General features: G+C 71.2%; 51 protein-coding genes and 1 tRNA gene (2 of these 52 running past the window's edge). 35 read left to right on the plus strand and 17 right to left on the minus strand.

Going from position 1 to position 57671, the window contains the following annotated elements; translation table 11 throughout:
• From JEQ17_RS08370 to JEQ17_RS08395, 6 genes are all read left to right on the plus strand, one after another.
• A protein-coding gene (locus tag JEQ17_RS08370; protein WP_200394624.1) for an SCO2400 family protein crosses the window boundary here: on the plus strand, positions 1-530 show its 3' portion. 313 nt of this gene lie to the left of the window's left edge; the window shows 530 of its 843 coding nt (coding positions 314-843); its start codon lies beyond the left edge, outside the window; it ends in the stop codon at positions 528-530.
• A gap of 245 nt (positions 531-775) precedes the next feature.
• Positions 776-1162 carry a TOBE domain-containing protein gene (locus tag JEQ17_RS08375; RefSeq protein ID WP_200394625.1) on the plus strand — a complete coding sequence of 129 codons (387 nt, stop codon included), beginning with the start codon at positions 776-778 and terminating at the stop codon, positions 1160-1162.
• A 51-nt stretch (positions 1163-1213) separates the two neighbouring features.
• The gene (gene modA, locus JEQ17_RS08380; protein WP_200394626.1) at positions 1214-2038 is read left to right on the plus strand and encodes a molybdate ABC transporter substrate-binding protein; all 825 of its coding nucleotides are present in this window, start codon (positions 1214-1216) and stop codon (positions 2036-2038) included.
• On the plus strand, positions 2035-2913 hold the full coding sequence (locus JEQ17_RS08385; RefSeq protein WP_200394627.1) for an ABC transporter permease: 879 nt from the start codon (positions 2035-2037) through the stop codon (positions 2911-2913). The genes modA and JEQ17_RS08385 overlap by 4 nt, the downstream gene beginning before the upstream one ends.
• Positions 2910-4049 (plus strand): ABC transporter ATP-binding protein, encoded by a 1140-nt coding sequence (locus JEQ17_RS08390; RefSeq protein ID WP_200394628.1) that lies wholly within the window; start codon positions 2910-2912, stop codon positions 4047-4049. Before JEQ17_RS08385 ends, JEQ17_RS08390 begins: the two co-directional genes overlap by 4 nt.
• 111 nt (positions 4050-4160) lie before the next feature.
• Positions 4161-4580, plus strand: coding sequence for a TOBE domain-containing protein (locus JEQ17_RS08395; RefSeq protein WP_200394629.1), 420 nt, complete (start codon positions 4161-4163; stop codon positions 4578-4580).
• Here the strand turns inward: JEQ17_RS08395 and JEQ17_RS08400 are convergent.
• The gene (locus JEQ17_RS08400; RefSeq protein WP_200394630.1) at positions 4546-5748 is read right to left on the minus strand and encodes a cytochrome P450 family protein; all 1203 of its coding nucleotides are present in this window, start codon (positions 5746-5748) and stop codon (positions 4546-4548) included. The genes JEQ17_RS08395 and JEQ17_RS08400 overlap by 35 nt on opposite strands.
• A 191-nt stretch (positions 5749-5939) precedes the next feature.
• Here JEQ17_RS08400 and JEQ17_RS08405 point away from each other — a divergent pair, with 191 nt between their 5' ends.
• From JEQ17_RS08405 to JEQ17_RS08515, 23 genes are all read left to right on the plus strand, one after another.
• On the plus strand, positions 5940-6491 hold the full coding sequence (locus JEQ17_RS08405) for a SigE family RNA polymerase sigma factor (protein WP_200394631.1): 552 nt from the start codon (positions 5940-5942) through the stop codon (positions 6489-6491).
• Entirely contained in the window at positions 6488-7840 is a 1353-nt protein-coding gene (locus tag JEQ17_RS08410; RefSeq protein ID WP_200394632.1) for an outer membrane protein assembly factor BamB family protein, read from the plus strand. The genes JEQ17_RS08405 and JEQ17_RS08410 overlap by 4 nt, the downstream gene beginning before the upstream one ends.
• Positions 7841-8925: 1085 nt before the next feature.
• Complete coding sequence (locus tag JEQ17_RS08415; RefSeq protein WP_200394633.1) at positions 8926-10404, plus strand: sugar transferase; 1479 nt, start codon at positions 8926-8928, stop codon at positions 10402-10404.
• Between the two features lie 73 nt (positions 10405-10477).
• Positions 10478-11794 carry a nucleotide sugar dehydrogenase gene (locus JEQ17_RS08420; protein WP_200394634.1) on the plus strand — a complete coding sequence of 439 codons (1317 nt, stop codon included), beginning with the start codon at positions 10478-10480 and terminating at the stop codon, positions 11792-11794.
• On the plus strand, positions 11784-13064 hold the full coding sequence (locus tag JEQ17_RS08425) for a glycosyltransferase family 4 protein (protein WP_200394635.1): 1281 nt from the start codon (positions 11784-11786) through the stop codon (positions 13062-13064). Before JEQ17_RS08420 ends, JEQ17_RS08425 begins: the two co-directional genes overlap by 11 nt.
• On the plus strand, positions 13061-14425 hold the full coding sequence (locus JEQ17_RS08430) for a Wzz/FepE/Etk N-terminal domain-containing protein (protein ID WP_200394636.1): 1365 nt from the start codon (positions 13061-13063) through the stop codon (positions 14423-14425). The genes JEQ17_RS08425 and JEQ17_RS08430 overlap by 4 nt, the downstream gene beginning before the upstream one ends.
• Complete coding sequence (locus tag JEQ17_RS08435; RefSeq protein WP_200394637.1) at positions 14422-15975, plus strand: Wzz/FepE/Etk N-terminal domain-containing protein; 1554 nt, start codon at positions 14422-14424, stop codon at positions 15973-15975. The genes JEQ17_RS08430 and JEQ17_RS08435 overlap by 4 nt, the downstream gene beginning before the upstream one ends.
• Positions 15976-15978: 3 nt before the next feature.
• On the plus strand, positions 15979-17913 hold the full coding sequence (gene asnB / locus JEQ17_RS08440; RefSeq protein ID WP_200394638.1) for an asparagine synthase (glutamine-hydrolyzing): 1935 nt from the start codon (positions 15979-15981) through the stop codon (positions 17911-17913).
• Between the two features lie 55 nt (positions 17914-17968).
• The gene (locus JEQ17_RS08445; RefSeq protein WP_200394639.1) at positions 17969-20170 is read left to right on the plus strand and encodes a bi-domain-containing oxidoreductase; all 2202 of its coding nucleotides are present in this window, start codon (positions 17969-17971) and stop codon (positions 20168-20170) included.
• Positions 20167-22146 (plus strand): heparinase II/III family protein, encoded by a 1980-nt coding sequence (locus tag JEQ17_RS08450; RefSeq protein WP_200394640.1) that lies wholly within the window; start codon positions 20167-20169, stop codon positions 22144-22146. The genes JEQ17_RS08445 and JEQ17_RS08450 overlap by 4 nt, the downstream gene beginning before the upstream one ends.
• On the plus strand, positions 22143-23684 hold the full coding sequence (locus JEQ17_RS08455) for a right-handed parallel beta-helix repeat-containing protein (RefSeq protein WP_200394641.1): 1542 nt from the start codon (positions 22143-22145) through the stop codon (positions 23682-23684). Before JEQ17_RS08450 ends, JEQ17_RS08455 begins: the two co-directional genes overlap by 4 nt.
• 1 nt (position 23685) lies before the next feature.
• Positions 23686-25014: an O-antigen ligase domain-containing protein gene (locus JEQ17_RS08460; protein WP_200394642.1), complete on the plus strand. Its 1329-nt coding sequence runs from the start codon at positions 23686-23688 to the stop codon at positions 25012-25014.
• 2 nt (positions 25015-25016) lie between these two features.
• Positions 25017-26261: a glycosyltransferase gene (locus tag JEQ17_RS08465; protein WP_200394643.1), complete on the plus strand. Its 1245-nt coding sequence runs from the start codon at positions 25017-25019 to the stop codon at positions 26259-26261.
• Entirely contained in the window at positions 26258-27493 is a 1236-nt protein-coding gene (locus tag JEQ17_RS08470) for a class I SAM-dependent methyltransferase (RefSeq protein WP_200394644.1), read from the plus strand. The genes JEQ17_RS08465 and JEQ17_RS08470 overlap by 4 nt, the downstream gene beginning before the upstream one ends.
• A gap of 13 nt (positions 27494-27506) precedes the next feature.
• Positions 27507-28316: a glycosyltransferase family protein gene (locus JEQ17_RS08475; RefSeq protein WP_200394645.1), complete on the plus strand. Its 810-nt coding sequence runs from the start codon at positions 27507-27509 to the stop codon at positions 28314-28316.
• Positions 28313-28975 (plus strand): PIG-L deacetylase family protein, encoded by a 663-nt coding sequence (locus JEQ17_RS08480; protein ID WP_200394646.1) that lies wholly within the window; start codon positions 28313-28315, stop codon positions 28973-28975. Before JEQ17_RS08475 ends, JEQ17_RS08480 begins: the two co-directional genes overlap by 4 nt.
• Before the next feature lie 3 nt (positions 28976-28978).
• The gene (locus JEQ17_RS08485) at positions 28979-30004 is read left to right on the plus strand and encodes an NAD-dependent epimerase/dehydratase family protein (protein ID WP_200394647.1); all 1026 of its coding nucleotides are present in this window, start codon (positions 28979-28981) and stop codon (positions 30002-30004) included.
• A complete protein-coding gene (locus JEQ17_RS08490; protein WP_200394648.1) occupies positions 30001-31299 on the plus strand; it encodes a DUF4910 domain-containing protein in 1299 nt (432 codons plus the stop codon). Before JEQ17_RS08485 ends, JEQ17_RS08490 begins: the two co-directional genes overlap by 4 nt.
• A 5-nt stretch (positions 31300-31304) precedes the next feature.
• Entirely contained in the window at positions 31305-32579 is a 1275-nt protein-coding gene (locus JEQ17_RS08495) for an MATE family efflux transporter (protein WP_200394649.1), read from the plus strand.
• Positions 32576-33523 (plus strand): glycosyltransferase family 2 protein, encoded by a 948-nt coding sequence (locus tag JEQ17_RS08500; protein WP_200394650.1) that lies wholly within the window; start codon positions 32576-32578, stop codon positions 33521-33523. Before JEQ17_RS08495 ends, JEQ17_RS08500 begins: the two co-directional genes overlap by 4 nt.
• Positions 33520-34761 (plus strand): polysaccharide pyruvyl transferase family protein, encoded by a 1242-nt coding sequence (locus JEQ17_RS08505; protein WP_200394651.1) that lies wholly within the window; start codon positions 33520-33522, stop codon positions 34759-34761. The genes JEQ17_RS08500 and JEQ17_RS08505 overlap by 4 nt, the downstream gene beginning before the upstream one ends.
• Positions 34758-35309 carry a dTDP-4-dehydrorhamnose 3,5-epimerase gene (gene rfbC / locus JEQ17_RS08510; protein ID WP_200394652.1) on the plus strand — a complete coding sequence of 184 codons (552 nt, stop codon included), beginning with the start codon at positions 34758-34760 and terminating at the stop codon, positions 35307-35309. Before JEQ17_RS08505 ends, rfbC begins: the two co-directional genes overlap by 4 nt.
• A 7-nt stretch (positions 35310-35316) precedes the next feature.
• The gene (locus JEQ17_RS08515) at positions 35317-36642 is read left to right on the plus strand and encodes a glutamate-1-semialdehyde 2,1-aminomutase (protein ID WP_200394653.1); all 1326 of its coding nucleotides are present in this window, start codon (positions 35317-35319) and stop codon (positions 36640-36642) included.
• 7 nt (positions 36643-36649) lie between these two features.
• On the opposite strand, the gene JEQ17_RS08520 is transcribed toward JEQ17_RS08515, so the two are convergent.
• Entirely contained in the window at positions 36650-37336 is a 687-nt protein-coding gene (locus JEQ17_RS08520) for a phosphatase PAP2 family protein (protein ID WP_200394654.1), read from the minus strand.
• Positions 37337-37503: 167 nt separating this feature from the next.
• Here JEQ17_RS08520 and JEQ17_RS08525 point away from each other — a divergent pair, with 167 nt between their 5' ends.
• Positions 37504-37683: a hypothetical protein gene (locus JEQ17_RS08525; protein WP_200394655.1), complete on the plus strand. Its 180-nt coding sequence runs from the start codon at positions 37504-37506 to the stop codon at positions 37681-37683.
• A gap of 233 nt (positions 37684-37916) precedes the next feature.
• Positions 37917-38633: a methyltransferase domain-containing protein gene (locus tag JEQ17_RS08530; protein WP_234048120.1), complete on the plus strand. Its 717-nt coding sequence runs from the start codon at positions 37917-37919 to the stop codon at positions 38631-38633.
• A 76-nt stretch (positions 38634-38709) separates the two neighbouring features.
• Here the strand turns inward: JEQ17_RS08530 and JEQ17_RS08535 are convergent.
• Positions 38710-38783, minus strand: a tRNA-Pro gene (locus JEQ17_RS08535).
• Between the two features lie 140 nt (positions 38784-38923).
• Between JEQ17_RS08535 and JEQ17_RS08540 the strand changes: the two genes are divergently transcribed.
• Complete coding sequence (locus JEQ17_RS08540) at positions 38924-39628, plus strand: thiamine pyrophosphate-dependent enzyme (RefSeq protein ID WP_200394656.1); 705 nt, start codon at positions 38924-38926, stop codon at positions 39626-39628.
• Between the two features lie 58 nt (positions 39629-39686).
• Positions 39687-40601, plus strand: a complete 915-nt coding sequence (locus JEQ17_RS08545) for a transketolase family protein (RefSeq protein WP_200394657.1) — start codon at positions 39687-39689, stop codon at positions 40599-40601.
• Positions 40602-40622: 21 nt separating this feature from the next.
• Here the strand turns inward: JEQ17_RS08545 and JEQ17_RS08550 are convergent, their stop codons facing one another.
• From JEQ17_RS08550 to JEQ17_RS08585, 8 genes are all read right to left on the minus strand, one after another.
• Positions 40623-41981, minus strand: a complete 1359-nt coding sequence (locus JEQ17_RS08550) for an MFS transporter (RefSeq protein WP_200394658.1) — start codon at positions 41979-41981, stop codon at positions 40623-40625.
• Between the two features lie 301 nt (positions 41982-42282).
• Entirely contained in the window at positions 42283-42642 is a 360-nt protein-coding gene (locus JEQ17_RS08555) for an MmcQ/YjbR family DNA-binding protein (RefSeq protein ID WP_200394659.1), read from the minus strand.
• 98 nt (positions 42643-42740) lie between these two features.
• Positions 42741-43292 carry a GNAT family N-acetyltransferase gene (locus tag JEQ17_RS08560; protein WP_200394660.1) on the minus strand — a complete coding sequence of 184 codons (552 nt, stop codon included), beginning with the start codon at positions 43290-43292 and terminating at the stop codon, positions 42741-42743.
• On the minus strand, positions 43289-43885 hold the full coding sequence (locus JEQ17_RS08565; RefSeq protein WP_200394661.1) for a helix-turn-helix domain-containing protein: 597 nt from the start codon (positions 43883-43885) through the stop codon (positions 43289-43291). Before JEQ17_RS08565 ends, JEQ17_RS08560 begins: the two co-directional genes overlap by 4 nt.
• Positions 43886-43940: 55 nt before the next feature.
• Positions 43941-44846: a LysR family transcriptional regulator gene (locus JEQ17_RS08570; protein WP_200394662.1), complete on the minus strand. Its 906-nt coding sequence runs from the start codon at positions 44844-44846 to the stop codon at positions 43941-43943.
• Positions 44847-44932: 86 nt separating this feature from the next.
• Positions 44933-46147, minus strand: a complete 1215-nt coding sequence (locus JEQ17_RS08575; protein ID WP_200394663.1) for a glycine C-acetyltransferase — start codon at positions 46145-46147, stop codon at positions 44933-44935.
• Positions 46148-46209: 62 nt separating this feature from the next.
• Positions 46210-47238, minus strand: a complete 1029-nt coding sequence (tdh, locus tag JEQ17_RS08580) for an L-threonine 3-dehydrogenase (protein ID WP_200401384.1) — start codon at positions 47236-47238, stop codon at positions 46210-46212.
• A 305-nt stretch (positions 47239-47543) separates the two neighbouring features.
• A complete protein-coding gene (locus JEQ17_RS08585; RefSeq protein WP_200394664.1) occupies positions 47544-48728 on the minus strand; it encodes a Gfo/Idh/MocA family protein in 1185 nt (394 codons plus the stop codon).
• A 302-nt stretch (positions 48729-49030) separates the two neighbouring features.
• Between JEQ17_RS08585 and JEQ17_RS08590 the strand changes: the two genes are divergently transcribed.
• On the plus strand, positions 49031-50914 hold the full coding sequence (locus JEQ17_RS08590; protein WP_200394665.1) for a DUF2264 domain-containing protein: 1884 nt from the start codon (positions 49031-49033) through the stop codon (positions 50912-50914).
• Between the two features lie 120 nt (positions 50915-51034).
• On the opposite strand, the gene JEQ17_RS08595 is transcribed toward JEQ17_RS08590, so the two are convergent.
• The 6 genes from JEQ17_RS08595 to JEQ17_RS08620 all read right to left on the minus strand — a co-directional run bounded on the left by JEQ17_RS08595 (position 51035) and on the right by JEQ17_RS08620 (position 57309).
• Positions 51035-51628, minus strand: coding sequence for a GAF domain-containing protein (locus JEQ17_RS08595; RefSeq protein WP_200394666.1), 594 nt, complete (start codon positions 51626-51628; stop codon positions 51035-51037).
• Complete coding sequence (locus JEQ17_RS08600) at positions 51625-52224, minus strand: GTP-binding protein (RefSeq protein WP_200394667.1); 600 nt, start codon at positions 52222-52224, stop codon at positions 51625-51627. The genes JEQ17_RS08595 and JEQ17_RS08600 overlap by 4 nt, the downstream gene beginning before the upstream one ends.
• The gene (locus tag JEQ17_RS08605) at positions 52202-52573 is read right to left on the minus strand and encodes a DUF742 domain-containing protein (protein WP_143635063.1); all 372 of its coding nucleotides are present in this window, start codon (positions 52571-52573) and stop codon (positions 52202-52204) included. The genes JEQ17_RS08600 and JEQ17_RS08605 overlap by 23 nt, the downstream gene beginning before the upstream one ends.
• Before the next feature lie 2 nt (positions 52574-52575).
• Entirely contained in the window at positions 52576-53010 is a 435-nt protein-coding gene (locus JEQ17_RS08610) for a roadblock/LC7 domain-containing protein (protein ID WP_200394668.1), read from the minus strand.
• 65 nt (positions 53011-53075) lie between these two features.
• The gene (locus JEQ17_RS08615; protein WP_200394669.1) at positions 53076-55724 is read right to left on the minus strand and encodes an ATP-binding protein; all 2649 of its coding nucleotides are present in this window, start codon (positions 55722-55724) and stop codon (positions 53076-53078) included.
• A 382-nt stretch (positions 55725-56106) separates the two neighbouring features.
• A complete protein-coding gene (locus tag JEQ17_RS08620; RefSeq protein ID WP_200394670.1) occupies positions 56107-57309 on the minus strand; it encodes an MBL fold metallo-hydrolase in 1203 nt (400 codons plus the stop codon).
• A gap of 350 nt (positions 57310-57659) precedes the next feature.
• On the opposite strand from JEQ17_RS08620, the gene JEQ17_RS08625 reads away from it, so the two are divergent.
• Positions 57660-57671, plus strand: partial view of a glutamate dehydrogenase gene (locus JEQ17_RS08625; RefSeq protein ID WP_200394671.1) — the 5' end (the start) only. Its footprint extends 1179 nt past the window's final position; 12 of the gene's 1191 nt are visible here — the first part of the coding sequence; it begins with the start codon at positions 57660-57662; its stop codon lies off the right edge, out of view.

Genomic DNA, 57671 nt, shown 5'->3' on the forward strand with positions numbered 1-57671 from the left:
GGGCCCGCTGGAAGAAGAACCAGCGTCGGGCCGTGGTGGCGACCGCCGTCGCACTCGTCGGAGGCGGCCTGACCGTGTCCGTGATGGACCAGCAGTCCGGCGATCGGGCACAGGCGGCCACGGCACCGGAGTCCACCGGCGCGGACACGGGCATCGCGGACGAACCGTCGACGCCTCGCACCGAGTCGACCAGGACACGGCCCGACACCGGCGCCTCCTCCCCCACGTCCTCCACGCCCGAGCGCCCCAGTCGGCAGCGCACCGCCGCGCCGCCCAGCAGCACGCCCTCGAACCTTCGGCCCGACTCGGCCGCCCCGCCGCGCACGACGACGGAGTCGACCCCTCAGCCGCAGACGACGTCACCGACATCACCCACCGCCGAGGACACGGCCTCCGACCGCAACGAGGCGCAGCCCAGCCAGACGCCCTCGGCCGGCGAGCCGAGTTCGCAGCCGCCGCAGACGACGAGCCCGTCCCCGACCGCGACTTCGCCGTCGCAGATCTGCCTGCTCGTGGTGTGCCTCGGCTGAGGACGTCGACCTCACTGCTTGACCCCTTCACCGTCGTCGCCCCCGCACGTCCCACCCCGCCCGGGAACCTCATGACCCTCGACGGCGGCGGCTGACACCGCTCCGCGGTGCGACGAACCCGCACTCCTCGATCTCCGGGCAGCCGTCTCGTACAAACGCACATTCCAGCCCCGCGAAACGATGATCCGGCTCATGCAATGAGACAGTAGCCTTTCGCCTTGCATTTGCGGCAGTATCATCGGCGCATGCACACCTACCGGATCGGGGACGCCGCCGCCCTGCTCGGTGTCAGCGCCGACACCGTGAGGCGCCTGGTCGACGGTGGGAAGCTCGCCGCCGAACGCGACGGGATGGGCCGCCGGATCATCCCCGGGCCGGTCCTCGCCGCCTACGCCCGGCAGTTGCACCGTACGGAGCGGGAGAACGCCGGCTCCTCGGCCCGCAACCGCCTCTCCGGCATCGTCACGGACGTGATCCTCGGAGACGTGTCCGCGCAGGTGGAGATCCAGGCGGGGCCGTTCCGGGTGGTGTCCCTGGTCAGCCGCGAGTCGGCTGAGGAGTTGAAGCTGGAACCCGGCGTTCCGGCGGTTGCCGTGATCAAGTCGACCAACGTGGTCGTCGAGAGACCGTAGAGGAGTCCCGCGGTGGATTCTTCGTCATGTGACAGAGGGAGTAGTTCCGTGATGACTCGTTCCGCGCGCCGGACCCGCCGGACCATGCAGGTGGCCGGTGCGGGAGCCGCCGCGTTGCTGGCCCTGAGCGCCTGCTCCTCCTCCGGCGACTCGTCGACGGAGTCCGACTCCTCCGCGTCGGCGTCCTCGTCCCCGAAGCTTTCCGGCACGGTCACCGTGTTCGCCGCGGCCTCCCTGAAGGAGAGCTTCACCGCGCTGGGCAAGGAGTTCGAGCAGGAGCACCCCGGCACGAAGGTCACCTTCAGCTTCGGCGGCAGCGACTCCCTCGCCGCGAGCATCACCGGCGGCGCCCCCGCCGATGTGTTCGCCTCCGCCAGCCCCAAGACGATGGCCATCGTCACGGACAAGGGCGACGCGTCGGGGACACCCGCCACCTTCGTCCGCAACCAGCTCGAAATCGCCACCCTGCCCGGCAACCCGGACAAGATCGCCTCCCTCAAGGACCTCACCAGGTCGGGCCTGAAGGTCGTGCTCTGCGACAGGACCGTGCCGTGCGGCGCCGCCGCCCAGAAGGCGCTCGACGCCGCCAAGCTCAAGCTCACCCCGGTCTCGTACGAACAGGACGTCAAGGCGGCCCTGACCAAGGTCGAGCTCAAGGAGGCCGACGCGGCCGTCGTCTACAAGACCGATGTGAGCGCCGCCGGTGACAAGGTGGAGGGCGTGGACTTCCCCGAGTCGGCCGACGCCATCAACGACTACCCGATCGTCCGGCTCAAGGACGCCCCCAACGCCGAGGCGGCCAAGGCGTTCATCGCACTCGTGCAGTCCGCCGACGGCCAGAAGGTCCTGACCGAGGCCGGGTTCCTCAAGCCGTGACCTCCCCGACCGACGCGCCCGACAAGTCCGCCGCCGGGGCCGACACCCTCCGGGGTGGGCCGCGGCGCGGACGCGGGCGCGTCCGGACGGGCCTCGGCCGGGGCGTACCGCTGCCCCTGCTGGTGCCCGCGCTGCTGGGCCTGGCGTTCCTGGTGCTGCCGCTGATCGCCCTGTTGGTCCGCACCCCCTGGCACAGCCTGCCGGACCAGCTGACCAGCCCCGAGGTCTGGCAGGCGCTGAAGCTGTCCCTGCTGTGCGCCACCGCGGCGACCGCCGTGAGCCTGGTGATCGGGGTGCCGCTGGCCTGGCTGCTGGCCCGGGTCGAGTTCCCGGGGCGCGGTCTCGTACGGGCCCTGGTCACGCTGCCGCTCGTGCTGCCCCCGGTGGTGGGCGGTGTGGCACTGCTGATGGCGCTCGGCCGCAACGGCATCGTCGGGCAGTGGCTGGACGCGTGGTTCGGGATCACACTGCCGTTCACCACCACCGGTGTCGTCGTCGCCGAGGCGTTCGTGGCGATGCCGTTCCTGGTCATCAGCGTCGAGGGCACCCTGCGCGCCGCCGACCCCCGCTACGAGGAGGCGGCCGCCACGCTCGGCGCCTCCCGCTTCACCGCCTTCCGCCGCGTCACGCTTCCCTTGATCGCCCCCGGCATCGCGGCGGGCGCCGTCCTGGCCTGGGCACGGGCGCTCGGCGAGTTCGGCGCGACGATCACCTTCGCCGGCAACTTCCCCGGCCGTACGCAGACCATGCCGCTGGCCGTCTACCTGGCCCTGCAGAGCGACCCCGAGGCGGCCATCGCCCTCAGCCTGGTGCTGCTCGCCGTGTCCGTCGCGGTCCTGGCCGGGCTGCGCGATCGCTGGATGACCGCCTCATGACCCACACCGAGAAGACCGAGAAGTCCGACAGGACCGCGAAGTCCGCGAGATCCGCGCAGTCCGCGTACGAGGCCACGGGCGGCCCCGGCCCGACCCCGGCGGGACTCGACGCCCATCTCGTCGTCGACCGCGGCTCGTTCCGGCTCGACGTGGCGCTGACCGCCGCGCCCGGCGACGTCGTCGCGCTGCTGGGTCCCAACGGCGCCGGAAAAACCACCGCGCTGCGTGCCCTGGCCGGTCTGACGCCGCTCACCGGCGGCCGACTGCGCCTGGACGGCGCGGTGTTGGACCGTACGGCGCCCGAGTCACGCCCGGTCGGTGTCGTCTTCCAGGACTACTTGCTCTTCCCGCACCTCACCGCCCTGGACAACGTGGCCTTCGGCCCGCGCTGCCACGGTGCGACCAAGGCGGAGGCCCGCGCCCAGGCCGCCGAGTGGCTGGAGCGGATGGGCCTCGCCGAGCATGCCGGTGCCAAGCCCCGACGCCTCTCAGGCGGTCAGGCCCAGCGCGTCGCCCTCGCCCGCGCCCTCGCCACCAACCCCCGTCTGCTCCTCCTCGACGAGCCCCTCGCGGCCCTCGACGCCCGCACCCGCCTGGAGGTACGGACCCAACTCCGCCGCCATCTGGCCGAGTTCGAGGCCGTCGCCGTACTCGTCACCCACGACCCGCTGGACGCCATGGTCCTGGCCGACCGCCTCGTCGTCATCGAGGAGGGCCGCATCGTCCAGGAGGGCACCCCCGCCGACATCGCACGCCACCCGCGCACGGACTACATCGCGCACCTGGTCGGCCTGAACCTCTACAAGGGCCGGGCCGAAGGACACAGTGTCCAGGTGGAGGGCGGCCCGGCGATCACCACCACGGAGGATCTGACGGGCCCGGTCTTCGTCGCCTTCCCGCCGAGCGCGGTCACCCTCCACCGGGACCGCCCCACCGGATCAAGCGCCCGCAACCTCTGGCAGTGCGAGGTCGCCGGCATGGAGACCCACGGCGACCAGATCCGGGCCGACCTCAGCGGCGAACTCCCCCTGGCCGCCGACCTCACCACCGTCGCCGCCGCCGAACTCGGCCTCCATCCCGGGGCCACGGTCTGGGCGACGGTCAAGGCGGCCCAGACCCACGCGTACCCGGCCTGACGCGGCACGGCACGACATCGCACGGCATCCGTCACCCCACCCGGCTACGGTGAAACCCACAGCCATCCCAAAGTGGGACATATGGCCAAGCAGTCTGTGAGGCATCCCGTCATGAGTCTGAGCATCCGCAACCAGCTCCCCGGCACCGTCACCGCCATCACCCCGGGCGAGGCCATGGCGACCGTCAAGGTGCGTCTCGACGGCGGGCAGGACCTCACCGCGGCGATCACCTCGGAGGCCGTGGAGGAACTCGGTCTCGCCGAGGGTTCCGCCGTACGCGCCCTGGTGAAGTCCACCGAGATCTCGCTCGCCACCGGCTCGGTGGACGGCCTGTCCATCCGCAACCGGCTCCCGGGCACGGTCACCGACATCGCCACCGGCGGCGCCATGGCCTCCGTGAAGGTGAGCGTCGACGGCGGGGACCTGACGTCGGCGATCACGAAGGACGCCGTCACCGATCTCGGTCTGGGGGCCGGTACCGCCGTCATCGCCCTGATCAAGTCGACCGAGGTGTCCCTCGCGACCATGTGAGAGGCAGGGCCGCAAGGCCGCGCATCAATCGTGTGTGCCGCCATTCCAGTTCCTCCGCGGGAACCGCGAGCCGAATGTCGGCGAAGCGGGAAATGACCGCCCGGAGCGCGAGTTCGCCCTCGGCTCGCGCGAGGGGTGCTCCAAGGCATCGGTGGATTCCATGGCCGAAGGCCAGGTGTCCGGTGGCACCGCGGTTGAGATCGAGCTTGTCCGGACCGGGAAATCGGTTCGGGTCGCGGTTGGCGGCGCCGGGAGCGATGAGTACCGGAACGCCTTCGGGGATCTCGGTCCCGCCTAGCGTGAACGCTTCGGTGCTGTAGCGGAACGTGGCGATCCCGACAGGCGAGTCGAAGCGCAGCAACTCGTCCAGCGCGCTTCCGAGAAGCTGCGGCTCGGCCCTCAACCGCGCGAGGGATTGCGGGTGTTGGAGAAGGGCCAGGGCCGCGTTGCCGATGAAGTTGGTGGTGGTCTCGTGGCCGGCCACGAGCAGGAGCACGGCGAGCGAGACGAGTTCGTCCTCGGTCAGCCGGTCCTGGCCGTCGCGTACGGCGATGAGGTCGTCGAGCAGACTCTCGCCGGGCGAGTCGCGCCTGGCGGCGACGAGGTCGGTCATGTAGCCGCCGATGGCATGTGAGGCGGCGTCGGTCCGTCGGGGGTCTCCGGCGGCGAACAGATCGCTCGACCAGGTGCGCACGAGCCGCCGGTCGGACTCGGGGACCCCCAACATCTCGCAGATGACGGTGACGGGCAGCGGGACGGCGAGACTCGCGACCAGGTCCACCGGTCCGCGGTCCGGCCACGCGTCGAGCAACTCGTCGACCAGGCCTGCGATATAGGGACGCAACCGTGCGACGGCCCCGGTGGTGAACGCCTTCGTCACCAGAGCCCGCAGCCGGGCGTGCTGCGGTGGGTCGGTGGCAAGCATGTTCCGGGAAACCGCCGGATGGAGGTCGCGCTGCGACGGCCGGCCGGCGAAGAACCGCACGGTGTTCTTGGAAAGCCGAGGATCCGCGAATGCCTCCCTGGCCTCCGCGTAGCCCGTGACCAGGTAGCTCTCGCGCCCTCCCGAACCGGTGGGCACCTTCCGCACGGGCGCCGCGTCTCGCAGCCGGGCGTAGGTCGCGTACGGATCGGCGAAGAACCGCGGGTCCTGCAACGGGTCGGTCACGCTTGCGGCTCCATTCCCGGGGGTCCTCGGTTCGTCAGTGACGGTACGTGCGATCTTGCCCTGGGCGAAGGTGGAGTGACGGCAGGGGTGCCGGCGGGAGCGACCGCATGTGCGAACACACAATCTCGCTCGCCGAGGGATAGTGACGGGCGGCCCATCGCGTCGTGGTGGTTGCGAGAAGGGGAGGGTCGATGGAGGCCACAAGTCACGACGAGTTCCGGGAGTTCGTAGCGATGCGCTCCACCGCGTTGCTGCAGCTCGCGGTGCTGCTCACCGGCGGGGACCGGCACGCGGCGGAGGATCTGCTGCAGATTGCGCTGATGAAGGCCTACGGGCGCTGGACTCACATCGAGCAGCCCGAGGCGTACGTCCGCCAGATCATGTACCGCCAGCAGGTCAACCGCTGGCGGCTGCGCAGGCACCGCGCCGAGACGACGGTGCCCGTACTGCCCGAGTCCGGCGGCGAAGCCGGCACCGAGGCGGACTCCGAACTGCGGATCGCCCTGTGGGCGGCGCTCGGAAAACTGACGAAACGGCAGCGGGCCGTGGTCGTACTGCGCTATTTCGAGGACCTGCCGGAGGCCGAGGTCGCGGCGCTGCTGAGATGCCCGGTCGGCACGGTGCGCAGTACGGCGTACCGGTCGCTCGCCAAACTCCGGCTGCTCGTACCGGAGCTCGGGCCCGAAAGTCCCGCGGAACAGGTGCAGTCGCTCAGTTACACGCCGAAGGAGGTCCAGGGATGACGACGGAGCAGGTGGAGGAGAAGGTCCGCGAGACACTGCGCGCGGTCGCCCTGGACCGGGTGCGCGCGCCCGGCGACCTGGCCGAAACGGTGGTACGGCGGCGCAGCCGGCGCCGTTTCTCGCAGGCCGCGGGGACGGTGGTGGCCGTCGCCGCGATCACCGTGGGGGCGGTGCTCGGCTTCGGGGGCGGTACGGCCGAGCGGGACCGGCCCGTGCGGCCGGCGGTGTCGCCGGAGGGCTGGAAGCCGTGGCAGAGCGACATCCGGGGCGCCGGCGAGCGGGGCTGCCTGGTGGAGGGTTCCGCGCTGTACTGCAGCGGGTCCAAGTACGACGTCGCGAAGTTCGACGCCAACACCGGTGAGCGGCTGTGGACCGTCAAGGTCAACCGCGAGGGCGACGGGCCCGACCACGCGTTCGCCGCGCGCGACGGCGTGGTCTACGCCTACCGCAACCACACCGCGGACAAGGAGCCGAACGGGGACTACATCGGCGGTACGGATCTGATGGCCGTGGACGCCGACAACGGCAAGGTGCTGTGGACGGCCGAGATGCCGCAGGACGACCGCACCGACCAGGCCGCCATGCTCATCGACGGCGCGGTACTGGCCAACACCCCGTCGCTCCGCACGATGTCGGCCCTCGATCCGCGGACCGGTGAGGAGAAGTGGCGCCACACCTGGGACAAGGGCATCGTGTGTCAACGCACGGTGCTGAGCGGGGTGCCCTATCTCCTGTGCAATCAGGACACCGAGGAGCCGGACGACACCGACATCCTCCGTCTCGATCCCGCCACGGGAAGCGCCGAGAAGGTCGTGACCATGCCCGGCAGGCAGCAGCTCGTCGGAACCACTGGCGATCGGATGGTCCTGATCGCGGCGAAGAACGCGGGCGACAAGGACCTGCGGCTGACCACCCTCAGCGGCTCCGGCAAGCAGACCTCGCACTCCTATCGGGTCGAGGGAGAGCGGGCCAACTCGGACATCGTCGGTGATCTTCTGATCTCCGTGTCCTGGCAGGGCAAGGCCTCGGCCTACTCGCTGACCACGGGAAAGACCCTGTGGACCGTCCCGGTGGGCGTCAAGATGCCCGACAAGGAGACGATGACGGGCCTCACGGCTCCCGTGATGTCGACGGGCCAACGGGTCGTGTACTTCGCCGGCCCGACCGGAGACCTGTCCGGCCTCGACCTGCGCACGGGCGAGCAGGTCTGGCGCGGCCACGCCGACACCGCCGAGCAGAAGCCGGGCACCGCGTTCGGAGACCAGCCCCAACTCCTGCTCTACGAGGATGTCCTGGTCGCCCGAAACGGCAGCAGGATCGTCTCTCTCCTGCCACGGATCGAGAACTGATCTGAAAGGACGTCGGCCGGGGCGCGACCCTGCCCCGGCCGACGCCGCCCCAGGCACCGGGCATTCGCCAAGAGCGCGGAGCCGGCGGCCACTTGCGTCCGCCGCAGGAGCCTGAAACAGGCCCGGCCCGAAATGACAGCGAGCCCGGACCGAGCAAGAACCTGCGAAAGTCCCGTCCGGACGATGCCGTGCTGTCATCCCCGTTACTCCACGCGGCGCGTAGACAACAAAAAGGGCCGGAGTTCGGCGCCGTTTCGGACATCTGCCGGCAATTACTTCAGGCCCCGGGCATGTTCAAGATGCGCCCTCCAATCGCGATCCGCGCATGCCCAATTGGGCATGCGCGCGGCCTTGTGTGCGCCTTACAAGATCTTGTGCACCCGCCGAACCCAACCTTTCACGCCAATTCGGTGCGAAGGACGACAGGCAGCGGGAGTCGATCGCCCGGCCCGCCTCGGGGACCCGCAGGGGCACGCCGTGGTGCACGAACAGCGGCAAGTCGCTGTCGAACCGGGCGCCGCGGAGGGCCCGCCCCAGCTCGTCGATCACCGCCGCCGGCACCGCACAGAGGCAGCGCCCGGGGCCGTCGGGCGAGCTGCTGGACTGCGCGATGGCGCCAGTCACCTGCAGGCGGTCACCGGTAGGCGGATCCAGCCCCATAGCTTGACCACAAATTACACACACCCCCTCTACAGACTGGCAACGATGGTCTAGATTGACCGTGCTTCAGCTGATCGGACACGAGGCGACCAGTAATGATCTATGGGTCCGGCACCACAAAAGGCCAGCAGCCGCGTCCCCCGCGCCACGCGTGGGGATGATCAATTCTTCGAGCCCGTGAGAGGGCTTCGGGTGCGGGGAGCACCCGGGGTTTCCACGGGTTCCCGCACACCTTGAGAGTCCGGCAGGACATACGAGTCCACTGCCGCCAGGGTGAGCTGTCCAAGTAACGCTCAAAGAGCCGTGATGTCATGCGCGGAGAGGCGGGCGCCTCCTGCGGGGAGGGACTGTGCGGGGGGTGGGGCCTCCCGGCGGAGGAACAGTGTTGGGCGATCACGTCGTACCACTGGGAACCGGGGGGTTCTGTGCGGCAGGGGGGAATAGTCGACCCTTTTTCGTCGGCGCGCGGGAGTCTGACGAATGGGGCAATCAGCCGGCCCGCAATCGACTGGGAGCAGCGGTACCGACGTACCGTGATCACCAGCGATACCGTGGCCACCGCTTTCGTGGTGGCCGCGATCGGCAACTTCTTCGGGGCCCGGGACGCGGCCAACTGGCATGAGAAGTGGGGAATTCTCGCATTCGGCACCGAGCTGCTGGTGCTGATAGCGCTGGCGGTGAGCCGTTCGTGGTCTCCGGCCGTGCTCGGCCAGGGCGCCGAGGAATTCCGCCGGCTCGGACGATCGCTGTTCACGGCGACCGTCGTGCTGGCGCTCGGCGGGATCGCACTCACCTCACGCAACATCAAGCTCTGGATCTTCGTCGCGATCCCGGCGATCGCGCTCGTCACCATGACCGCGCGGTATCTGCTCCGCCTGCGGCTGCACAAACAGAGGAAGGAAGGGCGGTGTCTGAGACCGGTGCTCGCTGCCGGGAGCCCGGCCACCGTGCTCGACCTGATCACACGAACCCGCAAGTTCCCGCACATCGGCTGGCGAGTGGACGCGGTGTGCACGACGGACGGTCGCGGGCTCGACGGTGACCACCTGGACGGAGTGCCGGTCGTCGGCCGGCTGACGGACGTCGCCAAGCACGTCCGCCACGACGGCTACCGCGTCGTCGCGGTCACTCCGGACCCGCACTGGTCACCGGACCGGCTGCAGCGGCTGGCCTGGAACCTCGAAGGCAGCGATGCCGAGATGGTCGTGGCCCCCGTGCTGATGGAAGTGGCCGGCCCGCGGCTGCACGTCGACGCGGTGCTCGGGATCCCGCTGCTGCGGGTCAGCATGCCGACCTTCACCGGGGGCCGCCGGGCGATCAAAGGGGTCGTCGACCGGCTGGGCGCAACGATTCTGCTGATGCTGTTCGCACCACTGATGGTGTTCGTCGCACTGCTCGTGATGGTGGACAGTCGCGGTGGGGCGTTCTACCGCCAGCGCAGGGTCGGCAAGAACGGGCGCGAGTTCACCATTCTCAAGTTCCGCACCATGGTCGCCGGGGCGCACGGAGCACGTGCCGAACTGGCCGACCACAACGAGGGCGCGGGTCTGCTGTTCAAGCTCCGCCGGGATCCGCGGGTGACCCGGGTGGGAGCAGTGCTGCGCCGGTACTCGCTCGACGAGCTCCCGCAGCTCTTCAACGTACTCACCGGATCGATGTCGCTCGTCGGTCCGCGGCCTCCGCTGCCGGAGGAGACCGCCGAGTACGGCCCGGACATCCGGCGGCGGCTGCTGGTCAAGCCCGGGCTCACCGGCCTGTGGCAGATCAGCGGACGCAGCGATCTGGCGTGGGAGGAGGCGGTACGCCTCGACCTGCGGTACGTCGAGGACTGGTCGCTGGCCCTGGACACAGTGATCTTGTGGAAGACGCTGCGTGCGGTGCTCCATGGGCAGGGGGCCTATTGATGCGCGGGGGTCGTCGTCCGGCCCGCGCGCGGACTGCAGGCCGTAGGGGCCTGCCTGGGGGGAGGGACAGGTCATGAAGGTCAGCGTTTTCGGGCTCGGCTACGTGGGCTGTGTGTCGGCCGCGTGCCTGGCCAGCATGGGTCACGAGGTCATCGGGGTGGACGTGAACCAGGTGAAGGTCGACCTGGTCAACGGCGGCTCGGCCCCGGTGGTCGAGGAGCGGATCGGCGAGCTCATCGCCGAAGTGGTGCGGACCGGGGCCTTGAGAGCCACCGACGACGTCCGCGAGGCGATCATGGACAGCGAGGTGTCGCTGGTCTGCGTGGGCACGCCGTCGGAGCCCAACGGCAGCCTGTGCACCACGTACTTGGAGCGGGTCACCGAGCAGATCGGTGCCGCGCTGGCCGAGCGGGGCGGGCGGCACACCGTCGTGTTCCGCAGCACCATGCTCCCGGGCACCTGTCTGAACCTGCTGGTACCGATCCTGGAGAAGTACGTCGGCGGCACGGCCGGGGTGGACGTCGGGGTCGCGGTCAACCCGGAGTTCCTGCGCGAGGGCACGAGCGTGCGGGACTTCTTCGACCCGCCCAAGACCGTCATCGGCGAGCTCGACCCGGCGAGCGGCGACGCGGTGGCGGCGCTGTACGAAGGCTTGCCCGGCGAGGTGTTCCGGGTGCCGGTCCCGACGGCCGAGGCGATCAAGTACGCGGACAACGCGTTCCACGGCCTCAAGATCGGCTTCGCGAACGAGCTGGGCGCGGTGTACCAGGCGCTCGGGGTGGACTCGCACCAGGTGATGGATGTCTTCCTGGCCGACCGCAAGCTGAACATCAGCCCCGCCTACCTGCGGCCCGGCTTCGCCTTCGGCGGCTCCTGCCTGCCCAAGGACCTGCGCAGCCTGGTCCACGCGGCGCAGCGGGCCGATGTCTCGGTACCCATCCTCGCCCACGTGCTGCCCTCCAACTCCGACCATCTGCAGCGTGCGGTGGAGCTGGTCGAGCGCACCGGCAAGCGCCGGGTGGGCCTGTTCGGGCTGTCCTTCAAACCCGGCACCGACGACCTCCGCGAGAGCCCGCTCGTCGAGCTGGCGGAGAGACTCTTCGGCAAGGGGTACGACCTGCGGATCTACGACGCCAACGTGAGCCTCTCCCGGCTGATCGGCGCGAACCGCGAGTACATCGAGACCCGGCTGCCGCACCTCGCGCAACTGCTCGCGGAGTCCGTCGACGACGTGCTGGAGCACGCCGAGGTGTGCCTGGTCGGGACCAGGGATCCGGCCGTGCTGTCGGCGCTGCCCCATGGCGACGGCCCGGTGATAGTCGACCTCATCCACCTTCCCGACGCCGACGCGCGCCGGACCGAACCGGGGTACGTGGGCCTTGCTTGGTGACAGATCGTTCGAAGACGCGGCCGGCGCCGACGGGTCCGGCCGTCGCGCGCTGATCCTGGTGGAGAACCTGTCGGTGCCGTTCGACCGGCGGGTGTGGCAGGAGTGCACGACCCTGCGCGACGCGGGCTGGGACGTGCACGTCATCTGTCCCCGGGGGGAGAAGCGGGACACGGAGCCGGAGGCGGTGATCGACGGCGTACGGATCCACCGCTACCCGTTGCGCGCGGCCACCGGAGGCCCGGCCGGCTATCTGCGGGAGTACGGATCGGCGTTGTGGCACACGGCCCGGCTGGCCCGCAAGGTCGGCCCGGTCGACGTGGTCCATGCCTGCAACCCGCCCGACCTGCTGTTCCTGCCGGCGCTGTGGCTGAAGCGGCGCGGCGCGCGGTTCGTCTTCGACCAGCACGACCTGGTACCCGAGCTGTACCTATCCCGGTTCGACCGCGGCCAGGATCTGCTCTACCGCGCCGTGTGCGCGCTGGAACGGCGGACCTACCGGGCCGCGGACATCGTGCTCGCGACGAACGAGAGCTACCGGGACGTCGCGGTGAGCCGTGGCGGCCGGCGGCCCGAGGACGTTTTCGTGGTGCGCAGCGCGCCCCAGACCGACCGGTTCCAACCGGTGCCGCCCGAGCCGGAGTTGAAGCGCGGCAAGCCTCATCTGCTGTGCTACCTCGGTGTCATGGGCCCGCAGGACGGCGTCGACTACGCCTTGCGGGCCCTCGCGAAGCTGCGCGACGAGATCGGGCGGACCGACTGGCACGCGGTGTTCGTCGGCTCCGGCGACGCCTTCGACGCGATGGTGGCACTGTCCCGGCGGCTCGGGCTCTCCGAACAGGTGCAGTTCACCGGGCGCATCCCGGACGCCGACCTGGTGCGCTACCTGTCCACCGCGGACGTGTGCCTCTCCCCCGACCCGCGCAATCCGCTCAACGACGTGTCGACCATGAACAAGGTCCTGGAGTACATGGCGATGGGCCGGCCGATCGTCTCGTTCGATCTCCGGGAGGCGCGCGTCTCCGCCGGTGACGCCGCCGTCTACGCGCCCGACAACGACGAGGCCGCGTTCGCCAAGCTCATCGCGCTGCTCCTCGACGATCCGGAGAAGCGGGCCCGGATGGGCACGATCGGCCAGGAGCGGATCAGCGGGCGGCTTTCCTGGCGGAACTCGCAGGCGTCGCTGCTCGCCGCCTACGCCGCCGCGTGCCGTGACCGCACTCCGGTGTCGGCGAACGACCCGAACAGCACAGGGAAGAGGCAGCGCAGTTGAGCGAAGACACGATCCGCCTGGCCACGATCGGGCGGATTCTCCGTCGGCGGTGGCGGCTTCTCGCCACCCTCGCCGTGGTGGGCGCACTTGTCGGCTACGGCGCCTCGGTGGTGTTCCCGCCGCGGTACACGACGTCGGCATCGGTACTGCTGCCGGGGCAGTGGGAAGAGCGCGAGCTGCTGACTCAGGTGGACATCGCGACCAGTTCGACGGTGATCGACCGCGCGGCCGACGAGCTCGGCTGGCCGGACGTCAGCGGCGCCGAGCTGCGGGATCGAGTGAGCGCCAAGGCCGCCGACGGGAACATCATCAAGATCTCGGGTACGGCCGGCACCCCGGAGCGCGCGCAGCAGCTCTCCGACCAGGTGGCCCGGCAGTTCGTCACCTTCGCCGCGCGGATCGCGGGCGGCACCGACTCCGACGCGGCCACGGCGCCCGAGACGCTGCGGCAGCAGGTGGAGGAGACCAACCGCCGCATCACCGACCTGGCCAAGGCGGCCGATCCGGGGAAGACCGTGGAGAGCGTGCAGGCCCGCACCTCGCTCGAGAAGCTGCGGACCTCGCTGGAGGAGGCCATGACGAAGCTGGACCAGGCCGATCCGGCGAGCAGCCTGGCCGGCATGGTCGTCATGGGTCCCGCGGCCCGGCCGACCGGCGAGGCGCCGCCGACGAGGACGCAGCTCATCGTCGCCGGGGCACTGCTGTTCTTCCTGTTCGCGGTCATCGGTCATCTCGCCGCCGTACGGCTGAATCGCCGGCCGCGCACCGAACCGGAGATCGCCGCGGCCCTCGGCTCGTCGCTGCTCGGCACCGTCGACGTGCCTCATGAACGGCGCGCGCACCGGCCGGAGGACAGCGGTGCACGGGCCTCGATCCGCCGACTCCTCGGCATCGACACCCAGTGGGACCTACCGGCCCCGCTGAGGTCGGTCGACGAGGCCGGCAGGCAGATCCGCTACCGGCGGGTGTGCGCCCGCCTCCGGGACCGACTTCCCTCTCCCCGGAGGCTGTTGGCTGTCGTACCGGACGGCGACGACATCGCCCGCCGGGCCGCCGAGCAGCTCGTCGCCGAGGCCAAGGGCGATCCGCTGCTGCGGGTGGTGGAGGTCTCGGTGGACCGGCCGATGGTGCCGGACCGCGACACCGAGTCCGGTGCCCTGGTCGTACTCAGCGCGGGCAGCTGGACCGCACAGGAGCTCGCCGGCATCGCCGAGGCGTGTGCGGACGGCAGGCACGAGGTCGTCGGCATCGTCGTCGCGGGCACGGTCCGTGCCGTCGAGACAAGGTCTTCCGGCCATCCGCCGGACGGCGACGCTCCCGCACTCGCGGTTCGCGGCCACTCGACGGGAGGTTCAGCGTGACGACGAGCACGACTTCTGAGTCGTCGGCCGCCACTCCGCTCTTCGACCTTCAGGCGCTGGTGGTGGCGGTGCGCAGGCGCCGCCGCCTCTGGTGCGCCATGGCGCTCCTCGGGCTGGTGGCCGGCGGAGCGATGGCGGTCCTGCTGCCACCGCCGCCGAGCGCGGTGACCAAGGTGCTGGTCTCGCACGCGGAGGACCAGCCGAACGACACCGGAACGCTGATCCGCACCGACGTCGCGGTGCTGGGGACCACACGGATCGCCGACCAGGCCCTGCAGGCTCTCAAGTCCCGTGAGAAGCCGGAGGACTTCATGCGGGACTACCGGGGCACCGGCCTGACCAACAACCTGCTGCAGATCGATGTGACAGGTGACAGCGACGCGGAAGCGGTGGCCCGGGCCAAGGCGCTGGCCGATGCGTTCATCGCGGACCATGTGCGACGGATGCGGGAAACCGCGCAGGCCGAGTCCAAGGCACTGCTCGACCAGCGTGACCGCATGCGGGACGAACTCGCCCAGGTCAATGAGGAGATCGGAACCCGAACGCCGGAGAGCGAGCCGACGGCGTCGGCGACCATCGAGACGCTCTTCGCCCGCCGGGCCGAACTCAACTCGCGGATCGCCGATTTCGACCAGCGCGCCGCGGAGGCGCGCACCGGCACGCCCAAGGTCGTCGCCGGCACGCAGATCGTGGACGCACCGCGCGCGGTGCGGCACTCCCTGCCCAGGACCGCCGTCACCAATGCCGCGATCGGGCTCGTCCTCGGGCTCGTCGTCGGGCTCGCCCTTGCCGCGGTCCGCACGGTGGTGGCGGACCGCCCCGTGCTGCGCCGGGACATCGCGGCGAACCTGGGTGCCTCGGTCATCGCCGAACTGCCCCGCCGGTCGGGCAGGCTGTGGCAGCGCCGACGGACCCGGGCGACACGCGAACGGCTCACCGCGCATCTGGCCCGCACCGTGCGCGGCTCCGCGGAACCGGTGTCGCTGCTGGAACTGGGCTGTGCCCGCAGCACGAGCGTGATCGCCCTGGACCTCGCCGGGGCACTGGCGGCGGAGGGGCCGGTGGTCGTCATCGACGGTCTGCCCGGCCCGCAGCTCGCAGGCCGCCGCCAGAAGCCGGGAGCCCCCACCGTGGTCAGCGGCGCGCGTGCCGCGGCGGTGTCGCGTCAGGATCGCCCGATCGGCGTCGGCTCGGTCGCGCCAGGCACCGCGTGGACCGACCTCCAGTACCTCGGCACGCAGACCGTGCTCGTCGTGCGTGCCGGGCACGGCAGCGCCGCATGGCTGCACACCGTGGCGCGGCAGCTCGCGGACCAGCGCATTCCGGTGATCGGTGTGGTGCTGATCGACCCCGATCCGCGTGACCGGACCGACGGGACGCTGTGGGACGGGCTGCACACCGCGCTGCGCGGCCAGAGCGAGCGGTCGGCCCGGCAGAACGGTGGGGGTACCTCCCACGCCGTTCAGGCAGTGGGGGAGGACCTGCGGCGGACGGAGCGGCTGCCGGTGCGGGCCGCCCAGGGCCCGGACAACGACCAGGAGGCGCGGTAGGACATGTGTGGCATCGCAGGCACTTACCGATGGCCGGACGGGAAGGTCGTGACCGACCGGCTCACCGACACCCTCGCCCACCGCGGTCCCGACGGAACGGGCCGGTACGGCCACCCCGTCGGTGACGGCGAAGTACAGCTCGGGCACCGCCGGCTGGCCATCATCGACCTGTCCGAGACCGGCGCCCAGCCGATGGTCTCGGGCGGCCTCGTCCTGACGTACAACGGCGAGCTGTACAACGCGCCCGAGCTGCGTGCCGAGCTGGCGTCCGCCGGGGTGCGCTTCCGCGGCACCTCCGACACGGAGGTGCTGCTTGAGGCCTGGCGGCGCTGGGGCACGGACTGCCTGCCCCGGCTGCGCGGCATGTTCGCGTTCGGGATCTTCGACGAGCGCACCGGTGAACTGGTCCTTGCCCGCGACCAGTTGGGCATCAAGCCGCTGTTCCTGCTCCGGCGCGGCGGGGGCCTGGTGTTCGCCTCCGAGCTCAAGGCGCTCGCCGCCGCCACCGGCGGTTCGCTGCAGGTGGACCATGGGGCGCTGGTGGCCTCACTGCTGTACTACTGGGTGCCGGACTCACGGTGCGCGTTCCGCGAGGCGGAGAAACTGCCGCCGGGAAGCTGGATGAGGTTCCGGCCCGACGGCCGCGTGGAGCACGGCCGGTTCTGGCACCTCAAGGACGTCGCCGCGGAGGGCCGGGAGCGGGCCCTGGCCGGCGAGCAGCCGGACATAGCTGCCGTCGTCGAGGAGTCGACTCGACGCCACCTGCTCTCCGACGTACCCGTGGCGACCTTCCTCTCCGGGGGCCTCGACTCCAGCTACCTGACCGCGCTGGCGGCCCGCGACCGGCCCGGGATCTCCGCCTACACGATCGGGTTCCGCGCCGAGGACGCCAAGTTCGAGGCGATGCCGGACGACCTGCGCTATGCCCGGCAGGTGGCCGAGCGGTTCGGCGTCGACCTGCACGAGATCGAGATCGCTCCGAACGTGCTCGACCTGCTGCCGCGGATGACCTATCACCTGGACGAGCCGATCGGCGACCCCGCCGCGATCAACACGTTCCTGATCTGCGAGGCCGCCCGGGAGGCCGGGGTCAAGGTGATGCTCTCGGGGATGGGCGCCGACGAGCTGTTCGCCGGATACCGCAAGCACCTGGCCAATCTGCTCGCGCTGCGCTACCAGCGCGTCCCGCGGCCCCTGCGGCGCGGCCTGTCCAGGGCCGTGGACCGGCTGCCGGTCGCCACGGCCCGCCGGGGGTACCGGTCGGTGCGCTTCGCGAAGCGGTTCCTGTCCTTCGCCGATCTGCCGGAGGAGACCGCCTTCCGGCGCAGCTACACCATGTACGACCAGCAGGAGCTACTGGCCCTGGTCGACCCGGACCTGGCCGGGACGGTCGACGACGTGCTGACCGAGCACGCGGACATCTACCAGGACAACGACCTCGACGACTTCGTCAACCGTATGTGCCTGGGCGACGCGCGGATGTTCCTGCCGGGCCTGAACCTCGCCTACACCGACCGCTCCAGCATGGCCGCGTCGACCGAGGTGCGGGTGCCGTACGTGGATGTCGAGGTGGTCAAGGCGGCGTTCGCCGTGCCCGGCGACCGCAAGATCGTCGGACGGCAGGGCAAGGCCGTCCTCAAGGAGGCGGCCACCTCGATCCTGCCCCGGGAGATCGTGTACCGGCCCAAGGGCCTGTTCAGCGCCCCGCTGCGCGCCTGGATGAGCCGGGATCTGGCACCGCTGGTGCGCGAGGTGGTCAACGACGGTGTGCTCGTCAACTCCGGACTCCTGCGCCGTGACGCGCTGGCGCGCATGGTCGCCGAGGACGCCGCCGGGCAGCGGGACTTCTCCAAGCATCTGTGGCATGTGCTGACGCTCGAGTACTGGTATCGCGACGCGACCTCCGGCTCCGGACAGAGCAATCGCTCGGCGGCGTAAAGACGACGAAGACGACGAAGACAGCGAAGACGGCTGAGAAACAAGGGGACTTCGGGTGAAGCAGGTTGTTCAGAACTACAAGAGCGGCGAGCTGGCGGTGCTCGACGTTCCGGTGCCGGGGTGCAAGCCGGGCGGTGTCCTTGTCCGCACGGCCTACTCGCTCATATCCACCGGGACCGAGCTGATGAAGGTCTCCGAGGCCGGTATGTCGATGCTGGGCAAGGCCCGCTCCCGGCCGGACCAGGTGGCCAAGGTCATGCAGAGCGTCGCCACCAACGGGGTGCCCGCCACCTACCGCAAGGTGATGGGCAAGCTGGACTCCTACACGCCGCTGGGCTACTCGCTGTGCGGGGTGGTCGAGCAGGTCGGCGCCGGGATCGACGACGTGAAGGCCGGCGACCTCGTGGCCTGCGCCGGCAACGAGCACGCCCTGCACGCCGAGTTGAACTGGGTGCCGAAGAACCTCTACACCCCGGTGCCGGACGGCCTCGCGCCGCGGCACGCGGCCTTCGGCACCGTCGGGTCGATCGCGATGCAGGGCGTCCGCCAGGGCGAGCCGCAGCTCGGCGAGGTGGCGCTGGTCATCGGCCTCGGTCTTGTCGGGCAGCTGGTGGTGCAGCTCCTCGCCGCCTCGGGGGTCCGCGTCGTCGGCGTCGACCCCGACCCGGTGCGCTGCGAGCTCGCCGAGCGCCTGGGCGCCGCGGCCTGCGGCGATCCCGCGTCCACGGCCGTCGAGGCCGCCGTCGCCGAACTCACCGGCGGTCACGGCGTCGACCAGGTGTACCTGGCGGCCGGCGGCGGCAGCAATCAGCCCGTCGAGCTGGCCGCCCGGCTCTGCCGGGACCGCGGCCGGGTCGTCGACATCGGCAAGTGCCGCCTGGACCTGCCGTGGAACGCGTACTACGAGAAGGAGCTCGACGTCCGGTTCTCCCGCAGTTACGGCCCCGGGCGCTACGACCCGGAGTACGAGCTCGAGGGGCGGGACTACCCGATCGGCTATGTGCGCTGGACCGAGCGCCGCAACCTGGCGTGCTTCCTCGATCTCCTCGCCCGCGGCCGCGTCGACGTGGAGCCCCTGGTCTCCCATGTCGCCGACTTCGACGACGCCGTCGAGACGTACCAGCGCCTGAAGGACGGCGAGTTGAAGGCCGTGGCGGTGCTGTTCCGGTACCCCGAACAGAAGGAAGAGACGGCGGCGGAGGCCCCGGCGGTGGCCGTGCCCGCGGTACGGCGCGGCGACAAGGCGTCCGCCCCGGCCCGGGCCGCCACCTCGCCGGTGCGCCTCGCGTTCGTCGGCGCGGGAAACTACGCGACGTCGATGCTGCTGCCGCACCTGGCCCGGCGCGACGGCGTCGAGTTGTCGGCCGTCGTCACCACCACGGCGCTGTCCGCGGCCAACGCGCAGCGGAAGTTCGGCTTCGCCGACGCGACCACCGATCTCGACGCCGTGCTCGGCGACAAGTCCATCGACGCGGTGTTCGTGGTCACCCGGCACAGCTCGCACGCCGAACTGACCCGCAGAGCGCTCCTGGCCGGCAAGACGGTGTTCGTCGAGAAGCCCCTGGCCCTCACCGAGGACGAGCTGGCCGGGGTGCTCGCGGCGGTGGAGGAGTCCGGCAACGACCGGCTGCAGGTGGGCTTCAACCGCCGGTTCGCGCCGCTGCTGCAGGAGGCCAGGAAGCGGTTCGGCGCCCGGACCGGTCCGGCGAGCCTCCGCTACCTGGTCAACGCGGGCCGGCTGCAGCACGGCAGCTGGTACCTCCGACAGGGCACCGAGGGCTCACGGTTCGCCGGCGAGGGCGGACACTTCATCGACACGGCGAGCTGGCTGCTCGATGCCGACCCGGTATCGGTGTACGCGATCTCCCCGGCCGGCAACGAGGACCTGCAGGTCGTCCTTGGTTACCCGGACGGATCCACCGCCACCATCAGCTACGTCACCACGGGCGCGGCCGGCTTCCCCAAGGAGACGCTGGACCTCATCGCGGACGGCAAGGTGCTGAGGCTCGACGACTTCGTCCGTGCCTCGGTGTATTCGGACGGCACGGTCGGCCGCAAGCAGTGGGTCAGCTCGCGGCTGCCCAAGGCCCGGGACAAGGGCCAGAACGCCGAGCTGGCCGCGTTCATCAGGGCCGTGCGGACCGGCGGGCCGATGCCGGTGCCGCTGGAGTCGCTGGTCGCCACCACGTCGGCCACCCTCGCCGTGCAGGCCGGCCTGGCCGGCGGCGCGCCGGTGACGTTGGCGAGGGCGCGATGACCATGAGCGCGGCCTGGTACCTGCGGCGGTTGTCCCGGATGGGACCGCGGGAGGTCGGCGGCCGGGTGGGCGACGCGGTGCGCAGGCGACGGTGGCGGTCGGAGCCGCCGGACTGCCCGAGCGTGACCGGCGCCCGGTTCACCGCGGTACTGCCCGCCGGGACGTTCGACGCAGTACCCCCGGACGCCGCGAAACGTCTGGTCGCCGAGGCGGACCGGCTGATGTACGGGCACGCCGAGTACTTCGGGGTGGTCCGCGACGACCTGACCGACCCGGACTGGTGGTGCGACCCGAAGACCGGGCGCCGGGCGCCGGGGGGCTACGCCTTCGACGTGCCGTACCGGAACGAGGACGCGGTCGGGGACATCAAGCAGATCTGGGAGCCGTCCCGGCATCAGTACCTCACTCAGCTGGCCGCCGCCTACGCGATCACCGGGAACGAGCGGTACGCCGAGCGCGTGGCCGAGCATCTGCGGTCGTGGTGGACGGCCAACCCGCCGCTGCGCGGGGTGCACTGGATCAGCGGCATCGAGCTGGGCATCCGGCTGCTGTCCTGGGTGTGGATCCGCCGGCTGCTCGACGGCTGGCCGGGCGCGGCCGGTCTTTTCGAGGGCAACCCGGTGGCGCTGAACCAGATCTGGCACCACCAGCGCTGGCTGGCCGCCTTCCCCAGCCGGGGGTCCTCGGCGAACAACCACGTCATCGCCGAGGCCGCCGGACAGTTCGCGGCGGCCTGCGCGTTCGGGTGGTTCCCCTCCTCGGCGCACTGGCGGGCCGGCGCGCTGCGGTCGCTTGAGCGGCACCTGCGGAGCAACACCTTCCCCTCCGGCCTCAACCGCGAGCTGGCCACCGAGTATCACGGACTCGTGCTGGAACTCGGTCTGGCCGCGGTGGCCGAGGCGGACGCCGCCGACGTGCCGGTCCCGGCAACGATCCGGCTGGTCCTGCTGCGGATGACCGACGCGCTCGCGGCCGTCGTGGACAACCGGCTACGGCCCCCACGTCAGGGGGACGCGGACGACGGGCACGGTCTGATCGTGGACGGCGCGGGCACCGACCGCTGGGCCTCACTGCTGGCCACCGGGGACGCCGTGTTCGGCCGGCTCGGCTGGTGGCCGGAGGTGACCGGCACTGATGTGCGCACCCCGCTGCTGGCCGCGCTCATCCGCCCGTATCCGAAAAACGGAACCGCACCGGCCGTGACCCGCCCGGCAGGCCGACCAGGCCACTTCGCGGACGCGGGCATGACCATCCTGCGCGGTCCGGGAGAGATCTGGTGCCGCTGCGACGGTGGTCCGCACGGCTTCCTGTCCATCGCCGCGCATGCCCACGCGGACGCGCTGTCCGTGGAGGTCCGGCACGACGGGGTCGACGTGCTCGCCGACCCGGGGACGTTCTGCTATCACGGGCAGCCCGAGTGGCGGCAGTACTTCCGCTCGACCCTCGGCCACAACACCCTGCAGCTGGACGGCACTGACCAGTCCGTCTCCGGCGGCCCGTTCCTGTGGACCCGGCAGGCCCGCAGCCGCGTCCTGGTCGCGGACACGTCCGACGCCTCCGACGGGGGAACGGCCCACTGGAGTGGCGAGCACGACGGTTACCAGCCCTGCGTGCACCGCCGCCGGGTGGAACTGACGGCCACGAGCCGGGAGTTGAGGATCGTCGACGAGGTGCGCGGCCCGCGCCGGGCCGTGCGGCTGGCGTTCCACCTCGGCCCCGCGATCGCCGCGGACCTGGCGGACAACCGGGCGGTGCTCACCTGGAGCCTGGACGGCGAGGAGCGCTCCGCGGTGCTCGACCTGCCCGGGCAGCTGAGCTGGCGGTCGCATCGCGGCGAGACCGACCCGCCGCTGGGCTGGTACTCCCCCGGCTTCGGGCGAAAGGAACCCGCCACGACGCTGGTCGGCACCGGCTTCACCGACGGCGCGGAGGGGTTCACCACCGTGCTCGGTTTCCGCGGCCGGGGGGACGAGTGAGCGTCAGGAGGCGGCATTGGGCACTGGCGGCGGCCCCGCTGGCACTGGCCCTGCTGACGGTGACCGGCTGCGACGGTTCGCAGGGCGCCAAGGCGGAGCCGAAGGCCCCGGGATCCGCATCCGCCCCGTCCGCGGCCCGATCGGTGGCCCGGGTGTGCGCCAAGCCCGCGGCCGGGCCGACGAAGGCGCCGGCCGGCGCGGTGACCGTGGACCCCGCGGTGGTCGGTGACCTGGCCGCGAAGACCAAGAGCAACCCTCCGAAGACCACGTTCTGGCTTCGGCCGGGCAAGCACAGGCTCGATCCCGACCGCTACGCCCAGGTCATCCCCAAGGAGGGGAACCGCTACCTCGGCGCGCCGGGCGCGGTGCTCGACGGCCGGAAGAAGAACCAGTACGCGTTCGGCGGCAGTGCCGACAACGTCACCATCCGCTACCTGACCGTGCAGCGTTTCGTCGCGCCGCACGACGAGGGCGTGGTCAACCACGACTCGGCCGACGGGTGGGTGATCGAGCACGCGACGATCCAGTACAACTCCGCCGCCGGACTGATGGCCGGCGCCCGCCAGCAGGTCCGCGCCAGCTGCCTGCGCGACAACGGTCAGTACGGCATGAACGCGTACAAGGCCGGCGACTCCATCCGCGGCCTGGTGGTCGAGGGCAACGAGATCGTGGGCAACAACACCGGCGACTGGGAGCGGCGGCGGGAGGGCTGCGGCTGCACCGGAGGCATCAAGTTCTGGGCCGTCGACGGCGCCGACGTACGCGGCAACTGGGTGCACGACAACCGCGGAACAGGGTTGTGGGCGGACACGAACAACAACGACTTCCGCATCGAGAACAATGTGATCGAGGCCAACGACGGTGCCGCGCTGATCTACGAGACCAGCTACAACGCGGTGATCCGGAACAACACGATCCTGCGGAACAACTGGGTCGAGGGGCGCAAGGGGGCAGACGGCGGAGACGACTTCCCGTACGCGACCGTCTACCTGTCCGAGTCCGGCGGCGAACCACGGATCCGAGCACGTACCGACAAGATCGAGGTCCTCGGGAACCTGCTGGAGAACAACTGGTCCGGAATCACCCTGTGGGAGAACGCCGACCGGTTCTGCAACAGCCCGGCCAACACCTCGTCCGGTGACTGCACGTTGCTGGTGCGGAACGCCGAGCGCTGCGCGCAGCCGGCGATCGCCGAGCCACCGCTCTACAGCGACTGCCGGTGGAAGACCCAGCGGGTGGACATCCACGACAACCGCTTCGTGCTGGACAAGTCCGTCGTCGAGTGCACGGCGATGTGCGACCGGATGGCGGTGCTGTCCAACTACGGCACCTATCCGGACTGGTCGCCTTACAAGGGCGAGCGGGTGGCCGACGCGATCACCCGCAAACAGCACAACCGCTGGCACGACAACGTCTACGTCGGATCATGGAAGTTCGTCGCCCACGACCCGGGCCGGGTGCTCGGCTTCAAGGAGTGGCAGGGCAACGCCTACCAGCAGGACACGGGCAGCACCCTCGGTCCACGGGCCGGTGGTTGAGATGAGTGGCGACCTGCGGCACGGCGGACTGCCGGGCGGAACCGACACGGCGGGCACGCTGCCCGGCCCCGAACCGCGCCCCGGCGGCACACCGAGGATCGTCGGAGTCGTCTGGGGGCTGCTGATCCTCAACACGCTCGGCTCCACCGGGGCGAAGACCATCGTCCCGCTGCCCCGCTCCCTCATCCAGATGGTCACCATGGGTGCTCTGGTCGCCGCGTTCGCGCTGGCGCTCGCGGTCAATCTCCGGCTGCGCCTGCGAGCGAGCGCCTTCGTGTTCCTGCTCACCCTGCTGCTGGTGCTGAGCGTGATCTCCAGCGCGAACCTGGAGTCCGGGTTCGGCGCGCTGTTCCGCTGCGCCCGGCTGGCTCTCTTCGTCGGCACGCTGTGGCTGCTTAGCCGCTGGTGGGACGGCGGCCAGACGTTCGTCCGACACCACATCCGGATGTACTTCGCGGTACTCGGGTCGGTGGCCGCCGGCCTGGTCGTGTCACCGGGCGCGGCCATGCCCGAGCTCTACGGCGGACGCCTCGTCGGCGCGTTGTGGCCGCTCACCCCACCGCAGATCGGACAGTACGCGGCGGTCATCATCGGGCTCACCGTGCTGCTCGTACTGGGCCGCAGGACCGACAGGGCGAGCGCGGCGGTGGTCATCGTGCCGTCACTCGTCCTGCTCGTGCTGACCCATACCCGGACGGCCACCCTCGGGCTGCTCATCGGGTTGGCGCTGGCGATCGGCTCGCTCGTCCTGACCAGTGCCGCCGCCCGCCGGTTCTTCGTCTGGGCGGTGCTGTGCGCCACGGTGGCCGCGGTGGCGTTGAACTCCGCGCTGCAGGCGTGGTTCCTGCGCGGGCAGAGCCAGGAGAACTTCTCCAATCTCACCGGTCGGGCCAAGGTCTGGGACGCCCTGCTGGCAGCGCCCCGGACGACCTCGGAGCAGTTGTTCGGCATGGGCCTGGGCGACAAGTCGTTCGGCGGGCTGCCGATCGACAACAGCTGGCTGGCCGTCTACCAGGAGCAGGGTCTGATCGGCGTCGCCCTGGTGGCGGCGATCGTCGTCGTCCTGGCGGGCGTCGCGTTGCTGCGGCCACCATCGCTGTCGAGGGCCTGCGCGATCTTCCTGATCAGCTACTGCGGGATCGCGTCGTACACCGAGGCCGGTCTTGGCGACGCCTCGCCGTATCTGCTGCATCTGGCCGTGGCCGCCTCACTGCTGGCGACACCTGCCGCGGCGACTCGCCTCCCGACGCCCGAAGTCCCTCGACTCCCCACGCCCGAAGCCCCGCGACGACACATCCCGCGATGGGCCCGAAGATCGGAGGTGACCTGAGCATGCACGTCCTCGTGGTGCACAACCGCTACGCCTCGGCACAGCCGAGTGGGGAGAACAAGGTGGTCGACCAGGAGGTCGCGCTGCTGCGCGAGGCCGGCCACCGGGTCGAGGTCTTCGAGCGGCGCAGCGACGACATCGCCGCCCGGTCCCTCCTTTCCAAGGCCGCGCTGCCGCTCCTGGTGCCGTGGAACCCGGCGGTCCGCACGGAGCTCGCCGCCCGGCTGCGCACCGAACGGCCGGACGTGGTGCACGTGCACAACGTCTTCCCGCTGCTGTCGCCCGCGGTCCTTGCCGCCTGCGCCGACGCCGACGTGCCCGCCGTCGCCACGCTGCACAACTACACCCAGGTCTGCCCGCCCGGCACGCTGCAACGCGGCGGCAAGCCGTGCACCGAGTGCGTCGGCTCCGCACCACTGCCCGCCGTCCGGCACGGCTGCTACCGGAACTCCCGGCTGGCGACGGTGCCGCTCGCGGTCAGCCTGTCGGTCAACCGGCGGCGGTGGTGGTGGTCCGGTGTGGAGCGGTTCTTCTGCCTCTCCGCGGCGCAGCGCGACGTCCTGGTGCGGGCCGGCATGCCGGCCGAGCGGCTGGCGGTGAAGCACAACTTCGTGCCGGAGCCGGGCGCCTTCCGAACGGGCGACGGCGAGCATCTGCTCTATCTCGGCCGGCTCGCGGAGGCCAAGGGCGTGCGGCTGCTCATGGCCGCGTGGGACGAGATCGCGGCGAGCGGCGGTGTGGGCGTGCCGCTCGTGATCGCCGGCGCGGGGCCGCTGGAGCAGGAGGTGACCGCCTGGGCGGCGGGCCGGGACGACGTGCGCTGCGTCGGCCTGTACGACACGGCGGAGAGCCGCAAGGCCATCGCGAGGTCGGTCGCCGTGGTGGCTCCCTCGACGTGGCTGGAGGCGTTCGGCCTGGTGGTCGTGGAGGCGATGGCCGCCGGGGTCCCGACCGTCGCCGCTGGTCACGGTGCCTTCGTCGAACTCGTCGAGGACGGGGTGACCGGGCTGCTGCACCGGCCGGGCGATCCGGCCTCGCTCGCGTCCTGCATACGCCGGATCGCGGCCGGGCCGGCCCTGGGCCGGGAGATGGGCCAGGCGGCCCGGCGCCGTTACGAGCGGGACTTCAGCCCGGCCGTCGGCCTTGAGCGCCTGGTGGAGGAGTACCGCACCGCGATCGCGGGTCGGTCAGCACTGGCTCGCGGCGGGGACACCCGCGCGGGCAGGGGGGATGGGGACAGCAGATGACACGATGCCGACTCTGCGGCTCGGAAGCGATGGCGAGCGTCGTCGACCTTGGGGCGACGCCACCATGTGAGAGCTTTCTCGCCGCGGACCAACTGGACAGGGCGGAGCCGACGTACCCGCTGCACCTGCGGGTCTGCACCGACTGCTGGCTGGCGCAGATCCCTCCGCTGATCACGCCGGAGGAGACGTTCAGCGAGTACGCGTACTTCTCCTCCTTCTCGACCTCCTGGGTGGAGCACGCGCGCACGTTCGTCGCCGACACCGCAGCGCGCCTTGCTCTCGGCCCCGACGCCTTCGTGGTCGAGGTCGCGAGCAACGACGGATACCTGCTGAGACATGTGGTGGACCGCGGGATCCGCTGCCTCGGCATCGAGCCGTCGGTGAACGTGGGCGCCGCGGCGCGGGACGCGGGTGTGCCCACAGTCACGGAGTTCCTGTCCCCGGACACCGGCTCGGCCGTCCGCGCCGAGCACGGCCCGGCGGACCTGGTCGTGGCCAACAACGTGTACGCGCACATCCCCGACGTGGTCGGCTTCACCCAGGGGCTGCGTGCCCTGGTCGCCGACGACGGCTGGGTCTCCATCGAGGTGCAGCACCTGTTGACCCTGATCGAGGAGAACCAGTACGACACGATCTACCACGAGCACTTCCAGTACTACACGGTCGCGTCCGCGATCCGAGCTCTTGCGAGCGGCGGACTCACGCTCGTGGACGTCGAGTTGCTGCCCACGCACGGCGGCTCGATCCGGCTGTGGGCCCGGCCGGCCGAGGCGGCCGGCGAGCCGACGCAGCGGGTGGCCGAGGTGCTGGACCGGGAGAAGGCCGCCGGGCTGCAGGAGTTGTCGGGTTACACCGAGTTCTCCGCCCGGGTGGCCAAGGTGCGCCGGGACCTCCTGAAGTTCCTGATCGAGGCGGCCGAGCGCGGCGAGACGGTCGTCGGCTACGGCGCCCCGGGCAAGGGCAACACCCTGCTCAACCACTGCGGCATCCGGCCCGACCTGCTCCCGTACACGGTCGACCGCAACCCCTACAAGCACGGCAGGTTCACTCCGGGCACCCGCATCCCGATCCTGTCACCCGAGCAGATAGCCACCGACCGACCGGACTACGTCCTCGTCCTCCCGTGGAACCTGCGGGCCGAGCTGGTCGAGCAGCTGTCCTTCGTGCACGACTGGGGCGGCCGGCTCGTCTTTCCCATCCCGGAACTGAGCATTGTCGAGGTCACGTCGTGAAGGAGATCGCAGCATGAAGGTCGTTCTGTTCTGCGGCGGTTACGGGATGCGGATGCGCAACGGAACGTCCGACGACGTGCCCAAGCCGATGGCGATGGTCGGCCCGCGACCGCTGATCTGGCACGTCATGCGCTACTACGCGCACTACGGGCACACGGAGTTCATCCTGTGCCTCGGATACGGGGCCCACCACATCAAGGACTTCTTCCTCAACTACGAGGAGACGACGTCCAACGACTTCGTGCTGCGGGGCGGACGGACCGAGCTCCTTTCCACCGATATCTCGGACTGGACCATCACGTTCGCGCAGACCGGCATCGAGTCGCCGATCGGGGAGCGGCTGCGCCGGGTGCGGCACCACCTGGACGGCGACGAGATGTTCCTCGCCAACTACGCCGACGTGCTCACCGACGCTCCGCTGCCGGAGATGATCGACCGGTTCGCCCGGCGCGACGCCGGTGCGTCGATGATGGTGGTGCCGCCGCAGTCCTCCTTCCACTGCGTGGAGCTGGGCGAGGACGGCCTGGTGGGGGGCATCACCGCGGTGAGCGACATGCCGCTGTGGGAGAACGGCGGCTACTTCGTGCTCCGCCAGGAGATCTTCGACCACATACCGGAGAACGGTGACCTGGTCGCCGACGGATGCGCCCAACTCGCCAAGCACGGCCGGTTGGTGGCGCACCGGCACTACGGCTTCTGGAAGCCGACCGACACCGTGAAGGAGCGGGCCGCGCTCGACGACGCCTACGCCCGGGGCGACCGCCCTTGGGCCGTGTGGGAACGGGCCGGCGCGGGAGCGAACGCCGGGGTGAGCACCGCGTGATCCGGCTCGGTACCGGGCCCGTGGACCGGATCGTCGCGGTGGGCGCGCACTGCGACGACATCGCCATCGGCGCCGGCGGCACGCTGCTGACCCTGTGCCTCGCGCAGCCGGGTGTACGTGTCGACGCCCTGGTGCTCTCCGGCGGCGGCAGCGAGCGCGAGCAGGAGGAGGAGGCCGCGCTCGCCGCCTTCTGCCCGGGCGCCGACCTGCGGCTGACCGTGCTCAAGCTGGCGGACGGCCGGCTGCCGGCGCAGTGGGAGGAGGCCAAGGCCGCCGTCGAGGAGCTGCGCGCGCGGACCGAGCCGGATCTCGTGCTCGCCCCGCGTACCGAGGACGCGCACCAGGATCACCGCGGCCTGGCGCGACTGATACCCACCGCGTTCCGCGACCACCTGGTCCTCGGCTACGAGATCGTCAAGTGGGACGGCGATCTCGGCCGTCCGGCGGCCTACCAGCCGCTGTCGCCGGAGATCGCCGAACAGAAGGTGCGGCTGCTGCAGGAGCACTACCCCTCGCAGCGGCACCGGCCCTGGTACGACCGGGAGGCCTTCCTCGGCCTCGCACGGATCCGCGGCATCGAATGCCACGCGCGCTACGCCGAGGCGTTCGCCGTCACCAAACTCACTCTCGATCTGGGCACTTTCAATGTGGGGGAATGAACCTTGCGCGTACTGCTGACGGGACACCAGGGCTACCTGGGCACCGTGATGGCCCCGGTCCTCGCGGCCGCCGGGCACGAGGTCGTCGGTCTCGACGCCGGCCTGTTCGCCGACTGCGTCCTCGGCCCGCCGCCCGCGGACCCGCCGGGGACCCGGGTGGACCTGCGGGACGTGACGGCCGAACACGTGGCCGGGGTGGACGCCGTGATCCACCTGGCCGCGCTCTCCAACGACCCGCTGGGATCGCTGGCGCCGGAGCTCACCTACGACATCAACCACCACGCCTCCGTACGGCTGGCCCGGCTGGCCCGCGACGCCGGAGTGCGGCGTTTCCTGTACGCGTCGACGTGCTCGGTCTACGGAGCCTCCGGCGGCGACGGCCTGGTGGACGAGGATGCCCCGCTGCGGCCGGTGACGCCGTACGCGGAGTCCAAGGTGCGGGTCGAGGACGACCTGCACGCGCTCGCGGACGGCGACTTCAGCCCGGTGTTCATGCGCAACGCCACCGCGTTCGGCTACTCGCCCCGGCTGCGCGCCGACATCGTGCTGAACAACCTGGTGGGGCACGCGCTGCTGTCCGGAGAGGTGCTCGTGCTCTCCGACGGCACCCCCTGGCGCCCGCTGGTGCACGCAGCCGACATCGCACGGGCCTTCGCGGCCGCGCTGACCGCGCCCCGGGAAGCGGTGCACGACCGGGCGTTCAACATCGGCAGCGAGACCAACAACGTCACGGTCGCCGAGATCGCCGAGCAGGTCGCCGAGGCGGTGTCCGGCGCGAAGGTGAGGATCACCGGGGAGAACGGCGCCGATCCGCGGTCGTACCGGGTGGACTTCTCCCGGTTCCGCGCCGCGATACCGGGCTTCGACTGCGAGTGGACGGTGAAGCGGGGGGCGCTCGAACTCGCCGACGCCTACCGGAAGTTCGGGCTGACCCGGGAGGACTTCGAGCAACGGTTCACCCGGCTGGCCGTGCTGCGCGCGGCCTCCGACGCCGGCGCCGTCGACGACACCCTGCGGTGGCGCCGATGACCGCGGCCGGCGAGGGGACGACGACCGGGGCCGGCGAACAGATGCACGCGCTGGTGGAGCGGCTGTACCCACTGTGCCGGAGCATCACGGGCGACGGGGTGCGCGCCACCCTGGACATCGTCGGCGAGTACCTCCCGCTGCGGGTGCACGAGGTCCCGACCGGGACGCAGGTGCTCGACTGGACGGTGCCACAGGAGTGGAACATCCGGGACGCGTACGTCGCCGACGCCTCGGGCCACCGGGTCGTCGACTTCGCCGCGTCCAGCCTGCACGTGCTCGGCTACAGCGTGCCGGTGTCGGCGACCATGCCGCTGACCGAGCTCCGCGCGCACCTGCACACCCTGCCGGACCACCCGAGTTGGGTGCCGTACCGCACCAGCTACTACAAGCCGGAATGGGGGTTCTGCCTGGCACAGGAGATCCTGGACGCGCTGCCGGACGGCGAGTACGAGGTGCGCGTCGACTCCACACTCGCCGACGGCCACCTCACCTACGCCGAGCACGTGGTACCCGGGCAGGTCCAGGACGAGGTGATCGTCTCCTGCCACGTCTGCCACCCCTCGCTGGCCAACGACAACCTGGCCGGCATCGCGGTGGCGACGTTCCTGGCCCGGGCGCTGGCGGAGACGACTCCGTACTACACCTACCGGTTCATCTTCGCGCCGGGCACCATCGGGGCGATCACCTGGCTGGCCCGCAACGCGGAGCGGGTGGAACGGGTCAGGCACGGACTCGTGCTGGCCTGCGCGGGCGACTCGGGCCAACTGACGTACAAGCGGAGCAGGCGCGGCGACGCGGAGATCGACCGGGTGATGCGGCACGTGCTGACCGCCTCCGAACGCCCGCACCACATCACCGAGTTCACTCCGTACGGCTATGACGAGCGGCAGTACTGCTCGCCCGGGTTCGATCTGGGCGTGGGCTCGCTCAGCCGGACCCCGTACGCCGGCTACCCCGAGTACCACACCTCGGCGGACAACCCGGACTTCGTCTCCCCGGAGGCGATGGCGGACACGCTCGCCGTCTGCCGCGAGGCGTTCGCCGTCCTCGACCGCAACCGGCGGTACGTCAACCTCAGCCCCTACGGCGAGCCGCAGTTGGGCCGGCGCGGGCTGTACGACTCGCTCGGCGGCCGCAGCGACGCGAAGCAGGCCCAGCTGGCCATGCTCTGGGTGCTCAGCCTCTCCGAGGGCGAGCACAGTCTGCTGGACGTCGCCGAGCGGTCCGGGCTGCCGTTCGGCGCCGTCGCCGCCGCGGCCGACGCCCTGCACGACGCCGGGCTGATCAAGGCGTGACGCCGATGACCACCGACGGGGAGAAGCGGACCGCCAAGCGGGCCATGGTCGGCCGGCTGTCCTGGGGGCTGGCCGACCAGGCGGCCTCCAGCATGACCAACTTCGCGGTCGGCATCTATGTGGCACGCTCGCTGGGGCTGACCGCGTTCGGCGTGTTCAGCCTGGCCTGGCTGACCTACGGCGTGGTGCTCAACGTCTCCCGCGGGCTGGCCACCGACCCGCTCGTGGTGCGCTTCAGCGGTGTGCCGGCCGCGTCGTGGCGCACGGCGGCGGCCCGGTCGTCGGGTGCCGCGCTCGGCATCGGGGCCGCTCTCGGCGTGGTGTGTCTGCTGGTCGGTCTCGGCCTCGGCGGCCGCGTGGGGCCCGCGTTCGTCTGCCTCGGGGTCGCACTGCCGGCGCTGTTGCTGCAGGACGCCTGGCGGTTCGCGTTCTTCGCCGCCGGCAGCGGGCGGAAGGCGTTCGCCAACGACGTCGTGTGGGGTGTCGCGCTCGTCCCGGCCATGGTGGTGGCCGCCCACGTGGGCACCGTGGCCGCCTTTCTGCTCGCCTGGGGCGCGTCCGCCGCGGTGGCCGCGGTGTACGGCTGCCTCCAGTCCGGCATCCGGCCCCGGCCGACCCGGGCGCGCGGGTGGCTTCGCGAGCAGCGCGACCTCGGCTACCGGTACCTGGTCGAGAACGTCAGCCTCAGCGGCGCGAGCCAACTGCGGGCGTACGGGCTCGGCGTGATCGTCGGCGTCGGCGCGGTGGGCGCGGTCCGGGGCGCGGAACTCCTCCTCGGCCCGTTCCTCGCCCTGCTGATGGGGCTTTCGCTGGTCACCGTCGCGGAGGCGGCACGCGTGCTGCGGCAGGCTCCGCACCGACTGAGCAAATTCTGCCTCTTCCTGGGCGGCGGACAGGCCGCCGCAGCGCTGCTCTGGGGCGCGGCACTGCTGCTGATGCCGGACCGGGCGGGCGAGTTCGTGCTCGGCGACGTCTGGAACTCCGCCTCGGAGCTCATCGTGCCGGCCACGCTCGGTGTCGCGGGCGCCGGACTCGGCAGCGGCGCGGCGGCCGGGCTGCGCGCTCTCGCCGCGGCGAGGCGCAGCCTGCGCTGCCAGCTGTTCGCCTCCGCCTGCTACGTCGGCGGCGGGCTCGGCGGTGCCGCCGTGGCCGGCACGGTCGGCTCGGCCTGGGGTGTAGCCGCCGCGACCGTCTGCGCCTCGGCCGTGTGGTGGCTGCAACTGCGGTCCGCCCTGCACGAGAGCCACCACCACTCCATTCCCGAAGTGAGGACTTCATGACCGCCCAACCCAGGCTGAGCATCGGCCTGCCCGTCTACAACGGCGAGGAGTACCTCGCCGAGTCGCTCGACGCCCTGCTCGGCCAGACGTACGAGGACTTCGAGCTGGTCATCTCCGACAACGCCTCGGCCGACGGGACCCAGGACATCTGCCGCCGGTACGCCGCGCGGGACTCGCGCATCCGGTACATCCGACTGACCCGGAACATCGGCGCCGCACCGAACCACAACCACGTGTTCACCGAGTGCCGCGGCGAACTGTTCAAGTGGGCCTCGCACGACGACCTGTACGCCCGCGACCTGCTGCGGGCCTGTGTGGAGGCGCTGGACGAACGGCCCGACGTGGTCCTCGCGCACTCCGGCCAGGCGGTCATCGACGGCGAGGGCCGGGTGAAGGTCCCGTACGACTACGGGCTGGCCACCGACTCACCGCACGCGCCGGAGCGCTTCCGCAGCCTGCTCTTCGAGCCCGGCGGAGACGACTTCTACGGGGTGATGCGCGCCGACATGCTGCGCCGGGTGAAGCCGCACGACAGCTACCACCACGCGGACCGCACGTTCGTCGCCGAGATCACCCTGCACGGGCCGTTCCACCAGGTGCCGGAGCTGCTGTACTTCCGCCGCGACCACCCCACCCGGGCCGAGCGGGCGAACCCCTCCAAGCGCTCCCGGTGCGTCAACCTGGACCCGCGCCGGGCGGGCCCGCTGCACCCGACGCCCCGGCTGCTCGCCGAGTACGTCTGGGGTTTCGTCTCGGCGATCAGGCGGGCCCCGTTGTCCCCGGCCGACCGGCGCGCCTGCTACCGCCACCTGGCCTCGTGGATGACCAGCCGGGTCCGGCCGGGCGCCGGCGAGCGGGTCGAGGACCGCGCCCCGGTCGACCCGGGCCGGCTCACCGTCTCCGTCGACGCCCTCGTCGCCGGACGTGAGGGGCGGCAGGCATGACACCGGCGAACCGAACCCCGGTGCGCGTCGGGGTGTTCGGCCTGCTCGGCTCCGGCAACCTCGGCAACGACGGGTCACTGGAGGCCGTGCTCGGCTACCTCCGCGCCGAGCACCCGGAGGCGGACGTGGACGCGCTGTGCGGCGGACCCGAGGTCGTCACGGCCCGGTACGGCATCCCCGCGACGCGGCTGCACTGGTACCAAGGGGAGTACCGGACCGCGTCGCGGGCGGGCGCGATCGTGGGCAAGGGCCTGGGCAAACTCGTCGACCCCGTCCGTACCGCTGCCTGGGTGCGTCGGCACGACGTGGTGATCGTGCCGGGCATGGGCGTCCTGGAGGCCACGCTGCCGCTGCGGCCGTGGGCCTTCCCGTACTCGTTGTTCCTGCTCTGCGCGAGCGGTCGGCTGTTCGGCACCCGCGTCGCGCTGGTCGGCGTCGGGGCCGCCGCGATCGGCAACCGGGCGACCCGCGCGCTGGTGCGCTGGTCGGCGCGGCTGGCCGGCTACCGGTCGTACCGGGACTCCCTGTCCCGCGACGCGATGCGGGCGATGGGCGTGGACACCGCGCGCGACGAGGTCTACCCGGACCTCGCCTTCGCCCTGCCGACGCCGCCGGCGAGCGGACCCGACAAGCTCTCAGTTCCGCCGGGCCCGGTCTGCGTCGGTGTCATGGACTTCCACGGCGGCGACGACGACCGCGCACGGGCCGAGGAGATCCACCGGCGCTACCTCGACGGGACAACCCGCTTCGTCCGGGCGCTGGTCGAGGACGGCAGGCCGGTCCGGCTGCTCACCGGCGACGAGTGCGACCGTCCGGTGGTCGCGGCGATCCTCGACGCGGTGGACTCGCCGCTGGTATCCGCCGCCGAGGCGGCCTCGCTCGCCGACCTGATGAAGGAGACGGCGGCCGCCGACGCCGTGGTGGCGACGCGGTACCACAACCTGGTCTGCGCGCTGAAGGTCGGCACGCCGACGCTCGCACTCAGCTATGCGGCGAAGAGCGACGCCCTCATGGACCGGATGGGCCTTGCCGCGTACTGCCACCCGGCTCGCGAGGTCGACGCCGACCGGCTGCTCGAACAGTTCCGGGCGCTGGAGGAGCGATCGGCGGAGCTGCGACGGACCCTGGCCGAGCGGAACCTGGCCGCCGCCCGGCAACTCGAGTACCAGTTCACCGCCTTGACCGCCGCCCTGTTCCCGGCGGCCGACCACGCCCACGCCTTGAGGGAGGCCGAATGAAGGCGACCGCAGTCCCGGCGATCGACGGCGCGTACCTGTTCGAGCCCACGCCGTACTCCGACGAGCGCGGCTTCTTCTGCCGCACCTTCGACGCCGACGTGGTCCGCTCGGTGGGCCTCGACCCGGACGCCTTCGTCCAGGACAGCCTGTCCCGCTCGGTCCGGGGCGTGCTGCGCGGCCTGCACCTGCGCTCCGGCGCGGGCGAGGCCAAGCTGGTGCGCTGCTCGTACGGACGGATCTTCGACGTCGTCGTGGACCTGCGGGCGGACTCACCGACGTACCGCAACGTGGCGACCTTCGAGCTGTCCGGCGAGACGCAGACGACTCTCTACATCCCGTCGGGATGCGCCCACGGATTCCAGGCCCTGACCGACACCGCCGACACCTCGTACCGGATCGACCGCCCGCACGATCCGGCCGAGGACGTGACGATCGCCTTCGACGACCCGGAGCTCGCCGTCCCCTGGCCGCTCCCGCCCGCCTCGATGTCGCAGCGGGACCGGGAGGCGCCGAGCCTCGCCGAGGTCCTGAAGCAGAAGGAGAGCTGAAGTCACCGTGGACACCGAAGAGTTCGGCCTTCCCCGGTCGCGGGCGGCGAACGAGCGGCTGCACGCCCTGATCCCCGGCGGTGCGCACACCTACGCTAAGGGCGACGACCAGTACCCCGAGGACCTGGCCCCGGTCATCAGCCACGGCCGCGGTGCCCACGTGTGGGACGTCGACGGCAACCGCTACATCGAGTACGGCTCCGGCCTGCGCTCGGTCAGCCTCGGCCACGCCCACCCACGCGTGATCGAGGCGGTGCGACGGGAACTCGACCGCGGAAGCAACTTCGTCCGGCCGTCCATCGTGGAGGTCGAGGCGGCGGAACGCTTCCTGGCCACCGTGCCGACCGCCGAGATGGTGAAGTTCGCGAAGAACGGCTCCGACGCCACCACCGCCGCGGTGCGCCTCGCCCGCGCCGCCACCGGCCGCCCGCGGGTGGCCCTCTGCGCCGACCATCCGTTCTTCTCCACCGACGACTGGTTCATCGGCACCACACCGATGTCCGCCGGCATCCCGGCGGCGACCAACGAGCTGACCGTGGCATTCCCCTACGGGGACCTGGCCGCCACGGAGGAGCTGCTCACCCGGTACCAGGACGAGGTCGCCTGTCTGATCCTGGAACCCGCCACCCACACCGAGCCGCCGCCCGGGTACCTCACCGGCCTGCGCGAGCTGGCCGACCGGCACGGCTGCGTACTGATCTTCGACGAGATGATCACCGGCCTCCGCTGGTCGGAGGCCGGCGCCCAGGGCCTGTACGGCGTCGTCCCCGACCTCTCCACGTTCGGCAAGGCGCTGGGCAACGGGTTCGCCGTCTCCGCACTGGCCGGGCGCCGCGATCTGATGGAGCTGGGCGGACTGCGCCACTCCGGCGAACGGGTGTTCCTGCTGTCCACCACGCACGGTGCGGAAACGCACTCGCTCGCCGCCGCGATGGCCGTGCAGACCACCTACGTCGAGGAGGGCGTCACCGCGCGGCTTCACACCCTCGGCGAGCGGTTGGCCGCCGGTGTCCGCGGCGCGGCGGAGAGCATGGGCGTCGGCGACCACGTCGTCGTCCGGGGCCGGGCCAGCAACCTGGTCTTCGCCACCCTCGACGAGAACCGGCAGCCGTCGCAGCAGTACCGCACCCTGTTCCTGCGCCGGCTCCTCGCGGGCGGGGTGCTGGCCCCGTCGTTCGTGGTGAGCAGCGCGCTCGACGACGCCGACATCGACCACACCGTCGACGTGGTGGCCCAGGCATGCGCGGTGTACCGGAAGGCGCTGGACGCCGCCGACCCCGCCCCCTGGCTGGGCGGACGTCCGGTGAAGCCCGTATTCCGCCGCTTGGCGTGACGGGACGTCAGCGGCGTTCCCGCCGACCGGTGCCGGCCATCTGGCCTGTCGTCCGGTCGGCCGTCCGGTCGACCAGCCACGCGGTCGCCGGTGTCACTGCCAGCGCGGTGCACCAGCCGCCGAGGACGTCGGTCGGGTAGTGCGCGCCCAGGGCGACCTGCGCCCAGCCCATGGCGGCGCCGGAGACCAGTGCCGCTGCGAGTACGAGTGACATGCCGGCCGTCCTGCCGAGGCCGAGCCGACCGGTCGCGATCAGGGCCACCACGAGGGCGAGCGCGGTGAGGAAGGCGGTGTGCCCGCTCGGGTAGGACAGGTTGTCGTCGCCGTGGATGGTGCGGCCCACCAGGGACTTGAGCAGTGTCGTCGTCGCCACGGTCGTGCCGGCACCGGCAACGACGAGCACCGCCGCGCGAGGGCTCCGCAACAGCAGGCAGCCCGTCACGGCGGCCAGGACGAGCGCCGCCGCTCCGGCGGGCTCCCCCAGGAAGTCGGTGGCCAGAGCGACGTTCCGCCACGGCGGCCGCACGCTGTCCGCCGTCGGCTGGATCACCCATCTGTCCACTGTGCCGGGTTCGCTGTGGCCGGCGTACAGGACCCCGAGCACGACGACCACCAGCGCGGAGAGGACAGCAGTCAGCCCGAGCCACACGCGCAGCGACGGGGGCAGCACCGCGGGCGCCGACCGCCCGGTCACACGCCCACCGCGTCCGGTCGGCCCTGGGTGCTCTGCCGTGCCCGGCGGATTCGGCAGCCGGTGTCCCGGATCCTGACCTCTTGGGGCAGGGCGAGCACGCGGCCCGTCATCCCTCCCATAGCCGACCATGCATCAGCGGCTTCCTGTTTCCCCTGCTCCAGGTCCTCGTGAAGACTGCCGGGCCCGCTTCCGGCGACTTGTCTCCGAACGACTCCGGTGACCGCAAGGAGGACCAACCAACCGCCCACCTGGTGATCCGGGCCCTCGCCGCGTGCGAGCACGTCATGCGCGAACCGGGCCGGGCCGACTTCCGGGCCCGCTCCGACCGAGCGATCCAACACAACTGACGCCGTTCGACGTGGTCTTCGGCTTCCGCCGACGCCAACTCCCCACCCACAGCCCCCCATTGCGTCCGACCTGGCCTGCGCGGGAGCCGGCAGTCTAGCCAAGTTCGCCGTCCCACTGCGCGCCCGCGTCCGAGATCCTATGCTTTGGGCACCTAAGGCGGAAAGAGGGGGGATGCCTGGTGAGCCCAGCAGTGCGGGGAACGTCAGCATTGAAGTCGGGGGTCAAACGGCTCTTGGGACGTGCGGGATTCGACATCGTGCGCACCAACAACAACCGGGGTGGAGTGGACGACTTCATCCCCTTCGAGGCAACGATGCGGGCCGCACGGGCGGCCGGCCTTTCGGTGGGTGACTACATCGACGAGGTCATGAACGGGACGCCTGGTGCCACCCGGTTCACCATCGATGAGCTGCGCACTCTCGGCGTCTTCAGCGCCGACCCGGACACGGTGCTGGAGATCGGCCCCGGGTCCGGACGGTACCTGGAGAAGACACTGAAGGAGTGCTCACCAGGCCGCTACGAGATCTACGAGACGGCAGCGCCCTGGTCCGACTACCTGGTGGACACGTTCGGCGTGGTCGCCCAGCCGACCGCAGGATGCAGTCTCGCCTCGACACCCGACGGCAGCGTCGATCTCGTTCAGGCCCACAAGGTCTTCAACACGGTGACCTTCCTCTGTGCCTCCCGCTACTTCTTCGAGATGGCACGGGTCACGCGACCCGGTGGCCGGATCGTCTTCGACGTGATGACGGAGACCTGCCTGGACCCGGCCACGGTGCGTGCCTGGGCGACGAAGGGCGGCGCCGGGCACGGCTCCTACCCGGCCGCCATGCCTCGCCAGACATGCGTGGACCTCTTCGCGACCCTCGGCTGCAACCTGGAGGCCGGCTTCCTGGCCCCCATGGGCGTCGCCTCCACCGAGGTACTCGTCTTCGGAAAGGAGGCCTGACCGGCGACAGCCCGGTGGGTCTCGCCATACGAAAAGGGTCTTCACAGGCTCTCGCCTGTGAAGACCCTTCGTTCTGTCGGGACGACAGGATTTGAACCTGCGACCCCTTGACCCCCAGTCAAGTGCGCTACCAAGCTGCGCCACGTCCCGTTGCCCGTTGTGACCTGGGGTTTCCCCTGGCTGAACGCGCACGGAAACAATACCGCACTCGGGTCGGTGGTCGCGCACTCCTTTTGTCCCGGCGATCTCCACTTGACCTCAACTTTGGTTGAGGTCGCACGATCGTCCGTATGACGACGACAACAGTGAAAAGCGGCTACGGGTACGCGGACCTGCCCGGCCTGATGGGGCTGATGAGCGGGGACGAGAAGCACGGACCGGCGGCGACGTCCACACTCGACGCGCTCTGGGTGCTCTACGACCGGGTCCTGCGGGTGACGCCGGAGCGGGCCGACGATCCGGAACGGGACCGGTTCCTGCTGTCCAAGGGGCACGGGCCGATGGCCTACTACGCGGTACTCGCCGCGAAGGGCTTCGTGCCGGTCGACTGGCTGCCGGGTTTCGGCTCGTACGAGTCGCCGCTCGGTCACCATCCGGACCGCGTGCTCGTACCGGGTGCCGAGATCGGCAGCGGTTCGCTCGGGCACGGGCTGCCGATCGCGGTCGGTACGGCGCTGGGTCTGCGCGCCCAGGGGCTGAACGACCCTCGCGTGTGGGTGCTCGTCGGGGACGCCGAACTGGACGAGGGCAGCAACCACGAGGCCATCGCGTACGCCGGTCCGGCCGGGCTCGACCAGCTGCACACCGTCGTGATCGACAACTCCTCCGCCAGTTACGCGCTCCCCGGCGGGATCGCAGCGCGCTTCGAGGCCGCGGGCTGGTCCGCCGAGACCGTCGACGGACGGGACCACGACGCCCTGTACGCCGCCTTCACCGCTCCTCACCCGGGACGGCCGCGCGTGGTCGTCGCCCGGGTGGAGCCGAAGACCGCCTGAGCCGGTCACCACTGCCCCCACGCACTCCCACGCACTCCCACAACGGAGGACTTTCCCCATGGACACCATGCGTGACCGCTTCGCCCCCGTCGTCTCACGGCTGCTCGACGAGGATCCGCGCGTCGCGGTCGTCCTCGCCGAGATCGGTCTGGCCGGGTTCGAGGAGGCACGGCACCGGCATCCGGACCGTGTGATCAACGTCGGCATCCGGGAGCAGCTGCTGGTCGGAGCGGGCGCGGGCCTCGCCCTGACCGGGCTGCGGCCCGTGGTGCACACCTTCGCCAGCTTCCTCGTCGAGCGGCCCTTCGAGCAGGTCAAACTGGACCTCGGGCACCAGGACGTGGGCGCCGTGCTGGTCAGCGCCTCCGCGTCGTTCGACTGGCCCTCGGGCGGCTACACCCACATGGCACCCGGCGACATCGCCCTACTGGACACGCTCGACGGCTGGACGGTCCATGTCCCGGGCCACCCGGACGAGGCCGAGACACTGCTGCGGCACGCTGTCGCGGCGGGCGACGACAAGGTGTACGTACGGCTGTCCGTGCAGTCGAACGCCGAGGCCCTCGCCGTCGACGGAGCCCGGTTCCACACCGTCCGCGAGGGCCGGGCCGGCGTGGTCGTCGCGGTCGGGCCGATGCTCGACACGGTGCTCGCCGCGACCGAGGGTCTCGACGTCACCGTGCTGTACGGCACGACCGTGCGCCCCTTCGACTCGGCCACGCTGCGCCGGGCCACGGAGGCGGCGGGGACCGATGTCGTCCTCGTGGAGCCGTACCTGGCCGGCACGTCGACCGCAGCCGCCAACGACGCCCTCGCCGACCTGCCGCACCGTGTCCTCGGCCTCGGCGTCGGCCGCCGCGAGCTGCGCCGCTACGGGCAGATCGAGGAACACGTGGCCGCGCACGGGCTGGACGCCGGGTCGTTGCGGGAGCGGATCGGTGGGTTCCTGAGGGCCACGAGGGTCAGCGCATAGGTCTGGCTCCGCAGCCTGGCTTCAGGTCGTGCCGCCTGTGCATGTCTGTCCCTTCCCTTGTCTGTGTTCTTGTCCGGCCCCCTGTCTGTCTCCTCCGCCGGTGCCCGTGGGTCGGGCGGCGACCCCCGCCGACCCGTTCGGCAGCGGCAGCGACCGCGACGTCGGTGCCTCGGCCCGCACCAGGCCTCGTATCGCGGGCACCGAGAGCAGGGCCGTCGCCACGACGAGGGTCATGGCGCCGGCCACGAGGAGGACGTTGTCCGCGCCGAGGGCCGCCGCGGCCGGGCCCGCGAGGGCCTGGCCGACCGGCATCATGGCCAGGGAGCCGGCGATGTCGTAGGCGTGGATGCGGTTGAGGGCATCGGGCGGGACCTGGGTCTGCACGCTGGTCGCCCACATGACGCCCCAGAACGACAGGCCCGCGCCCGCTATCGCCGCACCGGCCGCCATCGCCGCCACTCCGAAGCCCGCTCCGACGGCGGCCGGGAAACAGGCGAAGGAGAAGAGGGCGAGCGAACCCGCGCGAAGCATGTGCCGGGGACGCAGCCGCAGTGCGATCAGGCCGCCTATGACCGTGCCCGCGCCGAGGGCGGAGTTGACCAGGCCGTAGGCGCGCGGCCCGTGCTCCTGGACGACCTCCGTCGCGACGAGCGGGACCGTCGGACCCCAGACGGAGATCATCAGGACGCACCAGATGACGATGACTCCCCAGAGCCACGTCCGTGATCTGAACTCCCGCCAGCCCTGGACGAGATCGGCCCCGAAGCCGTTGGTGCGGGCCCGGTGGTCGGGGTGGGCAGGAGGCAGCCGGAGCAGCAGGAGGCAGAGGGCGCTCAGGGCGTATGTCGTGGCGTGGGCCGCGAAGACTCCGCCGGGTGAGGCGAAGGCGACCAGCAGGCCGGCGAGCGCGGGGCCCGCCAGCTGGGCCGTGGACTCGGCGACGCGTATGGCGCCGTTGGCCGCCTGGACGTCGGTGGCGAGCCGAGGCACCGTGCTGGCGACGCCGGGCTCGAAGATCGCGGCCGCCGCGCCGTTGACCGCGCCGATCACACAGATCTGCCAGAGCACCACGTGGCCGGTGAAGAACAGCGTGGCGGCGACGGACTGGCTGCCCAGCCGCACCACATCGGCGCCGATCATCAGCAGACGGGTGCTGAACCGGTCGGCGAAGACCCCGCCGAAGATCACCAGACCCGCGAAGCAGGCGGCCGACGCGGCCATGGCCAGGCCGACGGCCCCCACCCCGTAGCCGTGCTGCAGCAGTCCCGCCGCCAGCGCCACCGGCAACATCGTGTCGCCGAGCTTGGCGACGGCCCGCGCGGTGAAGAACAGCCCGAAATCCCGCGACCAGACCTTCCGGGACCCGGCCCCGTCACTCACATCCCGACGACCGGTCCCACCACCGCCATCACGACGACCGGCCCCGCCGCCAACATCACGATGACCGGCCCCGCCGCCACGGTGACCCACGCCACCGTGACCGGCGCCCCCGTCCTCCCCCGACGACGGCACCCCGCCCGAGGACACCCCGCCCCCAGCCATCCCCTCACACCCCTCCCCCACCGACCGATCGATCGACCCTCGACGGGACCACCGCGCCCCTCCGCGCCGAGCTCCCCACCCGCCTTCGGATCATGCCACGCGGCACTGACAACGCCCCTCGGTCATCGGCCGTCAGCCGTCACCCATCCGCCGGAAGCCCCAATTCCGGGTAGGACTCCAGCAGTCGGGTCGGAGCCGCCTGCCGCCAGGAGTCCGCGAGGATGTCACGCAACTCGTCCGAGTCCTCAAGGGCCGCGAGCCGCACACGCACCCAGGCGAAGCCCGCCTCGTGGTCGGCGATCCAGAACTTCCCGGGCTCGGCCAGCACCAACTCGTCGCGCTCCTCCTTGGGGCAGCGCACGGCGATGGAGGTCTCCTCCTCGGGCAGCGTGGCGAACATCTTCCCCGCGACCCGGAAGGTGGGCATGCTCCAGGCGATCTTCTCCGTCGTGTCCGGCAGAGAGAGACAGATTCGGCGTACGTCTTCGGCATCCTGCATGGACAGCACCGTAGCCAATACCACTGACAACCACCTGCTGAGAGCGGGTTCAGGCACCGCCGAGAGCCGGGTTCGACCACCCGCCGTGAGCGGGACGCTCAACGACTCGCAGCAGGCTCCGAAACCTCCGCCGCCACCACGTACTTGTAGAAGATCGTCGTAGGACGAAGCACCCCGTCGGGCGTCCGCGCGTAGTCCGGTATGACACCCGCCCGGGTCCAACCCGCCGACCGGTAGAGGGACTCGGCCGGGCTGTCCGTCTCGGTGTCGAGGTTGAGCAGGGTCACGCCCGCCTCGGCGGCGGCGCGTTCGGCCGTCGCGAGCAGCGAACGTCCGAGTCCCTTTCCGCGCCCCTCCCTGTGCACCATCAGCTTCACCACCTCGGCGCGGTGACTGCTGTTGGGCTTGTCCGGAAAAGCCAGGCTCACGGTGCCGATGATCCGGCCTCGCGTGTACGCGGCCCACACGGCGAGACCGCCCTCCGCGAGCGCGTCCGCCCGCCCCCGCCACCAGTCGACGGCGGCGGCTCGGTCGAGCGGGGCGAGGAATCCGACCGACGCCCCGCCGTTGACGGTGTCGGTCAGCAGGTCGGCCAACTCGTCGACGGATCGGAGCAGTTGGTCGGTCTCCAGCCGGACCACCGTGCTCATGGCAGCACCACCGCCAGCACATAGCGCGCGTCCTCGGGCCCGGTGCACCGGAAGCGCGTCGGCCCCCACACCCGCAACCGCAGACAGTCGCCCGCGTCGAGCCGGTGCCCGGCGTCCTGGGCCGTGACCTCCAGCCGCCCGTCGAGCACCCAGATGTGCTGTTCGAGGCCGGGTACGGGCGGCCGGTCGTACGCGATGTCCGCGCCGGCCGCGAGCCGTCCCTCGACGAGTTCGCCGCGCAGCCCGGCATGCGGCGGGGACACGGAACGGCGTACGAACCCGGACGCCCTGTCCTCCCATACGGCCTGGTCGGCGGCCCGTACCAGCAGGGCGGGCTCCGCCTCGACCTCGCTGAGCAGCTGCGACATCGTGCGGCCGTAGACCCCGCACAGTCGGTTCAGGAGCGAGGCCGTGGGGCTGATCTCCGCGCGCTCGGCCCGGGACAGGGTCGACCGGCTCACCCCGCTGCGCTCCGCCAACTCGCCCAGGGACCAGCCCCGTTCGGCCCGCAGCTCGGCCAGCCGCACGCCGAGACGGGCATCGACGGGGTCCGGTCCACCGACCTCCGTGTCAGCATCTCCATCACGTCTCATATTCGGGATGCTATCCCAGATACGAGACGGATCGAAGCGGGCCGCCCGCCGGCGCTCATCCCACCGGTGCGGCCTCGCCCAGCGCCTCCAGTACCGGCCGGATCAGCGGATGCTCCTCTGCTCCCCGGCGCACGGCGGCGAAGACCCGGCGCGTGGGTGCGACCCCGTCGACAGGGCGTACGACCACACCCGAGAGATCCATGCCGCTCAGGGCCGAGCGCGGCACCAGGGCGACCCCCGCGTCCGCCGAAGCGAGCGCGACGACCGCACGGAAGTCGTCCGAGGAGTGCTCGAGTCGGGGCTGGAATCCGGCGTGCTCACAGGCCAGGACCACGACGTCGTGGCAGGGGTTTCCGGGGTACGGGCCGATCCACGGGTCCTTGGCCAGCTCGGCGAGCGGCACCTCCGTACGGTCGGCGAGGCGGTGGCTCACCGGGACGACGGCGTCGAACGGTTCGGCGTACAGCGGGATGTGTGCGAGGCGCGGGTCGTCGGCGTCCGGGGCGCCGCGGTACTCGACGGCGACCGCCACGTCGACCTGCCGGTCGAGCACCATCGGCAGACTGGCGTCGCCCTCGGCGTCCTGGACGCGGATGCGGATGCCGGGCGCGGTCCGCGCGAGCCGGGCGACGGCGGGCGCGACGACCAGGCCGATACCGGTCGCGAAGGAGGCGACCGTGACCGTGCCCGCCGAACCCGAGTCGTACGCGGCGAGCTCCGCCTCGGCCTTCTCCAGCTGGGCGAGGACCGCGTTGGTGTGGCTGAGCAGGATCTCGCCGGCCGGAGTCAGGCGTACGCCCCTGGCACTGCGCTCCACCAGGCGGTGGCCCGTCTCCTGCTCCAAAGCCGTCAGCTGTTGCGAGACGGCGGAGGGCGTGAGGTAGAGCGCGGCGGCAGCGGCCGTCACCGTGCGATGGTCCGCCACCGCACGGAGGATGTGGAGCCGCCGCGCTTCGATCATGTGACCGATTCTCTCAGAGGTTCACGCTCACCCTGCTCGATCGTCAGCCCCGTCCGCGCTCGGGCGCCCTCCCCGTTCCTCCGCGGTCAGGCCTTCGCTGCTGCCCCTTCCGCCTCCAGCTCCGCCCGCGCCGCCACGAAGGCGTCCACGGCACGGTTCACGTCCTCCGTCGAGTGCGCGGCGGACAGCTGTACGCGGATCCGGGCCCGGCCCTGCGGGACCACCGGGTACGAGAAGCCGATCACGTACACCCCGCGGTCCAGGAGCAGCTCCGCCATGCGTCCGGCGACGGCCGCGTCGCCGATCATGACCGGGGCGATGGCGTGGTCGCCGGGGAGGATGTCGAAGCCCTCCTCGGTCATCCGGGAGCGGAACAGCGCGGTGTTCGCGGCGAGGTGCTCGCGCAGGTCGCCCGCCGACTCCAGCAGGTCGAGGACCTTGAGCGAGGCTGCGGCGATCACGGGGGCCAGGGTGTTCGAGAAGAGGTACGGGCGCGAGCGCTGGCGCAGCAGGGCGACGATCTCGGCGCGGGCGGCGACGTAACCGCCGGACGCGCCGCCGAGTGCCTTGCCGAGGGTGCCGGTGATGATGTCGACGCGGTCCATGACCCCGTGCAGCTCGGGGGTTCCGCGGCCGCCGGGGCCGACGAAGCCGACGGCGTGCGAGTCGTCGACCATGACCATGGCGTCGTAGCGGTCGGCGAGGTCGCAGATCTCGCGCAGCGGGGCCACATACCCGTCCATGGAGAAGACGCCGTCGGTGACGATCAGCCTGCGGCGGGCGCCCGCGGCCTCCTTCAACTGCTGTTCCAGGTCCGCGAGATCACGGTTGGCGTAGCGCAGGCGGCGTGCCTTCGAGAGGCGGATGCCGTCGATGATCGACGCGTGGTTGAGGGCGTCGGAGATCACCGCGTCCTCCTCGCCGAGGAGGGTTTCGAAGACTCCGCCGTTGGCGTCGAAGCAGGAGGAGTAGAGGATCGTGTCCTCCTGGCCGAGAAAGGCGGAGAGGCGCTGTTCGAGCTCCTTGTGCACCTCCTGCGTACCGCAGATGAAGCGCACGGAGGCCATGCCGTATCCCCAGCGGTCGAGGGCCTCGTGGGCGGCGGCGATGACCTCGGGGTGGTCGGCGAGGCCGAGGTAGTTGTTCGCGCAGAAGTTGAGGACCTCACCGGGGCGGCCGCCCGCGGTGACGTTCACGGTCGCGGACTGCGGGCTGCCGATGACGCGCTCGGGCTTGTGCAGTCCCGCGGCGCGGATCTCGTCGAGGGTGGTGCGGAGGTCATCGCGTACGGAGTCGAACATGAGGGGCTCCTAGAGGTGCTCACGCGGTACGGGGAGCGTGCGGGGGCTGAGAGGACCGGGGCTTACGCAGTCCAGTCGAGGATGACCTTCCCGCCGCGGCCGCTCGCCGCGTCGGCGAACGCCGCCTCGTAGTCGCGGTAGCCGTAGCGGCCGGTGATCACGGGGGCGAGGTCGAGGCCGCCTTCGAGGAGGACCGACATCGCGTACCAGGTCTCGAACATCTCGCGGCCGTAGATCCCCTTGATCGTGATCATGGAGGTGACGATCCGGGACCAGTCGACGGCGAACTCCTCGGACGGCAGTCCGAGCATGGCGATCTTGCCGCCGTGCGTCATGTTGGCGAGCATGTCGCGCATCGCGACGGGATTGCCGGACATCTCCAGGCCGACGTCGAAGCCCTCGCGCAGGCCGAGCGTGCGCTGCCCGTCGCCGATGGTCGACTCGGCGACGTTCAGCGCGAGGCTGACGCCGATCTTGCGGGCGAGCTCCAGGCGCTCCTCGCTGACGTCGGTGACCACGACGTGCCGGGCGCCTGCGTGCTTGGCGACGGCGGCGGCCATCAGGCCGATGGGTCCCGCGCCGGTGATCAGTACGTCCTCTCCGACCAGCGGGAACGACAGCGCGGTGTGCACGGCGTTGCCGAAGGGGTCGAAGATCGCGGCGACGTCGAGGTCGACGGGGACGCGGTGCACCCACACGTTGGACGCGGGCAGCGCGACGTACTCGGCGAACGCGCCGTCGCGGCCGACGCCGAGTCCCACCGTGGCGCGGCACAGATGGCGCCGCCCGGCCTGGCAGTTGCGGCACTTGCCGCACACGAGGTGGCCCTCGCCGCTGACCCGGTCGCCCACGGCGATCTCGCCTACGTCGCGGCCCGTCTCGACGACCTCGCCCACGAACTCGTGGCCGATCACGAGCGGGGTTCTGATCGACTGCTGTGCCCAGCCGTCCCAGTTGCGTATGTGCAGGTCGGTGCCGCAGATCCCGGTCCTGAGGACCTTGATCAGTACGTCTCCGGGTCCGACGCCCGGCTCCGGCACGTCCATGAGCCGGAGTCCCGGCTCAGCCTTCTCCTTGACCAGCGCCTTCAACACGGCTCCCGTGTACGAGGGTTCCGGGCCGGGGCATGCCAAAGCGGGCCCCGGCCCGGAGTGAGGGGTGGCGTCACGGCAGGGGGCATGGCGGGTGGGCCATGCGGGAGCGCCTCTCAGCGGCTGCGGCGCTCCACTGCCGATGCGGAGAAATCTGCCGTACGCGGGCGCTGCGGTCCATCGAGGTTTTCTTAAGCTCCGCCGCAGCTTTCCTTCACACCTGGCTCCCCTCCCACGAATCCGCTCCCCTCCCGCACGTCCCCCGGACCCGTGAGCGTGTCCGCCCCCGGATCACCTCGACCCCGTCAGCGTGTCTGCCCCCTCTCGAAGTAAGCGGCCAGTTCCGCGTCCAGCGGCGGCACCTCGTACGGAACGCCACCCCCGCGCAGCGACTCGGTGGCCCGGAATCCCGCCGCCACCGCCATCCGCGCGGAAACCGGGGACGTGTCGGTGCGCCCTCCCTCGCGTGCGAACCGCAGGAACTCGTCGATCAGCACCGGGTCCGCGCCCCCGTGCTCGGCGTCCTGCTCCACATCGGGCACCGCGTACTCGGCGTCCGCCTCGGCCCGGTACCCGGAGCGCCTGGAGTTCCACACCTTCACCACTCCCCCGGGCCCGTCCCCGAAGTTCTCCAGGCGGCCCGCGTCGCCGACGACCGTGTAGTTGCGCCAGTAGTCGGGGGTGAAGTGGCACTGCTGGTAGGCGGCCAACACCCCGTTGTCCAGGCGCATGTTGACGATCGACACGTCCTCGACGTCGATGACGGGGTTGAGCGCCCGCTGGGTGTGCGGTGGCCAGTGGCCATCCTCCGTGTACCAGTCGTCGGACTTCGGCTCGCCCGGCGACCGGCGGTGCGGATTGCCTCCGTACACCATGAGGTCGCCGAACGCCTGTACCTGCCGGGTGTATCCGCCCGCGAGCCAGTGCAGTACGTCGAGGTCGTGGGCGCCCTTCTGCAGCAACAGGCCGGTGGTGCACCGGCGTTCGGCGTGCCAGTCCTTGAAGTACCAGTCGCCTCCGTAGCCGACGAAGTGACGTACCCACACCGTTTTGACCGTGCCGATGTCGCCGCGCAGGACGAGGTCGCGCATCAGCCGGATCACCGGCATGTGGCGCATGTTGTGGCCCACGTACAGCCGGGTGCCGGTCTCGAAGGCCGTGCGCAGGACGAGGTCGCAGCGCTCGATGGTGATGTCCAGGGGCTTCTCGACGAAGACGGGCTTGCCCGCGCGCAGGGCCTCGCAGGCGATGTCGGCATGGGTGTGGTCCGGGGTGAGGACGAGCACGGCGTCGACGTCCGGGTCGTCGACGACCTTGCGGTAGTCCTCGACGGTCCGGACGCCGGGGACGCTGTCGGCGGCGCGGTCCCGCAGTGCCGGGTCGTGTTCGGCGACGACGGTCACGCGGGAGCCCCGGCCGGGCCGGTGGGCGATGCGCGCGAGCGAACCGCGCAGGCCGCAGCCGAGGGCGCCGAGACGCAGGTCGGTCATGGGATGCCTTCCCGTTCGGTGACGAGGAGTCGGATCCGGCGGCAGGTGGTCCAACCGTGTTCCTCCGAGGGAGCCGCGCCCACCTGCGCCGGAGTCAACTTCCCATCGGGCGACGCGTTCCGGGAGGGCGCACCGGGGCCGCACATACGAACAGGGCCGACCACATGCGAACAGGGCTCACTGTGTGCGCACAGAACACATGGCATACGCACACGGCACAATTGATCTGTCGGCCCCCGCCAGCCGTATCCCTCTCCGGAACCTGGAATCGCGCCCGGGAACAGAGGAGTCGGAACCCCGCCATGCCCGCACCGCACGTGTCCCTGCCGCCCATCGACCACGTCCTGTCGCCGCACACCGGCTGGACGCGGGCGCACTGGGAGACGCTCGCCGACCGGCAGCTCGAAGCCCTGGTCCCGTACGCGACGCCGGGCCTCGCGCAGTACCGGCTGCCCGGGCGGGCCTCGTGGTCGGGTGTGGTGTCGGACGGGCTCGAAGGGTTCGCGCGGTCATTCCTGCTGGCCTCCTTCCGGATCGCCGGGGCGCGGGGTGACGTGGATCCCCGTCTCACAGAACGCTACGCGCGGGGTCTGACAACGGGCACCGACCGCGACAGCGGCGAGGCCTGGCCCGAACTCACCGACTGCTCCCCGCAGATGGCGGAGGCCGCCTCGATCGCCGTGGCGCTGCACGAGACCCGCCCCTGGATCTGGGACCGGCTGCACACCGAGGCGCAGGAGCGGGTCGTGGACTGGCTGTGGGGTTTTGTGGGCCGCCGCACCTGGGACAACCACTGGCGGCTCTACCAGGTGGTGGCCGAACAGTTCCTGGCCTCGGTCGGCGCGCCCCACCGCCAGGACGACATCGACGCCGGGCTCGACCGCCTCGACGACTGGTACGTCGGAGACGGCTGGTACAGCGACGGCGACGGCCGGACCTTCGACTACCACAACGCCTGGACCATGCACCTGTACCCGCTGCTGTGGTGCCGGATGACCGGCGGAGACGGCGGCGGCCGCGGCCACGTCTACCGGGAGCGGCTCGCCCGGTACCTCGCCGACCACCCGCGGTTCTTCGGCGCGGACGGTGCCCCCGTGCACCACGGCCGCTCCCTGACGTACCGTTTCGCCACCACCGCGCCGGTATGGATGGGCGCCCTCGCCGGCTGTACGCCGCTGGAGCCGGGACTCACCCGACGGCTGGCGTCGGGCGCGGTACGGCACTTCGTGGAGCGGGGCGTGCCCGACGAGCGCGGGCTGCTGCCGCTCGGCTGGTACGAAACGTTCCTGCCGATGACCCAGCCGTACTCGGGGCCCGCGTCCCCGTACTGGGCGAGCATGGGCTTCCTCGGGCTGCTGCTGCCTCCGGAGCACCCGGTGTGGACGGCACGCGAACTGCCGCTGCCCGTCGAGGAGTCGGACCAGTACACCGCGCTCCCGGCCCCGGGCTGGCTGTTGCACGGCACGAAACACGACGGCATCGTCCGCCTGGTCAATCACGGCAGCGACCACAACTCCCCGTCCGGGCCCGCCGAGGACGATCCGCACTACGCGAAGTTCGGCTACTCGACGGCGACCGCGCCCGAGGCGGCTCCCCACGCCTGGGAGCGGACCGTGGACGGACACATCGCGCTGGTGACCCCGGACGGCACCGCGTCCCGCCGGCACACCATCGTTCCGCTGCACTGCTCCGGGCGGACGGCCGCTTCCCGCTACAGCGCCCAACTGCCGGGCAGTGAGGAGGAGTTCCCGATCGAGACGACGAGCGTGCTGCGCGGTCCCTGGGAGATACGCGTGCACCGGGTGCTCGCGCCGACCGGCCTGACCGTCCGGGAGGGCGGCTACGCGGTCGCCGCCGAAACCCGGCCCACCGCCGAGCGGGGCCACGGCTGGGCACTGGCCCGCACGGACAGCGGGCTGACCAGTGTGGTCGTCGCGCTGCACGGCTGGGACGAGGACACGGGCATCGCGCGCGAGGTCGAGGCCAACGCCTTCGGCCCGCACTCCGCGACGCCGTACCTCCGGTGCGCGGCGGGCCGTCCTAGCGGCTCCGGCGTGTACGTCACGCTGCTCGCGCTGACACGGGACTCCGTACACCCGCAGGCGTTACGGGAATCGGTGTCCTGCGAGGTCGAGGGGCACGAGGTCCGGATCACGTTCCCCGAAGGGGACACCGTCTCGGTGTGAGAGAGGTCGTCCCGGTGTGAGAAGGATGTCGTCCCGGCAGGAGAAGGACGTCGTTCCGGTGCGAGGTGGTCCCGGTGCGAGAGGGAGGTCGTCTCCATGGGGAGGCGAAGGGCGCGCGGGTCAGAACCCGCCTTCCCGCAACTCGATCCGCTCGACCAGCTCCGCCGCCATCGACTTGATGGTGTCGAGCCCCGCCCGCCCCCACGGCCGGGGCTCGACGTCGGCGACGCACACCGTGCCGAGCGCGATGCCCGTGCGGTCGATGAGCGGGGCACCGAGATAGGAGTGGATGCCGAACTCGTCGACGACCGGGTTGCCGGCGAAGCGGGGATAGTCGCGGACGTCCTCAAGCACCAGTGCCTTGTGGCGGACGACCACATGGGGGCAGAAGCCATGGTCCCGGGCCATATAGCGGCCGATCCTCGGTTTCACGGCGTCCGCGTGATCCGTACGGGCATCGGCCGACGGCCCGGCCGGGACGGGGCCGTCGGGGATGTGCAGGCCCGCGAAGAACTGCCGCTCCTCGTCGATGAAGTTGACCATCGCGTACGGCGCCCCGGCGAGCTCGGCGAGCCGGTCCGCGAACGCGTCGAGGGCCGGCTCCGTGTGCTGACCCAGACCGAGCACCCGCAGCCGCCGTGTTCTGGCGGGGGCCTCCTTGTCCTCGGGGGTGAGCAGCAGCCGACCGGCCGGGCGTGGCGGGTCGTACGTCATGTGTGGGCTCCGTGGCTGGGGGCGTGCGAGGGGGCGTGGGCGAGGAGGTGGCGGACGAGGGTGAGCAGGGTCTGCACTCCCGAGCTGGAGATCCGGGCGTCGCAGCGCACGACCGGCACCTCCGGGTCGAGGTCGATGGCCGCCCGCACCTCCTCCGGGTCGTAGCGGAATCCTCCGTCGAACTCGTTGACGGCGACGATGAATCCCAGGCCGCGCTGTTCGAAGAAGTCGACGGCGGCGAAGCAGTCCTCCAGGCGGCGGGTGTCGGCGAGGATGACCGCGCCGAGCGCGCCTTCGGAGAGCTCGTCCCACATGAACCAGAACCGCTCCTGTCCGGGCGTGCCGAACAGGTACAACACGTGTTCCTGATCGAGGGTGATACGGCCGAAGTCCATCGCGACGGTCGTCTCGACCTTGTTCTCGACGCCTTCGAGATTGTCGGTCGCGGCGCCGACCGTGGTCAGCAACTCCTCCGTGCTGAGCGGCGCGATCTCGCTCACCGCGCCGACGAAGGTGGTCTTTCCCACTCCGAACCCTCCCGCCACCAGGATCTTCAAGGCGGTGGGAAAGGGGTCAGAGCTGTCGTCGTAGTCCATCGAGCACTGCCTCCAGAAGAGACCGGTCAGTGGGGTTGTGGTGGAAGGTCGGGGGCTTCATGGACAGCGCCCCGCAGTCGACGAGATCGGACAGCAGCACCTTGGTCACCGCGGCGGGGAGTCTCAGATGTGCGGCGACCTCGGCGACCGAGACGGGGTCCCGGCACAGTTCGAGTGCCTGGGCGTGCTCGGGGCCGAGGTAGCCGAGAGGGGTGACGCCGGTGGCCATCACCTGCGACAGAAGATCGAGCGCGGTGCTCGGCCGGGTCCGGCCGTTGCTGACCTGGTAGGGACGGACAAGGCGTCCGGCCGCGTCATCAAGCCAGGGCCCGTCGCCGGCCGAGGTCACGCTCAAGGCCTCATCGCCGACGGTTCGACGGAGTGCTGCCTCGGCGCGGTCATCAGGTACGGGCGGACGCTCTTGACCAGCATGGCCATCTCATAGCCGAGCACGGCCGCGTCGGCGTCGCGTCCGGCGAGCACGGCAAGACAGGTACCGGAGCCCGCGGTGGACACGAAGAGCAGGGTCGAGTCCAGTTCGACGACGACCTGGCGTACGTCACCGCCGTCGCCGAAACGGACGCCCGCGCTGCGGCCCAGGGAGTAGAGCCCGGAGGCCAGGGCCGCCATGTGGTCGGCGCTGTCGGGGTCGAGCCCGTGCACCGACTTCACGAGGCCGTCGCAGGAGAGCAACACGGCGCTCCTGGTGTGCGGTACGCGCTGCACCAGGCCGCTCATCAGCCAGTCGAGGTCGGATGCGTGCACGGTCGGCACATCGCTCGCCATGGGGGATCGACTCCTTGAAGTACGAAGGTGTGCGGGAGCGGAAGTGGGGGTGGGGGTGGCGTGGTTCATCCGGCTGGTGTGCTCCCGTCGTGCCGGGCGGTGAGGTCATGACCTGGTGCGGGCGCCGTCTCGTGCGCCGCGTGCGCCTCGGGTGGTTCGTGCGCCGGGTGCGCCGGGTGCGCTTCCCCTATGGGCGTTTCATCCATGTGGGCCGAGTCCCGGAACTGGGCCTCGGCGAGCCCGATGCCGCGCTGGAACGCCGCCATCAGACCGGGGTCGTGACCTACGTGGAGTTCGGAGTCCGGCCGGGGTGCGGGTCCGTCGCGCAGCTCGGGCACGAGGTGCTCCTGGGCCCGCCGTCTGGGCAGTTGGGGCTTGCTCATGGTGCCGCGCACGACTCCGCCGCGCGGGGTCGGCGGCGTGACCGTGTTCTCGGCGACGAACCGCCGATCGCCGGGACGGATGCCGGGCACGGCCTCCGCCGGGTTGGCCCGCGTCTCGGCCCCGCGCACCGGGAGCGGGGACGGAGCACCACCGCTCACGACCGACAGCCCGCCCGCCGCGCCGTCCCGCCGCGGCTGCGCCGGCACGGCGGCCCGCACGCCGTGGCCGTCGTGCGACGGATACGACGCGGCGTCGTGAAACGCCGCCCGCGGTACGTCGACGGACGCGCCCGGAACCACACCCGGTACGGAGATCGGGGTCCCGTGGACGGGAGCTTCGTGGGCCGGGCTGCCATGGGCGGGCGTCCCGTGGGCGGGAGTTCCGTAAGCCGGACTCCCGTGGTCAGGGGTCCCATGGACCGGCGTCCCGTGGGCGGGCGCCGCATAGGCAGGTGTTCCGTGAGCCGGTGTCCCCTCTGCCGGGCTCCCGTGAGCCGAGGTCCCATGTGCTGGGCTCTCATGTGCCGGGCTCCCATGTGCGGGCGTGCCATGTGGTGGGGTGCCATGTGGTGGAGCGTCGTGGGCTGACGTGTCCTGCCCCGGCGTGCCGTGGCGAGGCGCGCTCCTCGGCGGCGACTCCTGTGCCGACATGCCACGAGAAACCGCGGCCTCATGTGTTGAAGAGCTGTGCGCCGAAGCACTGTGTGCCGCAGGCCCATGTACCGGAGCGGCATGTGCCTGAGCAGCATGTGTCGGAGCGGCATGTTCTGGAACCCCGGGCACCAAAGCACCATGCGCCAAGGCGCCCTGTCCCGAAGCACCATGCACCGAGGTACCTCGTGCCGCACCGGCAGGTGCCGAACCGGCATATGTCGAAGCGGCATGTGCCTGCGCACCATGTGCGGAACCTCCATGCACGGGCCCACCACGCCCAGCCGCCCCCTCACGCCCGGAAGCACCCTGCCCCAACACCCGGGCCCCAGCACCAGCACCCCCTGCCGTGACCTCCCGAGGAGACCCACCCCCGGAACCAGCCACGGCCCCGGCCACAGGCCCAGCCGCAGATCCAGCCTGAGCGCCGGAACGGGGCCCCGCATCGGCCCCACCCCCGGCCGCCTGCTCCCCCTCCGCCCCCAGCAGCGCCTGCGGCACGACCAGTACGGCCTGTACGCCGCCGTAGATGTTGGTCTGCAGCCGCACGACGATCCCGTGGCGGCGCGCGAGCTGTGAGACCACGAACAAGCCGATGCGGCCGTCCTGCAGCAGGCTCGCGACGTTCACCTGATCCGGATCGGCGAGCAGCGCGTTCATCTTGTGCTGCTCGGCGAGCGGCATCCCGAGCCCGCGGTCCTCGACCTCGACGGCGAGCCCGGACGTGACGACGTTGGCCCGCAGCAGCACTTGGGTGTGCGGGGCCGAGAACACCGTGGCGTTCTCGACGAGTTCGGCCAGCAGATGGATCACGTCGGCGACGGCGTGCCCGCGCACGGTGCCGTCGATCGGCGGTACGAGCTTGACCCGCGAGTACTGCTCGACCTCGGCGATCGCGGAGCGCAGCACCTCGGTCATGGAGACCGGGTTGCTCCACTGCCGGCGCGACACGGCTCCGCCGAGCACGGCGAGGTTCTCGGCGTGCCGCCGGATTCGGGTGGCGAGGTGGTCGACGTGGAACAGACCCTTGAGCAGGTCCGGATCCTCGATCTCGTTCTCCAGCTCGTCGAGGATCGAGATCTCGCGGTGCACCAGCGACTGCAGCCGCCGCGCCAGATTGACGAAGACCTCGACCTTCTGCTCGCTGCCCGCCTGGCTGGAGAGCTGGGCGGCCTGGACGACGGCACTCACGGCGCCGTCGTGGGCGCGCGCCAGGTCGTCCTCCAACAGGTCGAACTCGTCGGCGTCCGGGACGGGCCGACCGACGGGTGGGCGCTCGGGCGGCCCCTCGCCCCGGCGCAGGGTCTCGACGAGTGCACGCAGATCGGACTGGCCGCGGGCGCTGGCGCGGCGCAGCGTGCCGACGCGCTCGTGTACGGACCTGGCGGCGCGGTCGGCGGCCACGGCGGCGATCACGATGCCCGCGAGGGCGACCGCGACGGCTCCGCCGAGCACGATCCACAGAGTGGGGCCGGGCCGTGCGGCGGTCGTGCGGACGGTGAAGAGCACGGCGGCGCTGGCGCTGAGGGCCACCGCGATGGGCGGCAGGACCGCGAGGCGGAGGAGCTGGGGCCGTATATGGGTCTCGGGCAGCGTGGGGGCGGTACGGGCGGCCGGTCGCCCGTGCCGCCCGCCCTCGCGGCGGTCTGCGCGTGCGGCCGGTGCGCGAAGGTGAGACATCGACGTCCTCGTACTGGTGTGTCGGGGCCGTGGGGGCTCCCGCGGGTTCTGCGACCGAGGCATGCGCCGACTGGGACACGCGCCATCGCTGCGCCGGTCGAGAGAGTCGAAGAATTCGGCCCTGTGTCGCTCAGCGGCCACTCACAGTAGTCGCCACCGCATCATGTGCGGTGGGCAGTTGACAAAGTCCGGCGGCCTGCGTCCCGCTCTGGTATGAGGGTTCGTACGACAGGCCGATAAACCCCTCGCACGTCCGTTCCCGTGCACTGGCGAACCGATCAGACCTGGTCAGAAGCGGTCAGCAAAAATCGGCGAGGGCCGAGGAGCAGGATGCTCCTCGGCCCTCGCCGATTGCCTTCGAATGCCTCCGCGCGCTTCCGCGTCACCCCGCGGGGACGGTTTCCGGGTCTCCGGTGTCCTCCTTGGTGTCACGCGGTGTGTCACGCACCGTCTCCTCGACGGCGGGCCAGCCGCCTTCCGGGACGACCGCCACACCGCGCCACCAGGGCTCGGTCGGGACGGTCTCCGCGGTCGGCTCGAAGGGCTCGCCGGGCCGGGGCAGCGCGATCCGGGCGCCGACCGCGCGGGCGGCGGTGACGGTGCCCTCACCGGGCTCGGCCCAGGGGTGCGCCGCGAGGTTGAACGTCGCCCAGTGGATCGGCATCATCACGCCGCTGGGCCGGCCGCCCTGGAGGTCCAGATGGGCCCGCATGCCCTCCTCGGGCGTCATGTGGATGTCGGGCCAGAACTCGCTGTACGCGCCGATCTGGATCATCGTGGCGTCGAAGGGGCCGTGCTCGGCGCCGATGTCCGCGAAACCGGCGAAGTACCCGGTGTCACCGCTGTGGTAGATCCGGTGCTCGTCCCCGGCCACGGCCCAGGAGGCCCAGAGGGTGTGCTGCGTGTTGCGCAGACCGCGGCCGCAGAAGTGGCGGGCGGGTGTGGCGGTCAGGGAGATTCCGCCGACCTTCGTCGTCTCGTGCCAGTCGAGCTCGCGCAGCCTGTCCGGGGAGACGCCCCAGTGCTCCAGGTGGGCGCCGACGCCGAGGGGCACCGCGAACACCGTGTCCGTACCGGCCAGGGCCTTGATCGTGGGCAGGTCCAGGTGGTCGTAGTGGTCGTGGGAGATGACGACCACGTCGACCGGGCCGAGCGCCTCCAGCGGGAGGGGCACGGGGTGCAGCCGCTTGGGACCGGCGAAGGCGAACGGGGAGCAGCGCTCGCCCCAGACGGGGTCGAAGAGCACCCGGTGCCCGTCGATCTCGGCGAGGACGCTCGAGTGCCCCATCCACGTCAGCCGCAGTCCGTCGGCCGGTGGCCTGGCCAGGTCCGCGAGGGTCGTGGCATGCACCGGCACCGTGCCAGCCGGGGCGCGGCGGACACGCTCCTCCTTACGGAAGAACGACCGCGCGAACTCGAGCATGGCGCCGTCGGGCCGGGGTGCGCCCTCGGGATTCCGGAAGACGCCGTCCGCGTAGTTCGGCGATCTGCGGATGCGCTCCATGCGCTCACCGCTCGGATCCGCGCCGAACGCGGCGGGCCGCAGCGCACGGAGCCCGGAGCTCAGGGAACGGGAACCGGTCACGGCACCTCCAGGTGGAGTCGGTCTGACTTTCCATTATGGTCGCCGCCTCTGACAGCGCCGGGTCGGGCGTGTGGCAGGGCGGTTTCCGCGCGGGCCATGGCGGGATCCATCGAATACGAGATCACGTTCTACTGAAGATCCATTCAGTATGTTGACAGATACATGCAGCACTTTCGATACTGACCGACCATTCAGTAAAGCCAGCCGGTGCAGCACCGGGGCGCGGTGCGCACCCGGCCTCACGCCGGTCAAACGCTCCGAACCTGTCACCTTGTTCCCCTGATTCCGCTTGTTTCCCCGTTTCCCTGTTCCAGATCCCCGTTCCCAGATCCCCGTTCCCGAGGAGCCCCATGACCGCCCAG

Origin of the sequence: Streptomyces liliifuscus, from assembly GCF_016598615.1 — a bacterium.
GTDB classification, from domain to species: domain Bacteria; phylum Actinomycetota; class Actinomycetes; order Streptomycetales; family Streptomycetaceae; genus Streptomyces; species Streptomyces liliifuscus.

What these genes read in the sequence shown, in the direction of transcription:
- JEQ17_RS08375 (WP_200394625.1), top strand. Translation starts at nt 776, where the DNA reads ATGCACACCTACCGGATCGGGGACGCCGCCGCCCTGCTCGGTGTCAGC.
- modA (WP_200394626.1), top strand. Translation starts at nt 1,214, where the DNA reads ATGACTCGTTCCGCGCGCCGGACCCGCCGGACCATGCAGGTGGCCGGT.
- JEQ17_RS08390 (WP_200394628.1), top strand. Translation starts at nt 2,910, where the DNA reads ATGACCCACACCGAGAAGACCGAGAAGTCCGACAGGACCGCGAAGTCC.
- JEQ17_RS08395 (WP_200394629.1), top strand. Translation starts at nt 4,161, where the DNA reads ATGAGTCTGAGCATCCGCAACCAGCTCCCCGGCACCGTCACCGCCATC.
- JEQ17_RS08405 (WP_200394631.1), top strand. Translation starts at nt 5,940, where the DNA reads ATGGAGGCCACAAGTCACGACGAGTTCCGGGAGTTCGTAGCGATGCGC.
- JEQ17_RS08410 (WP_200394632.1), top strand. Translation starts at nt 6,488, where the DNA reads ATGACGACGGAGCAGGTGGAGGAGAAGGTCCGCGAGACACTGCGCGCG.
- JEQ17_RS08420 (WP_200394634.1), top strand. Translation starts at nt 10,478, where the DNA reads ATGAAGGTCAGCGTTTTCGGGCTCGGCTACGTGGGCTGTGTGTCGGCC.
- asnB (WP_200394638.1), top strand. Translation starts at nt 15,979, where the DNA reads ATGTGTGGCATCGCAGGCACTTACCGATGGCCGGACGGGAAGGTCGTG.
- JEQ17_RS08450 (WP_200394640.1), top strand. Translation starts at nt 20,167, where the DNA reads ATGACCATGAGCGCGGCCTGGTACCTGCGGCGGTTGTCCCGGATGGGA.
- JEQ17_RS08460 (WP_200394642.1), top strand. Translation starts at nt 23,686, where the DNA reads ATGAGTGGCGACCTGCGGCACGGCGGACTGCCGGGCGGAACCGACACG.
- JEQ17_RS08465 (WP_200394643.1), top strand. Translation starts at nt 25,017, where the DNA reads ATGCACGTCCTCGTGGTGCACAACCGCTACGCCTCGGCACAGCCGAGT.
- JEQ17_RS08470 (WP_200394644.1), top strand. Translation starts at nt 26,258, where the DNA reads ATGACACGATGCCGACTCTGCGGCTCGGAAGCGATGGCGAGCGTCGTC.
- JEQ17_RS08475 (WP_200394645.1), top strand. Translation starts at nt 27,507, where the DNA reads ATGAAGGTCGTTCTGTTCTGCGGCGGTTACGGGATGCGGATGCGCAAC.
- JEQ17_RS08490 (WP_200394648.1), top strand. Translation starts at nt 30,001, where the DNA reads ATGACCGCGGCCGGCGAGGGGACGACGACCGGGGCCGGCGAACAGATG.
- JEQ17_RS08495 (WP_200394649.1), top strand. Translation starts at nt 31,305, where the DNA reads ATGACCACCGACGGGGAGAAGCGGACCGCCAAGCGGGCCATGGTCGGC.
- JEQ17_RS08500 (WP_200394650.1), top strand. Translation starts at nt 32,576, where the DNA reads ATGACCGCCCAACCCAGGCTGAGCATCGGCCTGCCCGTCTACAACGGC.
- JEQ17_RS08505 (WP_200394651.1), top strand. Translation starts at nt 33,520, where the DNA reads ATGACACCGGCGAACCGAACCCCGGTGCGCGTCGGGGTGTTCGGCCTG.
- rfbC (WP_200394652.1), top strand. Translation starts at nt 34,758, where the DNA reads ATGAAGGCGACCGCAGTCCCGGCGATCGACGGCGCGTACCTGTTCGAG.
- JEQ17_RS08540 (WP_200394656.1), top strand. Translation starts at nt 38,924, where the DNA reads ATGACGACGACAACAGTGAAAAGCGGCTACGGGTACGCGGACCTGCCC.
- JEQ17_RS08545 (WP_200394657.1), top strand. Translation starts at nt 39,687, where the DNA reads ATGGACACCATGCGTGACCGCTTCGCCCCCGTCGTCTCACGGCTGCTC.
- JEQ17_RS08555 (WP_200394659.1), bottom strand. Translation starts at nt 42,642, where the DNA reads ATGCAGGATGCCGAAGACGTACGCCGAATCTGTCTCTCTCTGCCGGAC.
- JEQ17_RS08560 (WP_200394660.1), bottom strand. Translation starts at nt 43,292, where the DNA reads ATGAGCACGGTGGTCCGGCTGGAGACCGACCAACTGCTCCGATCCGTC.
- JEQ17_RS08565 (WP_200394661.1), bottom strand. Translation starts at nt 43,885, where the DNA reads ATGAGACGTGATGGAGATGCTGACACGGAGGTCGGTGGACCGGACCCC.
- JEQ17_RS08570 (WP_200394662.1), bottom strand. Translation starts at nt 44,846, where the DNA reads ATGATCGAAGCGCGGCGGCTCCACATCCTCCGTGCGGTGGCGGACCAT.
- JEQ17_RS08575 (WP_200394663.1), bottom strand. Translation starts at nt 46,147, where the DNA reads ATGTTCGACTCCGTACGCGATGACCTCCGCACCACCCTCGACGAGATC.
- JEQ17_RS08585 (WP_200394664.1), bottom strand. Translation starts at nt 48,728, where the DNA reads ATGACCGACCTGCGTCTCGGCGCCCTCGGCTGCGGCCTGCGCGGTTCG.
- JEQ17_RS08590 (WP_200394665.1), top strand. Translation starts at nt 49,031, where the DNA reads ATGCCCGCACCGCACGTGTCCCTGCCGCCCATCGACCACGTCCTGTCG.
- JEQ17_RS08595 (WP_200394666.1), bottom strand. Translation starts at nt 51,628, where the DNA reads ATGACGTACGACCCGCCACGCCCGGCCGGTCGGCTGCTGCTCACCCCC.
- JEQ17_RS08600 (WP_200394667.1), bottom strand. Translation starts at nt 52,224, where the DNA reads ATGGACTACGACGACAGCTCTGACCCCTTTCCCACCGCCTTGAAGATC.
- JEQ17_RS08610 (WP_200394668.1), bottom strand. Translation starts at nt 53,010, where the DNA reads ATGGCGAGCGATGTGCCGACCGTGCACGCATCCGACCTCGACTGGCTG.
- JEQ17_RS08615 (WP_200394669.1), bottom strand. Translation starts at nt 55,724, where the DNA reads ATGTCTCACCTTCGCGCACCGGCCGCACGCGCAGACCGCCGCGAGGGC.